At 43.0% G+C, this 57,671-nt stretch carries 56 protein-coding genes (1 of these 56 running past the window's edge); 29 read left to right on the forward strand and 27 right to left on the reverse strand.

Annotated features, from left to right (window positions below; translation table 11 throughout):
* Nucleotides 1-195 precede the first annotated feature (195 nt).
* The gene (locus L4C38_RS17875) at nt 196-714 is read right to left on the reverse strand and encodes an Hcp family type VI secretion system effector (RefSeq protein WP_428798908.1); all 519 of its coding nucleotides are present in this window, start codon (nt 712-714) and stop codon (nt 196-198) included.
* A gap of 499 nt (nt 715-1,213) precedes the next feature.
* Between L4C38_RS17875 and sstT the strand changes: the two genes are divergently transcribed.
* A complete protein-coding gene (gene sstT, locus L4C38_RS17880; RefSeq protein ID WP_428798909.1) occupies nt 1,214-2,446 on the forward strand; it encodes a serine/threonine transporter SstT in 1,233 nt (410 codons plus the stop codon).
* A 77-nt stretch (nt 2,447-2,523) separates the two neighbouring features.
* On the opposite strand, the gene L4C38_RS17885 is transcribed toward sstT, so the two are convergent.
* Complete coding sequence (locus L4C38_RS17885) at nt 2,524-3,681, reverse strand: tetratricopeptide repeat protein (protein WP_428798910.1); 1,158 nt, start codon at nt 3,679-3,681, stop codon at nt 2,524-2,526.
* 414 nt (nt 3,682-4,095) lie between these two features.
* Here L4C38_RS17885 and nagB point away from each other — a divergent pair, with 414 nt between their 5' ends.
* Nucleotides 4,096-4,896, forward strand: coding sequence for a glucosamine-6-phosphate deaminase (nagB, locus tag L4C38_RS17890; protein WP_428798911.1), 801 nt, complete (start codon nt 4,096-4,098; stop codon nt 4,894-4,896).
* 70 nt (nt 4,897-4,966) lie between these two features.
* On the opposite strand, the gene L4C38_RS17895 is transcribed toward nagB, so the two are convergent.
* Nucleotides 4,967-5,323, reverse strand: coding sequence for an acyl-CoA synthetase (locus L4C38_RS17895; RefSeq protein ID WP_428798912.1), 357 nt, complete (start codon nt 5,321-5,323; stop codon nt 4,967-4,969).
* An 86-nt stretch (nt 5,324-5,409) separates the two neighbouring features.
* On the opposite strand from L4C38_RS17895, the gene L4C38_RS17900 reads away from it, so the two are divergent.
* A complete protein-coding gene (locus L4C38_RS17900) occupies nt 5,410-5,922 on the forward strand; it encodes a hypothetical protein (RefSeq protein ID WP_428798913.1) in 513 nt (170 codons plus the stop codon).
* Between the two features lie 2 nt (nt 5,923-5,924).
* Here L4C38_RS17900 and L4C38_RS17905 read toward each other — a convergent pair whose 3' ends face one another.
* Entirely contained in the window at nt 5,925-6,689 is a 765-nt protein-coding gene (locus tag L4C38_RS17905; RefSeq protein ID WP_428798914.1) for a ferredoxin--NADP reductase, read from the reverse strand.
* 129 nt (nt 6,690-6,818) lie between these two features.
* Nucleotides 6,819-7,967 carry a multidrug effflux MFS transporter gene (locus L4C38_RS17910; RefSeq protein WP_428798915.1) on the reverse strand — a complete coding sequence of 383 codons (1,149 nt, stop codon included), beginning with the start codon at nt 7,965-7,967 and terminating at the stop codon, nt 6,819-6,821.
* Nucleotides 7,968-8,062: 95 nt separating this feature from the next.
* On the opposite strand from L4C38_RS17910, the gene L4C38_RS17915 reads away from it, so the two are divergent.
* The 3 genes from L4C38_RS17915 to arfB all read left to right on the forward strand — a co-directional run bounded on the left by L4C38_RS17915 (nt 8,063) and on the right by arfB (nt 10,681).
* Entirely contained in the window at nt 8,063-8,848 is a 786-nt protein-coding gene (locus tag L4C38_RS17915) for an AraC family transcriptional regulator (protein WP_428798916.1), read from the forward strand.
* Between the two features lie 52 nt (nt 8,849-8,900).
* Nucleotides 8,901-10,199 carry an alpha/beta fold hydrolase gene (locus tag L4C38_RS17920; protein ID WP_428798917.1) on the forward strand — a complete coding sequence of 433 codons (1,299 nt, stop codon included), beginning with the start codon at nt 8,901-8,903 and terminating at the stop codon, nt 10,197-10,199.
* A gap of 68 nt (nt 10,200-10,267) precedes the next feature.
* Nucleotides 10,268-10,681 carry an alternative ribosome rescue aminoacyl-tRNA hydrolase ArfB gene (arfB, locus tag L4C38_RS17925; RefSeq protein WP_428798918.1) on the forward strand — a complete coding sequence of 138 codons (414 nt, stop codon included), beginning with the start codon at nt 10,268-10,270 and terminating at the stop codon, nt 10,679-10,681.
* A 1-nt stretch (nt 10,682) separates the two neighbouring features.
* Here the strand turns inward: arfB and L4C38_RS17930 are convergent, their stop codons facing one another.
* From L4C38_RS17930 to L4C38_RS17940, 3 genes are all read right to left on the reverse strand, one after another.
* The gene (locus L4C38_RS17930) at nt 10,683-12,017 is read right to left on the reverse strand and encodes a sigma-54-dependent transcriptional regulator (RefSeq protein WP_428798919.1); all 1,335 of its coding nucleotides are present in this window, start codon (nt 12,015-12,017) and stop codon (nt 10,683-10,685) included.
* Nucleotides 12,014-14,530 (reverse strand): PAS domain S-box protein, encoded by a 2,517-nt coding sequence (locus L4C38_RS17935; protein ID WP_428798920.1) that lies wholly within the window; start codon nt 14,528-14,530, stop codon nt 12,014-12,016. Before L4C38_RS17935 ends, L4C38_RS17930 begins: the two co-directional genes overlap by 4 nt.
* 91 nt (nt 14,531-14,621) lie before the next feature.
* Entirely contained in the window at nt 14,622-16,925 is a 2,304-nt protein-coding gene (locus tag L4C38_RS17940) for a HEAT repeat domain-containing protein (protein ID WP_428798921.1), read from the reverse strand.
* A 481-nt stretch (nt 16,926-17,406) separates the two neighbouring features.
* Here L4C38_RS17940 and L4C38_RS17945 point away from each other — a divergent pair, with 481 nt between their 5' ends.
* From L4C38_RS17945 to L4C38_RS17965, 5 genes are all read left to right on the forward strand, one after another.
* A complete protein-coding gene (locus tag L4C38_RS17945; protein ID WP_428798980.1) occupies nt 17,407-18,447 on the forward strand; it encodes a cytochrome-c peroxidase in 1,041 nt (346 codons plus the stop codon).
* 10 nt (nt 18,448-18,457) lie between these two features.
* Nucleotides 18,458-19,693 (forward strand): cytochrome-c peroxidase, encoded by a 1,236-nt coding sequence (locus tag L4C38_RS17950; protein WP_428798922.1) that lies wholly within the window; start codon nt 18,458-18,460, stop codon nt 19,691-19,693.
* Nucleotides 19,690-20,289 (forward strand): arsenate reductase (azurin) small subunit, encoded by a 600-nt coding sequence (locus tag L4C38_RS17955; protein WP_428798923.1) that lies wholly within the window; start codon nt 19,690-19,692, stop codon nt 20,287-20,289. Before L4C38_RS17950 ends, L4C38_RS17955 begins: the two co-directional genes overlap by 4 nt.
* A gap of 1 nt (nt 20,290) precedes the next feature.
* The gene (locus tag L4C38_RS17960) at nt 20,291-22,987 is read left to right on the forward strand and encodes a molybdopterin-dependent oxidoreductase (protein ID WP_428798924.1); all 2,697 of its coding nucleotides are present in this window, start codon (nt 20,291-20,293) and stop codon (nt 22,985-22,987) included.
* 89 nt (nt 22,988-23,076) lie between these two features.
* Nucleotides 23,077-23,385 carry a c-type cytochrome gene (locus L4C38_RS17965; protein WP_428798925.1) on the forward strand — a complete coding sequence of 103 codons (309 nt, stop codon included), beginning with the start codon at nt 23,077-23,079 and terminating at the stop codon, nt 23,383-23,385.
* Between the two features lie 67 nt (nt 23,386-23,452).
* Here L4C38_RS17965 and L4C38_RS17970 read toward each other — a convergent pair whose 3' ends face one another.
* Entirely contained in the window at nt 23,453-24,334 is an 882-nt protein-coding gene (locus L4C38_RS17970; protein ID WP_428798926.1) for a LysR family transcriptional regulator, read from the reverse strand.
* 114 nt (nt 24,335-24,448) lie between these two features.
* On the opposite strand from L4C38_RS17970, the gene L4C38_RS17975 reads away from it, so the two are divergent.
* From L4C38_RS17975 to L4C38_RS17985, 3 genes are all read left to right on the forward strand, one after another.
* A complete protein-coding gene (locus L4C38_RS17975) occupies nt 24,449-25,303 on the forward strand; it encodes an N-acyl homoserine lactonase family protein (protein WP_428798981.1) in 855 nt (284 codons plus the stop codon).
* Between the two features lie 241 nt (nt 25,304-25,544).
* Nucleotides 25,545-26,744 carry a YbfB/YjiJ family MFS transporter gene (locus L4C38_RS17980; RefSeq protein ID WP_428798927.1) on the forward strand — a complete coding sequence of 400 codons (1,200 nt, stop codon included), beginning with the start codon at nt 25,545-25,547 and terminating at the stop codon, nt 26,742-26,744.
* A gap of 23 nt (nt 26,745-26,767) precedes the next feature.
* Nucleotides 26,768-27,403 (forward strand): glutathione S-transferase family protein, encoded by a 636-nt coding sequence (locus tag L4C38_RS17985; RefSeq protein ID WP_428798928.1) that lies wholly within the window; start codon nt 26,768-26,770, stop codon nt 27,401-27,403.
* A gap of 74 nt (nt 27,404-27,477) precedes the next feature.
* Here L4C38_RS17985 and L4C38_RS17990 read toward each other — a convergent pair whose 3' ends face one another.
* Together L4C38_RS17990 and L4C38_RS17995 are read right to left on the reverse strand one after the other, a co-directional pair.
* Complete coding sequence (locus tag L4C38_RS17990; RefSeq protein ID WP_428798929.1) at nt 27,478-27,906, reverse strand: MarR family winged helix-turn-helix transcriptional regulator; 429 nt, start codon at nt 27,904-27,906, stop codon at nt 27,478-27,480.
* A 15-nt stretch (nt 27,907-27,921) separates the two neighbouring features.
* Nucleotides 27,922-28,551 carry a cytochrome b/b6 domain-containing protein gene (locus tag L4C38_RS17995; RefSeq protein WP_428798982.1) on the reverse strand — a complete coding sequence of 210 codons (630 nt, stop codon included), beginning with the start codon at nt 28,549-28,551 and terminating at the stop codon, nt 27,922-27,924.
* A gap of 162 nt (nt 28,552-28,713) precedes the next feature.
* On the opposite strand from L4C38_RS17995, the gene L4C38_RS18000 reads away from it, so the two are divergent.
* Both L4C38_RS18000 and L4C38_RS18005 read left to right on the forward strand, forming a co-directional pair.
* Nucleotides 28,714-29,142, forward strand: a complete 429-nt coding sequence (locus L4C38_RS18000) for a c-type cytochrome (protein WP_428798930.1) — start codon at nt 28,714-28,716, stop codon at nt 29,140-29,142.
* A gap of 18 nt (nt 29,143-29,160) precedes the next feature.
* A complete protein-coding gene (locus L4C38_RS18005; RefSeq protein WP_428798931.1) occupies nt 29,161-29,607 on the forward strand; it encodes a hypothetical protein in 447 nt (148 codons plus the stop codon).
* A gap of 363 nt (nt 29,608-29,970) precedes the next feature.
* On the opposite strand, the gene L4C38_RS18010 is transcribed toward L4C38_RS18005, so the two are convergent.
* The 8 genes from L4C38_RS18010 to L4C38_RS18045 form a co-directional block, all read right to left on the reverse strand.
* Nucleotides 29,971-30,510 (reverse strand): hypothetical protein, encoded by a 540-nt coding sequence (locus L4C38_RS18010; RefSeq protein ID WP_428798932.1) that lies wholly within the window; start codon nt 30,508-30,510, stop codon nt 29,971-29,973.
* A gap of 142 nt (nt 30,511-30,652) precedes the next feature.
* The gene (locus tag L4C38_RS18015) at nt 30,653-31,078 is read right to left on the reverse strand and encodes a hypothetical protein (RefSeq protein ID WP_428798933.1); all 426 of its coding nucleotides are present in this window, start codon (nt 31,076-31,078) and stop codon (nt 30,653-30,655) included.
* Nucleotides 31,079-31,474: 396 nt separating this feature from the next.
* Entirely contained in the window at nt 31,475-32,254 is a 780-nt protein-coding gene (locus L4C38_RS18020) for a hypothetical protein (RefSeq protein WP_428798934.1), read from the reverse strand.
* A gap of 479 nt (nt 32,255-32,733) precedes the next feature.
* Nucleotides 32,734-33,009, reverse strand: coding sequence for a hypothetical protein (locus L4C38_RS18025; RefSeq protein WP_428798935.1), 276 nt, complete (start codon nt 33,007-33,009; stop codon nt 32,734-32,736).
* 494 nt (nt 33,010-33,503) lie between these two features.
* Nucleotides 33,504-34,124: a class I SAM-dependent methyltransferase gene (locus L4C38_RS18030; protein ID WP_428798936.1), complete on the reverse strand. Its 621-nt coding sequence runs from the start codon at nt 34,122-34,124 to the stop codon at nt 33,504-33,506.
* A 163-nt stretch (nt 34,125-34,287) separates the two neighbouring features.
* Nucleotides 34,288-34,803, reverse strand: a complete 516-nt coding sequence (locus L4C38_RS18035) for a ClbS/DfsB family four-helix bundle protein (protein ID WP_428798937.1) — start codon at nt 34,801-34,803, stop codon at nt 34,288-34,290.
* An 81-nt stretch (nt 34,804-34,884) separates the two neighbouring features.
* On the reverse strand, nt 34,885-35,343 hold the full coding sequence (locus L4C38_RS18040) for a YaiI/YqxD family protein (protein ID WP_428798983.1): 459 nt from the start codon (nt 35,341-35,343) through the stop codon (nt 34,885-34,887).
* A 77-nt stretch (nt 35,344-35,420) separates the two neighbouring features.
* Nucleotides 35,421-35,831 carry a YkvA family protein gene (locus L4C38_RS18045; RefSeq protein WP_428798938.1) on the reverse strand — a complete coding sequence of 137 codons (411 nt, stop codon included), beginning with the start codon at nt 35,829-35,831 and terminating at the stop codon, nt 35,421-35,423.
* Between the two features lie 593 nt (nt 35,832-36,424).
* On the opposite strand from L4C38_RS18045, the gene nhaD reads away from it, so the two are divergent.
* From nhaD to cyaB, 4 genes are all read left to right on the forward strand, one after another.
* Nucleotides 36,425-37,858 (forward strand): sodium:proton antiporter NhaD, encoded by a 1,434-nt coding sequence (gene nhaD, locus L4C38_RS18050; protein ID WP_428798939.1) that lies wholly within the window; start codon nt 36,425-36,427, stop codon nt 37,856-37,858.
* Between the two features lie 138 nt (nt 37,859-37,996).
* A complete protein-coding gene (locus L4C38_RS18055; RefSeq protein ID WP_428798940.1) occupies nt 37,997-38,308 on the forward strand; it encodes a hypothetical protein in 312 nt (103 codons plus the stop codon).
* A 74-nt stretch (nt 38,309-38,382) separates the two neighbouring features.
* Complete coding sequence (locus L4C38_RS18060) at nt 38,383-39,570, forward strand: DEAD/DEAH box helicase (protein WP_428798941.1); 1,188 nt, start codon at nt 38,383-38,385, stop codon at nt 39,568-39,570.
* An 8-nt stretch (nt 39,571-39,578) separates the two neighbouring features.
* Nucleotides 39,579-40,139 carry a class IV adenylate cyclase gene (cyaB, locus tag L4C38_RS18065; protein WP_428798942.1) on the forward strand — a complete coding sequence of 187 codons (561 nt, stop codon included), beginning with the start codon at nt 39,579-39,581 and terminating at the stop codon, nt 40,137-40,139.
* Between the two features lie 118 nt (nt 40,140-40,257).
* Here the strand turns inward: cyaB and L4C38_RS18070 are convergent, their stop codons facing one another.
* On the reverse strand, nt 40,258-40,731 hold the full coding sequence (locus L4C38_RS18070) for a methylated-DNA--[protein]-cysteine S-methyltransferase (RefSeq protein WP_428798943.1): 474 nt from the start codon (nt 40,729-40,731) through the stop codon (nt 40,258-40,260).
* Nucleotides 40,728-42,083: a DNA-3-methyladenine glycosylase 2 family protein gene (locus tag L4C38_RS18075; RefSeq protein ID WP_428798944.1), complete on the reverse strand. Its 1,356-nt coding sequence runs from the start codon at nt 42,081-42,083 to the stop codon at nt 40,728-40,730. The genes L4C38_RS18070 and L4C38_RS18075 overlap by 4 nt, the downstream gene beginning before the upstream one ends.
* 203 nt (nt 42,084-42,286) lie before the next feature.
* Here L4C38_RS18075 and L4C38_RS18080 point away from each other — a divergent pair, with 203 nt between their 5' ends.
* Nucleotides 42,287-42,490, forward strand: a complete 204-nt coding sequence (locus L4C38_RS18080) for a hypothetical protein (protein WP_428798945.1) — start codon at nt 42,287-42,289, stop codon at nt 42,488-42,490.
* Here the strand turns inward: L4C38_RS18080 and L4C38_RS18085 are convergent.
* Both L4C38_RS18085 and L4C38_RS18090 read right to left on the reverse strand, forming a co-directional pair.
* Nucleotides 42,487-43,749: a sensor histidine kinase gene (locus L4C38_RS18085; protein ID WP_428798946.1), complete on the reverse strand. Its 1,263-nt coding sequence runs from the start codon at nt 43,747-43,749 to the stop codon at nt 42,487-42,489. The two genes, L4C38_RS18080 and L4C38_RS18085, sit on opposite strands and share 4 nt — an antisense overlap.
* Nucleotides 43,749-44,429 (reverse strand): response regulator transcription factor, encoded by a 681-nt coding sequence (locus L4C38_RS18090; protein ID WP_428798947.1) that lies wholly within the window; start codon nt 44,427-44,429, stop codon nt 43,749-43,751. The genes L4C38_RS18085 and L4C38_RS18090 overlap by 1 nt, the downstream gene beginning before the upstream one ends.
* Before the next feature lie 161 nt (nt 44,430-44,590).
* On the opposite strand from L4C38_RS18090, the gene L4C38_RS18095 reads away from it, so the two are divergent.
* From L4C38_RS18095 to L4C38_RS18105, 3 genes are all read left to right on the forward strand, one after another.
* Nucleotides 44,591-45,364: an efflux RND transporter periplasmic adaptor subunit gene (locus tag L4C38_RS18095; protein ID WP_428798948.1), complete on the forward strand. Its 774-nt coding sequence runs from the start codon at nt 44,591-44,593 to the stop codon at nt 45,362-45,364.
* Between the two features lie 28 nt (nt 45,365-45,392).
* Nucleotides 45,393-48,407, forward strand: coding sequence for an efflux RND transporter permease subunit (locus L4C38_RS18100; RefSeq protein WP_428798949.1), 3,015 nt, complete (start codon nt 45,393-45,395; stop codon nt 48,405-48,407).
* A 134-nt stretch (nt 48,408-48,541) separates the two neighbouring features.
* Entirely contained in the window at nt 48,542-49,120 is a 579-nt protein-coding gene (locus L4C38_RS18105; protein WP_428798950.1) for an FMN-dependent NADH-azoreductase, read from the forward strand.
* A gap of 347 nt (nt 49,121-49,467) precedes the next feature.
* Here L4C38_RS18105 and L4C38_RS18110 read toward each other — a convergent pair whose 3' ends face one another.
* Complete coding sequence (locus tag L4C38_RS18110; protein ID WP_428798951.1) at nt 49,468-50,349, reverse strand: LysR family transcriptional regulator; 882 nt, start codon at nt 50,347-50,349, stop codon at nt 49,468-49,470.
* Nucleotides 50,350-50,597: 248 nt separating this feature from the next.
* Between L4C38_RS18110 and L4C38_RS18115 the strand changes: the two genes are divergently transcribed.
* From L4C38_RS18115 to L4C38_RS18130, 4 genes are all read left to right on the forward strand, one after another.
* The gene (locus L4C38_RS18115) at nt 50,598-50,954 is read left to right on the forward strand and encodes a MaoP family protein (RefSeq protein ID WP_428798952.1); all 357 of its coding nucleotides are present in this window, start codon (nt 50,598-50,600) and stop codon (nt 50,952-50,954) included.
* 311 nt (nt 50,955-51,265) lie between these two features.
* The gene (gene speA, locus L4C38_RS18120) at nt 51,266-53,176 is read left to right on the forward strand and encodes an arginine decarboxylase (protein WP_428798953.1); all 1,911 of its coding nucleotides are present in this window, start codon (nt 51,266-51,268) and stop codon (nt 53,174-53,176) included.
* Nucleotides 53,177-54,103, forward strand: coding sequence for an agmatinase (gene speB, locus L4C38_RS18125; RefSeq protein WP_428798954.1), 927 nt, complete (start codon nt 53,177-53,179; stop codon nt 54,101-54,103).
* Nucleotides 54,104-54,342: 239 nt separating this feature from the next.
* Complete coding sequence (locus tag L4C38_RS18130; protein ID WP_428798955.1) at nt 54,343-54,690, forward strand: RidA family protein; 348 nt, start codon at nt 54,343-54,345, stop codon at nt 54,688-54,690.
* 118 nt (nt 54,691-54,808) lie between these two features.
* Here the strand turns inward: L4C38_RS18130 and L4C38_RS18135 are convergent, their stop codons facing one another.
* Entirely contained in the window at nt 54,809-55,081 is a 273-nt protein-coding gene (locus L4C38_RS18135) for a nitrogenase-stabilizing/protective protein NifW (protein WP_428798956.1), read from the reverse strand.
* A 314-nt stretch (nt 55,082-55,395) separates the two neighbouring features.
* Between L4C38_RS18135 and L4C38_RS18140 the strand changes: the two genes are divergently transcribed.
* Entirely contained in the window at nt 55,396-55,827 is a 432-nt protein-coding gene (locus tag L4C38_RS18140) for an N-acetyltransferase (RefSeq protein ID WP_428798957.1), read from the forward strand.
* Nucleotides 55,828-55,950: 123 nt separating this feature from the next.
* On the opposite strand, the gene L4C38_RS18145 is transcribed toward L4C38_RS18140, so the two are convergent.
* Nucleotides 55,951-57,339 (reverse strand): SLC13 family permease, encoded by a 1,389-nt coding sequence (locus tag L4C38_RS18145; protein WP_428798958.1) that lies wholly within the window; start codon nt 57,337-57,339, stop codon nt 55,951-55,953.
* A 113-nt stretch (nt 57,340-57,452) separates the two neighbouring features.
* Nucleotides 57,453-57,671, reverse strand: the end of a protein-coding gene (locus L4C38_RS18150; RefSeq protein ID WP_428798959.1) for an alpha/beta hydrolase. Its footprint extends 642 nt past the window's final position; only the last 219 of its 861 coding nucleotides appear in the window; its start codon lies off the right edge, out of view; it ends in the stop codon at nt 57,453-57,455.

Below are 57,671 nucleotides of genomic sequence, written 5' to 3' on the forward strand. Positions count from 1 at the left end.
GATTCCGATAACGACTCTTTACCTTGATAACCGGTAACAACGAAAGTCTCTTGCGGTAATCCTTCTACACTCAGGGTAAACGTTAGCTTTGCCATCCACTGTGCCTTCTTTTTAGTACGAACTAAGACCAATGCAAGAGTCTCCTCTCACACTGGTCTAACTGAATATCAATGTAGGTTGATAATCAGACGAGGATTACGCCTCGATTGGTTTACGCCAGTCATCTGAGCCTGATGTGCCTGCGTTGACGTGATCCCACGTCACTTTACGGTACGACAGTGAAACCGTTAGGTTCTGCGTAAAGTCAGCTTTTTCAGGATCTTGACAGTGTGGCATTTCACACTGGATATCGACGATAGAAGCGTTTTCTAATTTAGTGGTAAAGAAGTTTTCTTGCTTACCTTCAATGGAAGTGCGGTACCATTTCAGCTCAACATTGTTAAGCTTCTCACCCGATGCCAATGCGTTATAAAGCAGTGGAACCGCTTTGTTCAACGAGACAGTGAATTTGAATGGTTTATGAACACGTTGACCCGAAGGTTGACCCGATTGAGGATCAGTTGGCACTGTCACTGTGTGATCGAATTGCTGAACCAGCATTTCATCTTCATGACCTTCTACGTACGTATCACCAATAGAATCGGCAGTACACGCGCCTGCAGTAATGAGCCCCTGAGTTTGACCTTCAACTGAAATATAACATGGAGTTGGCATGACTTAATCCTTAATTTTATGAAATGAAATACATATAACTCAGGGTTTACTGTTCAAGTCTTGTGCCAATTTCTACATTGTTTAAATTCAATGCGTTACATTGATAATATTAAAATCAGGGCAATTTATTGCTCAGAGCGAGCAAGATCTTGCTCAGCTGAGCAAAAAGTTGCTCATCTAGGCAGGCTTAAATTCAGAAAAAAGACAAGTGTTCCGCTTTTATAATCACCCAATAACTACATTCGGTAGTGCTATTGCTGATTCGACCTCTAAATCCAATCTTTTGTCCTACAGAATGTGGCAGCTGCTCTTTACGAGTTTTAGCTATGAAACACGGCCATTATTCAAAATAATATATAGCTGCATATGATAACTATAATATTAACCTCTATTCTTGAATTACTCCTAGACACAATATCTCAGCAAGATAGTATTGGTCCCCTTACGTCTATCGTTGAAGAAACTCTAATAAGAATAATAGCAAAATTCAGGATTTATTATGCTTTATAACTCTTTTCTCGCTCGCCTTGCTCGAGGTAATCTGGTACTACAAATCTTAGCCGGTATTATCTTAGGCATTGCCTTATCAATCATTGCTCCACAACAAGCCGAAAGCGTTGGACTGCTTGGTGAACTATTTGTTGGCGCACTCAAAGCCGTCGCTCCAATCTTAGTTTTCATTCTCGTTGCTGCCTCTATCGCCAACCAGAAGAAAAACCAACATACCTACATGCGACCGATAGTAGTCTTATATCTATTTGGTACCTTTACTGCCGCTTTAACCGCTGTGACTGTGAGTTTTCTTTTTCCTACAACTTTAACTCTGGTTTCTGGCGCTCAAGGTGCAACCCCACCTCAAGGCATCGCTGAAGTATTGAATACTCTACTTTTCCAACTGGTTGATAACCCGGTCAATGCATTAAAAAATGCCAACTATATCGGTATTCTTGCATGGGCAGTTGCTCTTGGTTTGGCACTACACCATGCCTCAGCATCAACCAAAGCTTTGTTTGAAGATTTAAGTCATGGTATCTCTCAGATCGTTCGCTTTATCATTCGCTTAGCGCCATTTGGTATTTTTGGTCTGGTTGCTTCAACGCTAGCAACGACTGGCTTCTCTGTATTAGAGGGATACGTGCATCTATTAGCCGTCCTTTTAGGTGCTATGATTATCATTGCCCTCGTAGTGAATCCACTTATCGTATTAGTGAAAACTGGCGAAAACCCATATCCGTTGGTGTTTCAATGCTTACGAGAAAGTGGGGTAACCGCGTTCTTTACCCGTTCAAGCGCTGCCAACATTCCTGTGAATATGGCTTTATGTGAAAAACTAAAATTGGATGAAGACACTTACTCAGTCTCTATACCACTTGGTGCCACCATCAACATGGGTGGTGCGGCAATCACTATCACTGTATTGACACTCGCCGCTGTACACACCATGGGTATTGAAGTTGATCTACTCACCGCTGTATTACTAAGTGTTGTGGCAGCAGTCTCGGCATGTGGTGCATCGGGGGTTGCAGGCGGTTCATTGCTACTAATCCCACTGGCTTGTGGTCTGTTTGGTATCCCTAACGAGATTGCCATGCAGGTTGTCGCTGTTGGCTTTATTATTGGCGTTATCCAAGACTCTGCCGAAACAGCGCTTAATAGCTCAACGGACGTTATTTTTACTGCGGCTGTTTGCAAACAAAAACAAAAGCAAAAAGCAAAAGCAGAATTGTCCTAACTAAGTTAAGCCATTTTAGCAATTTGATAAGATGAAAAAGGCTGCCAATTTGGCAGCCTTTTGTTTATTTGATTGAATCACAATCGGGTCGTTTGATCCATTTGAGAGACGGAGAAGTCTAATGGTGCTGGCTTTTCCTCATCAACTGGCTGATCCACAATGTTCGATTCAAGTTCAGAAATTACGGCACCTACCGCGTTTACATCGCCAGCAGGTTGCACCAGATCATACGCAGCATAATCTAAGTCACGCTTATACAGCCTATTCAGTGCCTTAATTAAGGCATGTTTACCTACTTTGTTCTCTCTAATACGTTTTAGCATAGGTTTAGCCAAAGCTTGAAGACCGACAACCGTGTCAACGCTAATTGTCAGCGATACCTTATCGCGCAATATGCGTGCCTCTTCATTACCCAATTGCCCCGCAAGGAAAAGCCAAATATAAGCAATAAACTTCCCTTGCCCACCGGAATTAAGCCATACTTCACCAGCTTTAAGCATCGCAGGGGTATAGCCTTTCTCACCAGCTCGTTCTAACCAATAACACCCTTGATAAAAATTAGCTTCGACACCGATACTGTAGATATAGCTCAGCCCCAACTTCATTCGACCTTCATTGCTTTTCAGCTTTACAGCTTGTTTGTACCACTCAAACGAAGTACTTGGCGAAGGCTCTGGATTGCTGTTACTTATGAACCAATCTCCTAGAAATAGCATTGCTGGCAAGTACTGCATTTTTGCAGCTTCTTCCATGAATCGATACGCTTTTTCTACATTCTGCTCCACGCCTCGCCCATAAAACAGTGCTTCAGCGGCATCAAATTTCGCTTGTAAATTACCTTCAATCGCAGCAACCGCCGTACGCCAAAACTTAGCCTGTTCGCGCAGCACCATATCATCTCTCATTCGCTCACTAATACGCACAATGCCATACATGCCCGTTACGTTGTCGAGATCGGCGGCTTTATGGTACCAGTAAAGTGCTTTGCGCAAATTGGTACGTTCTTCTTCTTTCGCGAGGTATAGAAGCATCGTAATATCACCCGATTCAGCCTTCTTAACTCGATCTTCTTGCTCTTGTTTTCGATTACTTTCCATCGCCTTACGATAAGCAATCTCTCTTTGTCTGCGCTCTTTTTCTATACGTTTATGACGCATAGAGATAGCTAACATCCAAATAAAGAGCAGCAACAGAAGTAGTCCGGTCGCTCCAATAGCGATTCCCATCATATTCATTAGTTAACTTCGCACATCGTATTGATCACTGGATTACTTCCCCTAATATCGGCTGGAAAGTGAAATAGTTAAGCTAATTCGCCCAAAAACACACCAAAAAATCTTATGTGACTCTAGGATATGTCAACTAACAACAATTAGCGATCTCGCTGCGGTCTTTCTGGGCGGTTGTCACTCGATATCACACCAATTTGAACGATTGCCATTGATAGTTCGCTGAATAAAAAATCCATTCATTATTTAATATCGCCATTACAAAAAACCAACAGGCAAACGAATGCTTTTCGGCAAATAACCCTATTTTAAAAAGAAACAGTATTATTTGACCGAAAACAATAGAAGAACGATATCACTTATTTTATAATGCGAAATAATGTGTACGGCATATCGAATTCTAATTATCAGGGGCAAAAAATGAGACTTATCCCGCTACAACAAGCAGCACAAGTAGGTAAATGGGCAGCAGCACACATCGTTAAACGTATCAACGAGTTCAATCCAACTGCAGAGCGTCCATTTGTACTGGGTCTACCAACAGGTGGTACACCATTAACAACTTACAATGCATTGATTGAACTGCATAAAGCTGGTGAAGTTAGCTTTAAGCACGTAGTAACGTTCAACATGGATGAATACATTGGCATCCCTGCTGATCACCCAGAATCATACCGTTCATTTATGTACAACAATTTCTTTAGTCATATTGATATTCAAGACGAAAATATCAATCTACTTGACGGTAATGCAGTGGATCATGACGCTGAGTGTCAGCGTTACGAAGACAAGATCAAATCTTACGGTAAGATCAATTTGTTCATGGGTGGTGTAGGTCTTGACGGTCATATCGCTTTCAATGAGCCAGCATCTTCTTTGTCTTCTCGTACTCGTATTAAGACACTAACTGAAGATACTCGTATCGCGAACTCTCGTTTCTTTGATGGTGATATCAACCAAGTACCTAAATACGCACTAACTATTGGTGTTGGTACACTTCTAGATGCGCAAGAAGTTATGATTCTAGTGACTGGTCATAACAAAGCACTTGCGCTTGAAGCGGCAGTAGAAGGCAGCGTAAACCACCTATGGACAGTTTCGGCACTGCAACTTCACCCGAAAGCCGTGATTGTGTGTGATGAGCCATCAACGCAAGAGTTGAAAGTGAAGACTGTTAAATACTTCACTGAGCTTGAAACCAAAAATATGATCGGCTTCTAATTCAACATTGAATTGTTGCTAAAAAGGAGGCGCTTGCCTCCTTTTATTTTATCTAACTTAAACCGCCCTATCAGGCCAGATTGAAAAACAGCTCATCATCCGTCATGTATTTGTGCTTATGAGTTATGTTTCTAATATGCATAAACATATAGTCAGGAAAGCCGGGGGCAAGCAATGAATTTGGTTCCCAGCAGACTCCACCAATAAACATATATCTACCTTGCTTCTCATCATTGTGGAGCGGATTATTTAAGGGTGTAGAGAGTTCTGCGCGCACACCTTCAACAACGCAAACTATTTGTCCTTTAGCTACGCCAATCACCCGATTAACTAAATTTGCTTTTACACCGCACTTCCAAGCTTGTCGCGTCGCCATTTCAAAGCCCACTTTACGAACGCCCCTATGCACATTGACGATCAAATTCATATCGCGTCACTCCTTTTATTATCACCACAGAGTAACGTGGAAAGAACCAAGATCACGAGTTGATCGACAGGGGCATTTCTCATTGGATGGAAATCAAACTGACCGTTTATGCCCAAGTAACTTCAAGATGCACGATTCAGAGTTTTGAAGTTACTTGGGTCTATCAATTCATCACACGTGATTCAGCCAAAAATAAGTTTTTTCCTAGTTTGAATCTGCCTCCTATACTTAATATCAGCGTAAGGCATGCATGGGAGCTGGTAATGAACAGTTTAATTTTTTCAGTGTTACTTTTAACAACATCTCCAACTTCAATTGGGCCTGATTCCCTACCGTTGAAATGTCAACTTCTAGAAACCCGCGATACTTTCTTGTTTTATCGCGGTCAAAAGGTGTATCAAAGTGATCAGTTTGTACTGTTTCAAAACATCAAAGGCAGGGTTGTATCTCAAGTTGACTTAAATACTGGGGAGCTTATTCGTACCACCTATTTAGGAAACAATTACAATCCAAACTATCAAATCCTAAAAGGGCGCTGCAAAGATGTCGTCCACACCCTTGAGTTTTGGGGGTTAGATCAATTACCGTACGATCAGTAAACCTACCAGTATCGCTCAAAAATAATATTTCCGGGTTGAGCGGTTCGGTGCTTTGTGAGACCTATTTGCTGAAGTAGATGAGTGGTCTCTTTAATCATATTTGGGTTACCACATAACATAACGAAGCTATCTTCTGGCTCAAATTCAACCCCGCACTGTGTCATCAACTGTCCGCGTTGAATAAGATCGGTAATACGCCCGTGAAGCATTCCATCCAATTTTTGCCTAGAAACTATCGGTTGATAGGTTAACCGTCCTTGATATTCCTGTACCAGTTGATCGATCAAAAATCGGTAAACCAGATCGGATTCCTGACGAACACCATGAACAAGTACAATGTTTTCATTGTTAGGGCGAAAGCTAATATCATCCAATAATGATAAAAATGGACCAATTCCCGTTCCCGTTGAAAGTAACCATAATGTTTTGCTGCGCTTAGGAATTGTTTCAAATGTCAAATCACCATGAGCGCTGTGAGATACATAAATACCATCGCCTACTTGCAACTGTTGTAACCTCGGGCTTAATAGACCGTCAGGGTTTGCAATAATTAAGAACTCCAATGTATCCGACGTTGTTAACGGCGCATTTACCAATGAGTAAGCACGTGACACTATGCGGTCGTTATCATCCAGCAGAGCCAGTTTCGTGAATTGACCGGCTTTAAACTGCAAAGGAGCACCCGTTACTCTCAAACTAAACACTTGGTCATTCCAATCGGTTCGTTTTTGAATCGATGCTCGGTGATATCCAGCAATCTCCATCATTAAAATACTCCTTTGCAAATAGACAGCCCATCAGCTAAACACTATAAAGCAAATAACAAATACGTAACAACTTAAAATATAGACTATGCAATGGCTGAATCGCTGTCAGGTTTTTGATTTGTTACAATTTTAGCCTTTTGAGCTGCCAATTTTCACAGTACTAATCATCACTAAGGTTGCCGATATTGTGATCAATACCAAACCGAAGTTAGTCACCTTTGCTACCAAGGCCATTCCGCAGCCAATCATTAAGTAGTAGCAAAGACCAAACAGAGCACTGGCACTGCCCACTTGTGTTTGGTACGCGTGGAGCGCACCAGCCAATACATTGGGAATCGCTAGGCTAAAACCGATCACAACCAACATTATTGGCAACAAAATAAATACGCTTTCACCTATGAAATACACTCCAACCGCCCCTAACAACGCAAGCCATGATGCTAGTTGAATGATCTGTGTTGGCTCTCGCCCTCTTTGCAAAAGATTCTTATTGAGGTGAGCACCCACTATTGTTGCAGTGGCTAAAACTAAACCACTCAAGCCAAATTGCATCGAGCTAAGCCCTAGGTTGGCAAACAGAAATGGACCGTGGAGATAATAGCCAAACAACATGATGTTAAAGCCACAAACAATTAACGCATTACGCCAAATGGTGGGATCTCTTAACATTCGAATTACTAGTGGAAACAACCTTAGAGACTTAGCCTTAGACGACACTTTCTGCGGTTGGGTCTCTTTTAGAATGCACAACGATAACAAAAACAGCATTAACGCGAGCACAGCCAACACAACGAAGACACCATGGTAGTTATAACGGCTCACCAAAACGCTACCAAACATTAAGCCAAGTGCCGGGCTAATCGCAATTCCAGTCCCCATATAAGAGAACACTTTACTCAGCTCTTGTTTATTAAAGCTATCCCTTAACATCGTCTGAGTAACAACCGAACCGACGGCTGCACCAAAAGCACTTAATGCGCGCATTGCCAGCAACCAAAGGAAGTTGTCAGTATACAAGGCTCCAATCGCAGCAAAAGTATAAGCAAGCAGCCCTGCTAACATTGCTTTTCGGCGCCCAAGCTTATCTGCTGCAATCCCCCAGCCAACAACACCTACTGCAAAGGCTAAAAAATAGATAGATAGAGTCTCACCAGCTAAAGCCATAGAGACGTCAAATCCTAGTGCAATTGATGGTAACGCCGGGCTGTATATGGTTTCGATGATTTGTGGAAACATCATCAGGATCACCATCAAACCAATCGAAGGTTTTGATTTCATCACTTTCTCTCCAGTTCTTGATGGCGAGAAGTTTAAACAAATGTGATAAAGTCTTATTAATAACATTAAGACTAAATACATCAAAATTCGGACAAATGGCACTAATTAACGAAACCACAGCTTTCAACCCAGACACCATTTGCAGCCCTGTGGTTGGTATCGCTGCTCGAGTTGGTCGCCACGATTCAGGTGAGCATCAACACTCGAAAGCACAACTCCTCTACGCACCTCACGGTTGTATGACCATAACGCTTGATGGTTTGCAGTGTGTGCTACCTCCAACACGCGCAGCTTGGATTCCCAGCAATACTCTACACTGCGCAAAAATGAGCAACGTTGTGGAATATAGGTCGTTGTATCTCGAAGCCAGTTTGAACCCTCGCGAAAATGACAACATTCGTATCATTGAGGTGAATCCGTTACTTAAAGAGTTGATTGAACGGATGTCATTTTGGGGTTGGGATAAGCCCAGCCAAGAAATGACAAACACGCTAAATTTGTTTGTTGAAGAATTACAGACGGCGAAACAAGAATCCTTGTTTCTGCCTATGCCTAGTGACCCGCGCCTACAGCCGTGGTTACTCACTCTTGAAAATGACGCTATAGCACCACCCCTTAATCAACTAAGTGAACAAGTACCTGCGAGTAGCAAAACTATTAGCCGGATGTTTAACCGCGAAACAGGCATGTCATACCAAGCATGGCGACAACAGTGGCGCTTACTCAAATCCATTGAAAAGCTCTCTTTGGGGTTAAGCGTGGCTGACGTAGCCCACTTACTGGCATTCTCCAGCGACAGTGCGTTTATTGCCTTTTTTAAACAACAAACCGGACAAACCCCATATCAATATATCAATCAATCACCTACCATTACTGAGTAGATGATTTTCAGCGACACACATTTGTCCGTGCCGCGCTTTTTAGGATGAGACCATGCAACAAGCCCATGCATTCACTGATGATGGATTACACTATCTTCCCCACTACTTTTCTGTCCCGCTTGATTACAGTAACGAAAGTGCTGGTGATCTAACTATTTTTGCCCGTGAAGTACGTTTAGTTGGCGACCAACAAAGCCAAAAACCATGGTTAGTTTTCTTTCAAGGTGGACCGGGATTTCCTGCTTTAAGGCCAGGTGGCAACAGTGGCTGGATCAAACGTGCGCTGCAAGAATACCGTGTGCTACTACTCGACCAACGCGGCACGGGTAACAGTTCAGTGATCAGCCATCAAACCCTTGCTGGCATGGCATTCGAGCAACAGGCTGAATACCTCACTCATTTTCGTGCAGATAACATCGTGCGTGATGCAGAGTTTATTCGCGAGCAATTTGGCGTTAAACAATGGGCTACGCTTGGGCAAAGCTTCGGTGGTTTTTGCTCTCTCACCTATCTCTCGATGTTTCCGCAAAGCCTATCACGTAGTTACATCACTGGTGGTGTTCCGTCGACATCTCGTCATCTTGACGACGTTTATCACGCAACTTTTAAGCGCACCAAGGATAAAAACCAAGCATTCTTTGCTCAATTTCCAAAAGCACAAGCGCAGTGTCAGGCGATTGCTGACCACTTGTTAGAAAACGACGAGTTTCTACCCAATGGGCAACGATTCACAGTTGAACAGTTCCAACAGATCGGAATTAACTTTGGCATGAGCGGCAGCTTTCTAACTATTTACTATTGGTTAGAGAATGCATTTGTTGAGATAAATGGGCGTCCGCAACTTCGTTATGAGTTCCTCAATACAATGCTGGCTGAGCAAGGTTTTCAAACCAACCCAATCTACGCCATCATGCATGAGTCGATTTACTGCCAAGGCTTTGCTTCAAATTGGAGTGCTCATCGCGTACGTAATCAATTCGCTGAATTTAACTATCAAAAAGGTCAACCATTCCTATTTACTGGTGAAATGGTCTTTCCTTGGATGTTTGATCAATACAAGAACCTGAAGCCATTGAAAAAAGCGGCCGAAATTCTTGCAAACAAAACCGATTGGGCTGCTCTGTATGATCCGATCCAGCTTTCACGCAACAAAGTTCCTGTTAGTTGTGCGGCATACGCAGACGACATGTTTGTTGAATTAGACTACAGCCGTGAGACGCTGGCTACCATACCGAATGCTAAGGCATGGATCACCAACGAGTACGAACATAATGGCTTACGCGCCGATGGGGAACGTGTTTTGGGTAAACTGATCGCGATGGGAGAGCAAACATCCGCGACCCTTGTTTAAAAATACTGTAGACTCAAACGCAGTCGCACTCCGCGGCTGCTTTTTCTCACGATGATATACAAACGGCTATGCTTAAAATCTCCAATACTGTCTCACTTAACAGCTGGGAAATTCAATTAACGGCTATTCGCGCCCAAGGTGCGGGTGGGCAAAACGTCAATAAGGTATCGAGCGCGATCCACCTTAAATTTGATATTCAGCACTCAACACTGCCTAGCTTCTACAAAGAACGCTTACTCGCTCTCAATGATACTCGTATTTCTAAAGACGGTGTCATCACGATAAAGGCACAACAATTTCGCACCCAAGAACAAAATAAAGAAGACGCCCTTAATCGTTTAGCCGAGATGATACGCGCAGCCACCGTTGTACAGAAAGCTCGCAAAGATACACGCCCAACCAAAGGCTCAAAAGAGCGAAGGCTAAAAGCCAAAGGGATCAAAAGCCAAACTAAATCCTTAAGAGGTCGAATGCGGGACTAACCTACGGCGCAACACCACTTTCTAGGATACGCTGTAATCGAGGTCGACTAATTCTCAGTAACTCGCAAGCCTTACCTTTATGCCCATCAACTGACTCTAATACTTTCAAAGTATGGCGATACTCCATGTCTTGCAAACTCAGATCACCGACTGGCTGATCTCGAGCGTCATTTACGCTCTGTTCAGAGCGCAAATCTTCAAATAAATCAGCTGTTAGAATGTCGCCTGGGCATAGAGCAACCGCTTTTGTTAGAGTATTTTCAAGCTCACGCACATTACCCGGCCAAGAGTACTTACACAGCAATGCCATCGCATCCACCGCTACCTTTGATATACGGGTACCTAATTCTTTGTTAGCGCGCGCTAATAAAGCCGGTATCAACGCTTCTAAGTCTTCTTGCCGCTCTCGCAAAGGAGGGAGGTGGATCTTAACCACTTGAAGACGATAAAAAAGATCTTCCCTAAAAGACTTTGCTTCAATCGCTTGTTCAAACTCGATATTGGTCGCCGAGATAATCCGTGCGGAGGTCTTGATTGGCTGTTTACCTCCTAACGGAGTAAATTCTTTTTCTTGTAGTACACGCAGCAACTTAGCTTGAATTTGTGGTGATAATTCACCAATTTCATCTAAGAACAGCGTACCTTTATTTGCCAATTCAAACTTTCCGAGCTGATCCGAAGTCGCCCCCGTGAACGTTCCTTTCTTGTGCCCAAACATTTCGGACTCAAGCAAGTTTTCAACCAGAGCGGCGCAGTTGATAGCAACAAAGGGCGAGCCTTCACGTCGACCTGCATTATGAATTGCTCGGGCCACCATCTCTTTACCCGTACCCGATTCACCAGTAATCATGACAGATGCATTAGTCAAAGCGACTCGCCCAATCGTTTTGTAAATCTCTTTCATTGCATGAGAGGAGCCCACCATCGAACGACCAAAATTATCTGGAATTGTCACGACATCTTGGTTACTCGATACATGATATTGCAGCGCTTTTTCAATCGCTTGATCTAATTCATCAATATCGATCGGCTTATGAATATATTCGTCAGCACCTTCTTGCATGGCACTGATAGTGCTCTCCATATCATGAAAAGCAGTGATCATAATAATGCGTGACTCTGGGGACACCGCTTTAAAATCAACAATACCCTCTATGCCCGATTTACCCTCCATACGAATATCGAGAACAATCACATCAGGTTGGAAGGTTTGTGCAATCTCTACCCCCGCATCAACACAGTTAGCAGTTGAGACTTCAAAATTCTGCGATTGATAATGGAGTTGCAAGGTACGGCTAATACCTGCGTCATCATCGACAATTAACAACTTGCTCATAGAGAAAGACTTCCTGTTTCTGTCATCGTCCTGCCTGGCTTATCGGCTAAACCAACCGATGAGGTGGGAATGCGAATGGTTGCCAAGGTGCCCTCGATTTGTGGGATTAGCTTTATATGACCATGATGCGCGTCAATATTACGTTTCGCAATCGCGAGCCCAAGCCCTGTGCCCTTTGCTTTAGTGGTAAAGAAGGGTTCAAATACTTTCTTCGCCATGCACGGGTCGATTGATTGTCCATTATTTTCAATATTTATTAGAAGTTGAGTCTCTGATTCTGTGATCATAATATTAGACGAAATTTTCACCACAGCATCCGTGCCACTTTTCGCCGCTTGCATTGCGTTAAGCAAAACATTTTGTAGTGCTTGGCGAAGTTTCGTGGCATCCGCAAACACTGTTGGTAAATTCGGTTGCAAATGCACATCCAAACGCACCTCTGATTGTTTCGCCAATTTCTGCTGCCCGGCGATCAAAGTTTCAAGTAACTTATTCAAATCTATCCATTCTGGTGTGAGCTGATCGGGGCGGGAATACGCTAACAGTTCTTCCAAAATAGCTTCCATATAACGAACTTGCTCCAAAGAAATATCAAACATTTCATTGGGGTTGGCGCGAGATTGCAGCTGTAAAACCATTTTTATTGAGCTAAGCGGATTACGAAGATCATGGGCGATCATATTCACCACTTTACCCACCGCAGCCAATTTTTCGTGATGAATGCGTTCACGGGTTTGCTTATCCACCTCTTGTGCTAATCGCTTCTCTTCGCTGATATCTTGTTTAACCGCAACGTAATAAAGCGAGCGACCCTCGACATCTTTTACTGGTGATATTCTTGCGCGCTCCCAGAATAACTCGCCTGATTTCTTGCGATTATGGAACTCCCCTCGCCACTCTTCACCTGACTGTAATGTTTGCCACAGATTATCGTAATCCTCCTTCTTGGTTTCGCCCGATTGTAAGAAACGCGGAGTTTGTCCAAGTACATCGTCTCGCGCATAACCGGTCAGTTCACAAAAAACTGGATTCACATAAACAATCCGCCCACTTAAGTCTGTAATCAGCACCGAGTTTTGGCTACTCTCAACTGCATGGCTCAAACGTTGCAGCTGGTCTTGAGCCATTTTTTGCTGCGTAATATCCTCACCAATTAAAGTTAGTACCCCTTCTTGATCATTTGACTGGGTAAAGGTCGATGTCCACGAGACAAGGTGAATTTCTCCCGTTTTACCCATCACCACACTTTCACTATGAGGTTGATGAGTTTGTTGTCTGATTGCTTCATCCAATGCATATTGAGCTTGGGGGTGTAATTCTTTCGGTATGAAACGTTCCACCCAGGGTTGTCCAATCACTTCATCAAATTGATATCCGACCATGTTAAGGAAAAAATCATTGCAGAAAGTAATATCACCGCGCTGATTAATACTCACCGCCGCCAGTTGAATGTTCTCTAAAGTGCGGCGAAATTGCTGTTCATAGCGTTGCTGATGGCGCAGTTCGCGGGTTTGCACTCGATAGCGAGCAAAAATAGTAGTGGCAATGGTGAGCATGATGAACAGCAAGAAATACACTAAAGTGTATTCGTGGTGGAATGCTTGCCGAGAAAGGTTGAATCGTTCTAAAGGAAAAGCTGACACTATGGTCCAATTACCATTGCTTGGAGCTTCAATCTGGGCATAAGTGTAATAGCTCTCCCCTATCAGCTCTTGCCCTTCATTGCGTAGTTGTATTCCATCAAGCACATCATGAGGAATACCTCGGTCAGGACTAACGGCAAAGTTACTTCCATCAGCATCTGAAGGATGAATAACCGCGATCCCCTGCGGATTATAGAGATAGATATGATTGATAAAACTTGGCGCAACTGTCAGTAATTTATTGATCAGTTTGTTGCCCTTATAATTAAGGAGAATAACCCCTAGACGCTTACCCTCACCATCAAATACCGGTGTACCTACACGTATTGTTGGATTGAGAGGCTGTTGAACTTCACCGCCTTCAAAATTTAGGTCTAATGGTGAAATGTAAACATTACCTTCCGCCAATTTATTGGAGTATTGCCAATAGTATCGATGAGATTTGTTTTGTAATTTATCCTGTGGAACAACGCTCACCATCCCATTGGCGTTATTCACTCGTAAGCGCTCAAACCCTCGTGTATCAACAAATCGGATGTGGTCATAATTGTGGTTATTGGCACTTAGCTGGACAAAGTAAGCTTTTAAATTGTTATACGGGTCTTGCCGTTGGGAAACAATATTACTAGTCACATACGCCAAGTTTTTCGCGTCTGCAGACATACGAACTAAAGTTTCCCCTAATACTTCCTCTATCAAATCGACAATAACTTGTTCATTGTGCAATGCGTACTGTTTATCATTATCCACACTAAGCAGGTAATGTAGATTCATCCAAACGCCTAAGGCTAAGTATGCTGGTATTGCCCACAGAGCCCATTCCACCAGCAATGCCTTTTTTCTCGGCAACTTAGCCATTCTTATCATCATTTTTCAATTCCCTGCTCATTCCTTAACTAGGGGAATAGTTAGGGTAAGCAAAAAGGCGATATTAGTCTCATTGACGAGTGATATTTGCGCACTACAACACCCCTCCTATCAGCTTAATCGCATTTGGTTTTTGCTGTTCTGTTAAGTCAGCAAAGCGGAGGTTAACTGCTTCAAGTACTTGCTGCTGAATGGGTTCCAACAGGTGATAAGCGAAGGGATGGCATTCATCATCATTAAACACCAATTCAATCAACGAAGAGATGCTTTCATCGTCTTCTCGAAGAATACATGCCATTTTCAATGCTTGTTTACGTAAGCCCGCCGATGGATCAGTAAGTGCCCTTTTTACTGCCTGATGCACTATCGGTTTGAGTTTTTGATTCAGTTTGGCAAGATGCGCTTCTATGGTGAATAAGGCATTCAAACGAATGTGTTCGCTAGGGCTAGCGAGCGCTTCTATCGCTAACGGAACCGATTTCGCTGCCGAAACCTGTGACAAATACTGTAATGCGCATTGCTGTGCCACTTCATGTCCATCAAGTAATGTACGCCCGGCTCGCCCAATGGCGTTATCGGCGTGCGGTTTTTTCGGATTTGTTTTCTTTTGCAAAGCGAGCGCGGTAAATATCTCACTAAGCTCCTGCTCATTCGCATCCAGCAACGCTTCAATCAGCCATTCTGCCGCTTGGGGATGGTTCGATTGCCCCAATGATCTCAATGCTAATATCTTATTGTCGAACTCTGGCAAGGTCGCGATTTTACGACGGTTCAAATTGAGATTATCGGCACTATCAAAATTTGCTTTGACCACATCGGCAAATGTATCAAACTCCTCGTCGAGTTCATTGACCATATCAACAATGGTTGTTTGTTGGTCATCTGGCGCGGCACTCACACCCAGCATGGCTGACAAATTGGACTGGGTAATCGCATCTAAAGTAGAGAGGTTAGGTTTATCTATTTCCAACTGCTCTGGTACTTGATGTTGCTCAAGCAATGCCAACATTTCTTCAGCGTCAGGCGATGGTTCAGATCGCGGCGGAACAGAGAGAGCCGCTTGCTCAACCTCTATCGAACTTGGGTAGGCTTGCAGTCCAAAGAGGGTCATACGCATTAGGTGCTGAGACGCTGGCTTCTCTATCTGGCTTATAACATCAAAACAAGCCTGCCTTACGCTGGTATCAAAGCGCGGCTGTTGAGATTTATGCTCAACTTCAACAATGCGTCGCTCTAATTGATCAAATAACTGCTGAGCTAGCCCATCAAATGACCCAATCGCTCGGATTAACCTTATCTGATGATGGGAGGCTAAACTGGTATTTAGGAGAGCAGCGTTGGTTAACTCACTAACTCGCAAGCGTTCAGCCTCGGCTAATGGCACATTGCTTAGTATGTGCAACGCAGCGATTAACGCTTCAGGCTCAGACTCATTAATCGCTTCAAGTACGTATTTAGCGTCTTCAGCGGCAATTTGTTGTGAGGAAAGCAATTGAATTAGCTGGGCTTTGGCTGATGCCGGGCAAGTGGTGAGGTAACTTAATAATCTTGATTTATCAATTTCACCAGCACTTGCCAGTTGCTCTAGCGCTATTATTGCAGCCTGTTGAACACTGAACTCTGTGTCTTGCAGTCGCTTCGCAATATCCCAAAAATATTCATGGGTATACCTATTCCCAAGGCTTTCAATAGCATATCGACGACACAAACTATCTTCATCGACCAAATGTTTGAATAGAAAAACCGTTGCCATTCTCGATTGGCTGGCTTGTAACCCTTTTAATAGCTTACGTCTCGTCATCAATGCCGCATTCGCCAATCGCTCGATGACCCAATCAGGGTCAAGTTTGGCAATCCCGCGATAGATTAACGCTTCTAACTCGGGTTCTGGGTCTTGTTCCAGTATGGATTGAAAAACGGTGGCATACTCTGTTTTTGCCTGTTCCACCAGAACCTTGACAACGTAGAGCTGAATATCCCACCAATCATCCCAATCACTGCTGATTCCCCAAGAATCAGTGTCATTTCTTCCCTGTGCGAGTTCTAAAAATAACCTCTCTATCTCCGGTTGACTTAAACAATGAGAAAGGGCATTCAACGCGGCAAGCCTTGCGTCTCCTTCAGGATGAAACCGAGCAACATCTGACAAAGCACTAATATCGCCAATCTTTAACGCTGCCAATGCCTCAGAAGCATCCACCACCACATCGGGGTCTTCATGGTAAAGACACTGGTTCAACGCTGGCTCAGCTTCAATGATGCCACTGAGTGCAATCGCCTTCGCGCTGTAACAACGCATGGCCTCATCACCTTGCTCTAATTGTTCAATGAGTAACTGCTTACTTTGTTGAATGATCATATTTTGATTCGACGTTTTGTTGATCGTGACATTGTGCATACATAGTTCCCCATCGGTCGAGCAATCATGGTTCTCTCGCTTACAAGCTAAAGTGACCATGCGGCATATTCATTTTTCGATATTGGCTTCCATATCCTTTATTAAGCAGTTTTCATGCCCGAACAAAACCCACAACAAATTCCTTTATTTACAATAAGTTAAATTAGCCATCCTTTATTGCAATCTCACAATAAATAATTTATTGAACGAATCGTTTACCAAGCATCTGTTCGATTTAACGATTCGTTCAATTACTTGTTGTGAACAAGATTAAACCATCACTTAAGTCATTGTATTTAAACAGAAATAAATCAAATCAAAAATTGGAACACTTTGTGCAGAGATAAAATTAGATGACAAAAAACAACTGCGTATTTGATTGATTTATTGAATAAAACGCAGAACTAGCTGGAAGCTAAGGAGCATAACAATGAAAAAGATGCTAATCCTTGCTGCTACCATCGGTGTCTCTTTTAGTGTTATGAGCCAAGCAGAAGATGTTACGTTTGGTCCTCTACCTGAACTGAAAGTGGATACTGCCAAAGCAGAACTTGGAAAACGCCTATTCTTCGATACCCGCTTGTCGGGCAACACCGCACTTTCTTGTGCATCGTGTCACCAACCAGAAAATGGCTTTGCTCACCCTGATGCACTCGGTCCTGCTTATACTGGCAGTAAAGGCTTTCGTAACATTCCCACCCTAATCAACACCGTTTATAAGAAAGTCTGGTTCCATGATGGTCGTATCGGCACCAACCTTAACGATGTTACGCGTGAGAACATTACCGAAGACTGGTTAATGAATATGGATATGCGCTTGATGCAAGAGCGCTTAAAGCAAGATCCAACTTACGTAAAAATGTTTAAAGAAGCCGGTTATGGAGAACCTTCAAATGGTAGCGTTCGTAAGGCGATTCCTGAATATCTTAAAACTCTAACCTCTAACCAAACACCTTTTGATAAACAGCAGCTTTCTGCTGACGCAAAACAAGGTTTTGAGCTCTTTAAAGGAAAAGCGGGGTGTGCATCTTGTCATAACGGACCGCTTTTCAGTGATGGTAAGCCACACAACACTGGTGTACCGGAGAACTTAGATATATTCCGCGATCCGATGCGCCATCAAACCTTTATTGCGTTCAACATGTTTATGGGCAATGAAAACTACATGAACCTAAAGCGTGATGTAGGCGCTCACGTACAAACCCATAAAGCCGATGGCAGTGATAAGGGCAAATTTATTACCCCTACTCTGCGTGAACTAAAACAGACCGCGCCGTATATGCACAATGGAATGATTGCGACACTGGAAGATGTCGTCGCGTTCTACAACCTCGGAGGTGGTGAAGACAGCAATAAAGATACTCGAATCCAAGTACTTAACCTGTCAGCGCAAGAGCAAGCACAACTTGTCGCCTTTCTTGAGTCCCTCTCTAGCGAGCCGCTAACCAGCGAACAGCACGTTTGGATGGAAAGTGACTATAACTACAAGCTGATCCCTGATTGGCGCAATGCTAAGAATTAAGGAGGATGAGATGAAATCAAAAACTATCACCTTGTCTGCTATTGCAGCAATGGCAATGACTCTTACCGCCTTGCCTGCATGTGCTCAACAGGAAGAAAAATCGACATTAACCGCAGAGCAAGTAGCCGCAAGCCTACCGAGTGTCGAACTCAACGGTGTGAGCTACCCATCTCTCGCACCTTTAGGCAAAGTACCAACGCCTGCGGATAACCCAACCACAGCTGAAAAAGTTGAACTGGGTAAATTGCTGTTCTTTGATGGTCGTTTAAGTGGTGATACTTCGACACCATGTTCTGCCTGTCATAACCCAGCATTAGGTTGGGATTTCCCCGCCGACTTATCGCTTGGTTACCCAGGTACAGTGCACTGGCGCAACAGCCAAACCATTATCAACTCAGCCTACTATCAAAAACTCTTTTGGGCGGGTTCTTCAAAATCATTAGAAGGTCAAGCTAAGAGCGCAGCCAAAGGCGGCGTCGCTGGCAATGGTGAAGATGACATAATGGAGGCTCGCCTTGCCCTCGTGCCTGATTACGTAGAACGCTTTAACAATGTGTTTGGTGATAACTACCCGAAAGTAAGTAACGCATGGAAAGCGATTGCAGCATTTGAGCGCACCTTAGTGCAAACCAACACGCCACTGGATAGATATCTGATGGGTGAACAATCGGCATTAAATGAATCACAACTGCGTGGCAAAACTCTGTTTGAGGGCAAAGCAAATTGTATCGCCTGCCACAATGGTGCCCTTGCTTCCGATCAGAAGAACTACAACATCGGTGTACCAACCAACAAGCGTTGGGAAAACGACCCAATGGCGCAAATCACCTTCCGGTATGAGCTGTATGCAAAAGGCTCAACTGAGAAGATGTATCGCGAAACCAAAGCCGACCCGGGCGTTTACTTCCGTGGCAAACTTAAATCAATGAAAGGTAAGTTCCGCACACCTAGTATTCGTTACACCAAATATACCGCGCCATATATGCACAATGGCACGATCGCTACTCTGCCAAACGTGGTCGATTTCTATAACCGAGGTGGCGTAGCTGCTGATGGTCGCACGACAGATTTCCCACAAACCAAGAGCCCATTGGTCAAGCCTCTCGGCTTGTCAGATAAAGAAAAGCAAGATCTCTTAGCATTCTTAGAAGCTTTCTCAGGAGAGCGTATCACGATGGATTATCCAACATTGCCTGAATATCAGCCGCTATTCAGCGAGGAAGATCTGGCGGAGGTGAAGAAATGATTTCGAATACAGATAAGGCAAGTAAGAAAGAGAGCGCGAAAGAGCATAACAAATGCATGATATCTCGCCGCCAATTCTTAATGTATACCGGCGCCGCTGCCGGAGCTGCGAGCGTTATGTCTATAACTATGTTCCCAGGCACAGCACAAGCATCTGAAGCCAAAGCCCGAGTGATCGGCTATCCCCGTAAACTACTGGGCAAGCTGAGCGAGCTTAATACCAATGAGCCATTGTATTTCAACTACCCAGACGATGGTCCAAATACCCAAGGCATCTTGGTAAAAATGGGCGTACCTGCGGGCGGTGGCTTAGGTCCTAAGCAAGATGTGGTTGGCTTCTCACTGATGTGTACTCACCAAGGTGGACCAATGAACGGCGCGTACAAAGTTGTCGGCGAGCATCGCGTGCTCGGTCAGTGCCCGTTTCATCTTTCGACCTTTGATATGCGCCGCCACGGCATCATCGTTTCAGGTCAAGCTTATGAAAGCTTGCCACAAATCCTATTGGAACTAGAAGGCGATGACATCTATGCCGTTGGCGTGATGGGATTACTATTTGGTCGTACCGACAATATTATCGCGATGCAGGAGGCGTAACATGACAACTAATTTTTACATCCCCGAAGATCATGCGCCATTACCACCGACAAATGCAGAAGTGATCACCACTGCCTGTGATTACTGCGTGGTGGCATGCGGGTACAAAGTATATCGCTGGCCACTTGAACAAGCGAATGGCGGTTTAAAAGCGAGTGAAAACGCATTTGCTGTCAACTTTCCAAGCGCACCCTTGCAATCTTGGGTTGCCCCCTCACAGCACAACGTAATTATGCACAACGGCAAGCCACACAACATCGTAGTGGTTCCGGATAAAGACACCACAGCTGTCAATAAGACCGGTGACTCATCGATGCGTGGTGGCTTATTGGCGCAAAAATTATACAACCCATCAACAGGTACTCGCGACCGCCTTACCCAACCTTTAGTTCGTATTGGTGGTAGCTTGCAACCCGTACCTTGGGACTTTGCATTAGACATCGCCGCGCAAGTTGGTCGTCATGTTATCGACAACCATGGGGCTAATGCTTACGGTGTAAAAACATATTCTTATCAATATATTGAGAATACCTATGCGATTACCAAATACGCGCTTCGCCATGTAAATACCGCTAACTTCACCTTCCATGACACCCCTTCAGATGTCACTTCAACACCGGGTTTCCGTGATGCTGGTTTTGATAACTTCGGACCGAGTTACGATGATTGGGGCGCTGCCGACACGCTAATGATTTGCGGTACTGACCCGTACGAAACTAAGACTATCATCTTCACTCAGTTCATTATGCCCGGCGTTCGTCGCGGCATGAAAACCGTGATGCTAAACCCACGTGAAACCGCAGGCATTGCTTGGTTAAAACAACAAGGTGGGCTTCATATTGATCTAAACCCAGGTTCAGACAACCTAGTGGTCGGCGCTATCATTCGCGTCATTTTGGAAAATGGCTGGGAAGACAGCGAATGGATCCAAAACTGGGTCAACAACAAATGGGAATCAAGCTCTGGCTTCGGTCAAGGTACGCGTAATACCCCTTGGCAATGGCGAACGACTTGGGGCAAATTCCAAACTAATGGCTTTGCTGGCTATAAAGAGTGGAACCTAGCGCAAAAAGAATATGACCCTGAGTACGCTGCGAAAGTCGCTGGCATTGATGTAGCTAAAATCTACAAAGCCGCAGAAATGATGGCTAAACCAGTTGATGGTGTCAGACCAAAAACCTCGATTGGTATCGAGAAAGGCTTCTACTGGTCAAACAATACTGGCAACACTAACGCGATTTCTTCACTGGCGACCATTGTAGGTGCAGGCGGACGTGAAGGACGCGTTGTCGGTCGCTTTGGTGGGCACCAACGTGGCGGGCAATCCGGCGGTAAACTTCCTCGCAACAAATCGCCGGAGAAAGTACCGGGGCGTCGTCGTCGTTCTATCGATACCGACCGTTACTTATATTCTGGTCACACACGTTTTGCACATGTAATTGGTACCACATGGATCCAAGCGATGTGTGGTAGCCAAGGTTTACAGAAAAAATTCTGGGAACTGACTATCGCCAACCCCAATCAAGTCTTTAGCTACGACAAGCAAGAGATTATCGACACGCTGAAAAAGCGCGCGGATTCTGGTGGTATGGTCGTAATCAACCAAGATATTTATCTACGAGACCCTATTGGTGCCAAATTCGCTGATATCGTCTTCCCTGCTGCCACTTGGGGTGAAGTCGACTTCATGCGTGCCAATGGTGAACGTCGCTTGCGTCTATACCAAAAGTTCGCCGATGCCCCTGGGCATGCACAACCAGACTGGTGGATCATCAGCCAATTAGCGACGCGTATGGGTTATGACGGTTTTGATTGGGAGAACTCCAACCAAGTTGCCGAAGAAGCCTCACGATTTAGTCGCGGCAGTCGTAAAGATTTCCACATGATTAAAGTCGCGGCGCATGCGGAAGGCAAAACCCTACATGAGAAGCTACGTGAGTACGGCACTGACGGTATCCAAGGTCCGGTGTTCTACAACTACGATACCAAACAACTGGTGGGTACTAAGCGTTTACACGATACCGAGATGACGGAAGCAGAACTGGCGGAAAAAGGACTTACCGATGGTCCTCAAGGCGCGAACGTACTCAAGAAACAGCTGACTCACTTCAACAGCCAGACAGGTAAAGTCAACCTACAAAAACACCCTTGGGATCTGTTCAGTGATTTCTACGAGTGGTTGCAACCACAAAAAGACGAGCTTTGGTTTTCGAATGGTCGTATTAACGAAATTTGGCAGTCAGGTTTTGATGATGTGGAACGCAGGGCTTATGTCATCCAACGTTGGCCTGAAAACTGGGTAGAGATTCACCCTGATGATGCCAAGAAACGCGGTATCGAATCTGGTGACCAAGTGATGATGTATTCCGATCGGGTCGCCAACTTCAAAGATACTATTTTGGGCGTTCATGGTGATGACTTCCAGTTCAGCAAGTTGATGGAGAATGGCCATATAAAATTGGATAAAGCAGCAGTAACCGCAGTTGCCATTGTTACGCCAGCGGTGAAGAAGGGCTGCTTATACGCCAACATGATCGATATGCGGCAGCCATCCAACTCATTGACGACTCGAGTTGTTGACCAAATTTCTGGTAATTACAACTTCAAAATGGGCGTCGCCAACATTAAGAAATTAGGCGAGTCGAAATACAAGAGTGAATTCAGAGCCTTCTCATTTGCTCCACGTAACATCGTTTAACCTTCGGGCGTCAGGGAGTAGGGACTCTGGCGCCCTTTTTAACCACTTTAATTAAGCAATGTCTATTTATTCATAACAAGGAGAAGAGTATGAAGCGAGCATTAGGTTTAGCAGTTGCTGGAGGTATCCTAGCAGTCGCAGCTTCAAGCTATGCCGTAGCAGACGATACTGCAGCAGGCAAAGCAAAAGCGATAACGTGCGTAGCATGTCATGGGACCGATGGTATCTCACCTATCGAGCTATACCCTAACCTAGCGGGTCAAAAAAAGGGCTATCTGGTTAAGCAAATGAAAGCATTTAAAGACGGCAGCCGAAAAGACCCAACTATGAACGCTATGGTCGCTGCGTTATCCGATAAAGATATCGAAAATATCTCTGCATATTATTCAAAACTTTAGGGGAATCTATTCCTAGCCAAGCAACCACATCATTTATCTGTGGTTGCTTTTTTTTCATCGCCAGACACTACAATGACGCAAATTTATCTTCTAAAAAACGTAGCAACAACTGGGTTTTGCGTGGTAGAAACTGCTTTGAAGGATAAACCGCATAAACTGGACCAGGTGGTTCAACTTGATACTCAGGCAATAAGTTTATTAACTTGCCTTCTTTTACCAATTCATCACCAAATACCTTAGGTAAAACCCCAATGACGGAACCATGCACCACCCCTTGTGCAACTGGTCCAAAGTCATTGGCGTAGACATGATAATCCGTCTCTATTTGTTGAATTTTACTGCCTTTGTTCAACTTCCAAGGTTTAGCAAAATATGGCACTGTAAACGATTTACAGCCATTAAGTTGGCAAGGTTTTTTGGGCAATTGGTTATTTCTAAGCCATGGCAACCCCGCGTATAGCCTCATTTTAGGTTGATAAAGAAACTTCGCTACCAGCGATGAGTCTTTCAACGGACCAGGACGAATAGCCAAATCAACCTGCTCAGTATGAATGTCTTCAATGTCATTGCTGATGCGGTAATGTAATTCAAGATTCGGATATCGCGCTTGAAACTCGCCCAACCAATCGGCTAAGCGAAAATAAGAAAGAAAAATTGGTGATACCACCAACATCTTGCCACTAATATGTTCCTGTTGATCTTGTAAGAAGGTGACACTATCAATCAATCCTTCCAAGTGAGGGGCGGTTTGCTGATTAAGTAATTGTCCTAACTCACTTAACTGTACTGTACGTGATGTACGCAGGATTAGCTTAATCCCTAAGACTTTTTCTAGTTCAGCTATACGACGACTGACGGTGCTAGTAGGTAAATCCAAGTGTTCAGCAGCTGAAACAAAACTGCCTCTCTCTGCAATGGTTTTAAGGATCAGAAGATCATTGAAGTTCAAGCCATCGTCCCATTAATGGAATTGTAGTTCCAAATTATGCCGTTTTTAATAACAAACAAACTACCTAAGCTTGGATAACTTACACGTCACTTCAAGAAAATGGAGAGAAACTTGATGAAGAATGGCATGATTTTATTGAGCCTAGCGCTACCAACAACCGTCTTTGCTAATGGGTATGATCATTTAAACAATGATGGTCAAGTGGATGTATCTATTAGCGTACTGGATTGCGGTAGGATTGAAGCGAGAAAACCCAGTATGTTTAACCCCAATATATCTGATGAGAAGCCGTTGCTCTTCGCAAACAGCTGCTACCTAATCAGCCACCCTAACGGTCACTTGCTGTGGGATGCTGGGCTTAACGATACGTTGAACCAAGTTCCAGAAGGTATGACGGTAATGGAGGGGGCTTTCCATTTCTCGCTACCGAAAACGCTTATCGGGCAGCTTTCAGAGCTCGACCTTAAACCTTCTGGTATTGACTATCTTGCTTTATCCCATTTACACGCCGACCATATCGGTAATGCTAACCTTTTTAGTGCCGCAAAATGGCTAGTCCAAAAAGCCGAATACCATGTTGCTTTTGACCCCACACGCTCAGCTCAGCAAGGTTTTGACCTCACTCAATACCAAGATTTAAAAGAATCAGCTCTACAAATTGATGGTGACTATCAAGTCTTTGGGGATGGTTCTGTGGTCATAATCTCAGCTCCAGGGCATACTCCCGGACACCAAACTCTCTATGTCGACTTACCTAACTACGGTCCAATTGTCCTTAGTGGCGATCTCTACCACTCTCATCTAAACCGCAAACAAAAGGCGATTCCAGTCTTTAACCAACCGCAACAGACTAAGCACTCTTTTGCTAAAGTCGATGCCTTACTAAGCGCGACAAATGCCGAGCTATGGATCGGGCATGATATGGATGAGTTTACCGGAAAAAAACTTGCGCCCTATAGATATAAATAAACGCCTATATCCAAGTGACTCAGAGTTATGTAGTTCTGCGAAAATAGTTAAGGTTCTCGACAAGATTCTGATTCATTGTTATTGAAATCACTTGAATATGTGACTAAAGGCTAACTGCGCACACATATCGAAAATGAGAAACTTAAGGCTTATGCTCCCGAGTTACCTTCAGGTGCTCGGTTGCTTAAGTACGTTACTTAGATATAAGTGATAGCAGTTTAGTTCGGTGAAAGGATTTTATGTGTTTAGCTCTAAGCTCTCTTCTTCTCCAACCCATTTACTTAATGCCCACTCATTAGCGGGGTTGGGCGCAACACTAGTTGGCAATGGCATTGGTCGATTTGCCTATATTGCGATGATGCCTGCATTGATTCACGCTGGCTGGTTTAACGAACAACAAGCCTCTTACCTTGGTGCAGCAACCTTAATAGGTTACATTCTGGGTGCGCCTTTCAGCAGTTACTTACTACACCATTTTAACGTGATTAACCTGATCCGAACGGCGATGCTACTTAGTAGTATCAGCTTCTTAGGCTGCGCTATCCAAGATGCATCATTTAGTTATTACTTTGTTTTAAGGGGCATTGCAGGCCTCACCGGTGCCATGTTGATGATATTGGCACCACCTATTATTGTTCGGCTGCACGCACCAGAGGTCAAAGCAAGGATCAGCGGTATTATCTTCTCTGGTATCGGCGTAGGCGTGATGTTCGCAGGCTGCGTGCTCCCATTCATTCTTCAGCACAGTATCTCTGCGGCATGGTTAATACTTGCTATGATCACCTTCGCGGTCACCGTTATGAGTTGGCGCACTTGGGCAGCAGTGCAACCGACGGCACGGTATACGTCATCCAATGCCCGATTTAACACACTATCGAAATCACAAAAAACCACCTTGTTGATGTTAATTTGTGCGTATTCACTCGATGCCATTGGTTACTTGCCGCATACTTTATTCTGGGTCGACTATATTGTTCGCGATCTGCATCAATCACTCACTTATGGCGGTTTTATGTGGGCAATTTTCGGTTTGGGTGCAGCGCTAGGGCCTGTAATATCAGGAATATTAGGTGACAAATTTAACCTTAAACTGGCTCTATCTTGCGCCTTTTTACTCAAAGCTGTGGGGGTAATGTTACCGATTCTTTGCACTCATAGTGTTAGCTTAGCCCTCTCATCATTACTAGTTGGGTTATTTACAACAGGCACGGTCGCACTCATCTCGGCTTATACCTTGGAATGCGTGGGCTATGAATTAAATACCAAAGCATGGGGGCTGCTCACCATGGCGTTTGCATTGTCACAAGGAATATTTGGTTATCTTTATGCCCACTTGGCACCAATAGTACCCAGTTACCAGCCGCTATTTATAACGAGCACATGCATGCTGCTGATCGCTTTATTTTGCGTGTCAAAGACTAAACCAACGCATCAAGGCTAAAGTCACCATAAAAAGGAATTACAATGAAGCTCTATCTTAATGAAACATCGCCATTTTCACGCGTGGTGCTCATCACCGTTCTGCTTACCAAGCAAGAAAATGTAGAACTGGTTTGGGTTGACCCTTGGGCTTCCCCTGAAGATCTATTGCAAGTTAATCCCTTTAGTATGATTCCGACCCTAGCCTCCGCTGAGGGCGAATGTATTGCAGAGAGTCTGACGATATGCCAATACCTGATCGCTAATTACCAACCAAGCACCATCGAGCAACCTCAATTGGCTAATTCTGAGCAGGCAGCATTGATGGGTCTAGCTAAAACAATGATGGAAATCGGATTTAAATCAATAGCACTTGAACGTTTCATAGACCAACCCAACACACTCAATGAACGAGCTATTGTTGGGCTACAACGCGCGTTGAATCTGCTTAATCACCAACTAGAAAACCAATTTTCCAAAAGTGTAAAGCTTCCAACATTAGCCACTCTCTACCTACACTGTGCGTTAGATTACATCGCGTTTCGTCATGAGAAACTATTTGAAAGATGCGCCCAGCAACCGATCTACACATTTATGCAGGCATCACCTTTCAGTAATATTCTCAGTGACGTTAGCGTGGCAACACTCGCAAACAAGCCAAGCTATCAAACGCTGCTTTAAAACACCGCGAATAAAATTGCACAACCTCTCCTATAACAAAGCTAAGGTTTCAGGTTGGGCTGGGAACGTAGCGATCAAATCGCTGCGACCATTTTCTGCAACAAAGCAATAATTTGCTTTTGCTCTTCGTCATTCAGGCTACTCAACACTTCTTGATTAACCGCAACTGGGATCGGAATCAAGGTGTCTTTGAGTGCTTTACCTTGTTCAGTTAGATAAATACGATGAGAACGGCGGCTATTAGGATCATCTCGTCTTTCCACTAACCCTAGCTTTTCCAATTTATCTAAAGTACGTGTGGTGGTGGAGTTTTCCACTTTCGATTTTTCGGCGATATCACGCTGAGTTACCCCTTCTTCTTCCCACAAGCACATCATGGTTGGCCAAAGTGCCACCGTAAGACCATGCTTCTTTAACTCCACTTCAAATAGCTTCTCAGCCTTGTTGGCTACTACATTCACCATCCACCCAAAGCTAGATTGTCGATCAAATTTTTCACTCATTAATTAGGCCATTGACTATAGTGTTGAAAATGCAATTGTTGCCATAGTAACTAATGCAGCAACAACTAGCACCAAAAAAGCATAGCCTTGAGAAGCAAACTGAGGCTGAGCCGCAATGCCTGTAGGCTGGGTAAAACCGGTAATCATTGCTTTCACCAGTGCCTTACCGCGCAACTTATACACTAAGATCGCTACAAGGTGTAAACCGACTAATGCGGGCAGCACCGTAGCAAGTACAACATGCAAAGACTCAAATAGTGCAAACACGTCATCAGTTAACCACCATCCTGCCAATGGTAAACCATCCAGTAACCCTGCAAGTGCCAACCCTGAGATACACTGAATTAGTAAACTACCCACCAAGGTTATCACCATCCATGCCCCAAGCGGGTTATGACCAAATTGCGCTTTGACCTTGCCAGTGATATATCGCCATGTTACCGCTGGCGAGTGAGTAAATGTGGCAAAACGACTGGTTTCACTGCCAACAAATCCCCAGATCAAACGCCAAACGACCAATATCAGCAACGTAATACCTAACTCAATATGCGGACCATTACCTGAGTTACCACTTGCTAGCAATGCAACAAACAAAACGGCTTGCGCCCAATGATAGAGGCGTGTCGCCGCATCCCAAACTTTTATTTTCATACTCTACCTAAACTGATTTTCTCGTTGAGTTAATGAGTTAAGGCACATTCCATCGTAGCCTTCTCTTTGTTGGCAATTAATTTACACAACAATAGTTGCACGCGCAACTATTGTTGTGTAAATTAATATCACTCCATAGCAAATGAGAAACTATTAATGAACAACAAAATCTATCTAATCGGGCTATTACTACCTTGCTTTGTATGGGCTAGTAGCCATTCAGCAACTGTCGACAATCGCCAACAAGCCTTCAGTTCTATCGAAGAACAACTTGATGCAGCCAGTGACCTGATTGATGGCAAAGACACCAATTGGACGCAACTGGAATCCACTGCTACACAATTACTAGCAGCCAGTGAAACGTTAAAACACAGCTTTCCTCCAGGTAGCAGTGAAGGCAGCAAAGCCAGTGAAAAGATTTGGCAAGATCCAGCAAAATTCCAGCAGCTAATGATGCAAATGGATCAAGGCATTGCACAGTTGTATCAAGCAAGCCAACAACGTGATACTTCAATGGCTGAAGATGGCATTGATAAAGCTGAAGATACTTGTCGTAGCTGCCATCGCAGTTATCGCTCACGCTAGTAGTAAGGAGAGAGTCCGATGAGAGAAAAATTAAAGATGTTGCATCGCACTTGCGCTGTACTCGCGTTTGTTACCATCGCCAGCTTTTTTAGCTCGACGTTAATCAGTGAGCTATTTACCTCACATCAAACCGTAGCTCAGGTGAAACAGGTCATTGCCTATGCCGTTTGGGGGCTAATTCCACTAATGGCGATCACTGGTGCAACAGGAGCAAAGCTTGCACCTAACGTAAAAATGGGGGTAGGTCCCATTGGTCGTAAAAAGAAACGTATGCCGATCATTGCTATCAATGGTTTAGTGGTTCTATTGCCAGCGGCACTTTATCTAAATTCACTGGCAAGCCAAGGGGATTTTGGTGCGACGTTTTACACCATTCAGGTAATTGAGTTAATGGCTGGGGCAGTAAACCTCACGCTCATGTCACTCAACTTGCGTGATGTGTTTACGATAAAAAGAAAAGTTTAGTCGCAGCTTTTATAAATCAAAAACCGCTATCACGATGAGCAGAGTCACCAACAAACCTAATGAAATTAAGAACACTTTCCTTACAAAATTTTGTATTTCCATCGTGCAGCCTACCTGCATCTTCGAGCAGGGCTACCGCATGAGTTAGTAAATTGTTATCAGCAACAAATTGCCAACAAGTACCGTCCGAAAATCGAAATGCGAATGTGTAATTTTTAAGCGCTATTTCTAGGTTTCGTTTTCCGTTATAGCGTAATATCGACCAGTGATTACAACATACCAAACTTTGCCTAACATAAAATCAACTCATGCGGTCGCCCTGCACCTTCGAGTTTCTTGGGTATAGACCATAATGGTAAAAATCTAATTACCATTTATCCAATCAGGTTTTGTACCTTTTCCCTTCCAATCAAATTCTGAGAGCATCTCTTTTAGGCTATCGGGATTGGTAATTACACCATGATTAATCGATAAATAAATTACGTTATAGCCGCTAAGATATTCAAGCTGAAGAATATCTTCCTCACTGTCCTTATTTGAAGTGACAACAACGCCATTTTTCGAACCAAACTCAGGGAATATACCCTCAACCTCATAGATAGTGCCACCTTGCCCTACAAAGGTAAAAGGGCTTTTAAACAATAATTTCTCCTCTTTCGCGAAATTAGTGCATACCTTATTCGCACCATTGAAAAGAGCAAATAACTGCTCTGGATTTTCATCCATATGTTCATATGTTACTTTAAATACATCTATACCTAAAAAACCAGACTCATCAAAATTAACAGACCAAGAATGTTCGTTCATTGGAATCGTAATAGAAATCCAACTAGAACAAACATATCGTGATTTGAATTCTATATTTTCACGATCTAATCTCTTCAAAAAATCAAATAAATTCATATATTAAACCATATCATCTTTACCAAAAAACTGAGGACGCGTTTGGTGATATTCTTTAGTTCGTCATTAACTGGACTTTGATATCCTAGAGTACCGTTGCTTTTCGCATCATATTGAGCCATAAAACATTTGCAGCAAACGCTCACTCCAACGATTTCATTTTCTTAATAAAGACCTCATTAAAGTCACCAGAAGCACGAGTTAAATCATCAAGAATAATTTTATTTGACTCTAAATTTTTCTTAATAATCCATTTTCCTTCATCAGAATTATAATATTCTAGTCGTTTTTTGAGCTCTTCATCAGTGTAAATCGATAATCCCTTCATATAAGATTCCATATACCGCTCTTTCCCATATTGAAAAACAGAACCATAATTAGACTCAAAGTACTCGTCAGTAAGAAACGGATAAAGCTTCACGAGCTGATTTCTATATTCCATAAAATAGTGGTCAACTGTTTCTTTAAACCCTAGAATATCAGCCATTTCATTTTCCAAATCACCTCGTTCATTCGCTTGTAGAGGCAAAGAGAAAAATAACAATAAATAGATAACCATAATTTTCATTTAAATACCTTAATATATAAAAAGTCAGCATAAAGTAGACAGTAAGAGTGTCGTCATCTAATGCCTAGTGAATAGCGATTAAATTACCAAAGAAACTTTATCCAAATCATTGAGTGACCATATCAATATTGATGAACATTAGGTCGCTTTACTCAGTTTCATACGCTATCGAAAATCCCTCATTTACAAACAGCAAGTTGTATTACTTGGAGCCAACACTAATTACTGTGAAACTAATTTAATTCCACCCGAACATCACTGAAAGCAAGCTCTAAACCGCTTTATTATTATATTCTAAGACCGACTAAATTAATTAACTTATTACATGCGGCGCCTTAATTATCAGGTATATAACACTTCAAACAAAGTCATAATAAAGTAGACAGTAAGAACAAGCTACTTGCTCAATAATCTGGGGGGTGAACGCATTAACAATAACAAGCCTCCCCACATCAACTCCATAACAAAACGCATAATTGAAACTTCAGGAACATAAATCCTAACTCCACAAAACGCCGAATAGAGGATATAAAAGATTGTCATTGTATAGAATACAAACCGACTCCATTTATTTTTCAGCATGACACCTAATAAAGATATATTTAATAGCACAATTCCAATTAAAAATGCCGTATCATTAATACTGGGAGCATCATATTGCAACAAAGAAAAATACTCATCACCTTTAAATACAAAACTATAAGCAAGGAAAAGTTGAGAATTGAACAACATAATCACAATGAAACACAACGCCATAACAAGCTGATGCTTGGTTATATTATTACTGAGGAATTTGTATTTTAGTGTTCCTAATTTATATTCATTCATACTGATGAAGACTAATGCTCCCCACGCAATGGTCTTTGTAACATTCAGAAGATCCATAATTGGAGCAACAATTCTTATACCAGAAACAGCGAGTGATATAATAATCATAAAGAAGGATAGTATCAATAAATAGAAACCCAGCCTCATATTAAAAATATAGATCACGAGAGAAGAACAAATGATAAAGTCAATGGCATAAAAATACCACTCACTCAAGTAGAGGCTGTGACCTTCACCATCGAATGGTAATAAACCGTGAAATGAAGGATCAATAAAATCAAGACCACAATAATAAATAAGCATATCTAAAACATAAACAAAGAACGAAAAAATGACAATTTTATTCAATTCTACATGTCTATTAATATTAGTTCTTATTAGATATAAAAGAGAATATATACTCAATATCAACCTCATTATGTATACTCACGACAAAAAACGTCTATGTTGCAGAAGCACTATTTCTTAGATTCATTCGAAGAACTGGGGTTAAAATAGTCACCAAGCTCACCAACTCGGTACGCCGTACAGCATATTACTATCCAAATAGATAGCACTAGCATTTCCTGTAACAATGTATCTATAATAAAACTACCATCAAAAGATTTTAACAATAATAGGAACAAAGGAAACAATGCAATTAACACACACGAAAAAAAACTTCTCCTATAAAGACCGAATGTAATCAAAGCATTATATAATCCGCAAAGAAACAAAATATACGTGCCGTGTTCAATTAACGCCATCACACCCAAATACAACATTACAGGCACAACAAAAATATTTGGTACAAACAAAAATCTCACAAATGCTGGCACTAATATCCCCTAGTAAAAAACTTCGTCAATCGCTGCAAAAACTAACAAAATAGTTCCAGACACTAAAAGTGTTTTCTTTATATAATACTGAAGTTTCATTCCTTTTTTAGTTAGTAAATCTTCCTTAGCAAATAGTAATCCATGACCATACTTAGCCTTAGGGTTATTCTTATTCCTCAATGAAAATAGCACTGCAGGATACAAAACCAACGTAAGTCCAAAAACAGTAATAGACAGTACAGTTAACCTGTTCACTATAGGGTGCAATTCTAAAATCAATTCCATTAGTTAAATCCCATTCTATAATAAATATATTTTCAATCACGTTGAAAATACATCCAATAATTCCTTCTCTAGCTAAGAATATTGACAGTTTTCTAAGCCATGTCATCACCAAGATCATTCAGGCAATGGCATAAATAGGTATCTATTCTTTAGGCCATTATGATAATTATTTATGCTAAGTAGCATATATCGGGTTATCGAGAAAATACAAAATTCCAACCAATACTGTATTTTGTATCGAATTACTTAGTAAAATATCAGATATAGTTAAGAACATAATAATATCAACAACATAAAATCGGTCGCTATATCAATATCGTGACCGATTTCATTTATTTCATATAGCAGTATGATGTGATACGTAAATTAAAATAGAGGAAGAATGATAGAAAGGATATTGCATTAAAGCGGACTAGATATTACAACAGCTGTTGTTACCTTAGTGATGAGTAGCTAATCACGGCGCGGCACAAAAACGCCGTGAGTTTCTAGAGTTAGTTCTTAACTGCATTCAAATACACCGCTTTGACTCGTTTTCCTAACATCTCTGTTGAAACGTTTTGAAAACCAGCGGTTGCTGTTAACTCATGAGCAAGTACTGGGGTCATTGGCGTACTGCTAGCTGATTTCGCTCCATATTTACGTATATAGCGGTACTTTAGTGCCAACTTATTGAAAAAACTCATCTCGTGGAGGGTAAAGCTCACCACAATGATCTGCCCTCCGGGTTTTAGCACTCGCATGCATTCTTGCAGCGCATCCACAGGATTCGGTATCACATGTAGTAAATTCGCCATAAAAACCGTATCGAAGCTGGCATCTTGATAATGAAGAGCAAAACAATCTGCTTGCTCAACAACGACTTTAGTTTCGTGCTCAAAACGTATTTTAGTCACTTCCAACATAGGTTGAGATAAATCAGTTGCGACGATACTGTCAGCTGAATCAACTAAGCTAGCGGTATAAGTACCATTACCACAACCTAGTTCCAACAGTGAACCAAGGTTACGATGTTGCTGCAACCGTTGTTTGACTCGATTAATATCTTTTATACCAACAACATAATTGTTGCTCTGTTCAAAATTTTTGGCAAATTCTTCCCATTTATTTTCCACGTTTCAGCTCCTCGGGATAGCTAAATACAAATGCCACTTTGCTTGTTTGTTGTTCTATTTTGTTCAAGAATAAAAGCAGGCAAAAGCAGACGCTATCGAATTGACCAAGTGCGTTATAAAAGTGTGGCGGAAACCGAAGTATTGACCGAAAAGCGACTCATTCTCAAATAATCTCTTGATTATGCATAAAATGACGCACCTTAGTTTGAGTTATTTTCATTGGGGCCGCGGTATTAAATTGAATCATTCTACCCAGCGTTCGTTTTTGATACCAAACCGAGCCATACAACGCCTCATCACTTAACGCTTCAATCAAACTCAACAACAGCCTGGTTGTTGATTCTAGTTCTGCAAGTAGATCGTGATATTGCCAACTTTGATATTGTTGATAAAAATGAAGCGCTATCATGCCCTGCTGATCCCACTTAAAGCCCGCCTTAGGCATATCAACATCCACCCCTTGACTACGACAGTGGTGCCACTTTAAGACGAGTGTTCCCCATCCGAGTAAATAGGCGGCTGTATCGGCAACGGAAATAAATGTATTTTTAATATGACCTTCAACCTCACACCGACGAGCTAGCTCTGCGGGTATGCGTTGGTAGTCAGCTAAAAGATTGGTGAAATTTTGCTGTACCGAGTGGTATAGCTCAGATTGGTTTGTTGCGATTGTGCTCATGGTGACTGTTCTTTTCGAGTATGCCAGTCACCATAACGCTTTGATTGGATTAGTCAATTAAACTAGGTTATAAAACTATCATTACTTTTGAGCGCGTTGCCATTGTACTAGCCATTTATCCAACTGGTTGGCGAACTGTTGACGGTCATGTTGGTTCAATGGGGCCGGACCGCCGGTTTGAATACCACTACTGCGCATGGTTTCCATGAAGTCACGAATATTCAAACGTGATTTTATGTTTTCTTTAGTAAAGAGTTCCCCGCGAGAACTAAGGGCATGACCACCTTTAGTAATCACTTCATCAGCGAGTGGAATATCGCTGGTAATGACTAAATCGCCGGCATCAGAGCGTAGAACAATTTCATTGTCCGCCACATCAAACCCAGATGGTACTTGTACCATAGTTATATTGCTCGCCGCTGGCGTACGAATAAACTGGTTTGCAACTAAGGTTACTTCTACTCCAGTACGCTGCGCCGCTCTGTACAATATATCTCGAACGACGACCGGACATGCATCCGCATCTACCCAAATTTTCATCATTATCTCTCTTTAATTATTTGGCGCTATTGTAGCGGCTTAATTGAAAGATAGACACGGGTATAAACGGCAGGTGACTATTGTGTCATCGAACGCCACTTGTCTCGGGCTTGTTGTTCATGCTGTTCGGTAATCGCGCTTCCAACTGAATTAGCAGCGAGAGTTAGTGCAGCCATATCATCAGTAAAACCGACGCCAGCCATAACATCTGGCACCATATCTGTGGGTAGCACAAAATACGCAAGCGCTCCACCAAGAACCGCTTTGTGCCGTACTGACGTATTCGAATCAGCCAAAGCCAACCATGATTTAATGCCTAAAACCGCCAGATCTTCACCCGCTCTCTTAGCTGATGTTCTCATCTTGCTCCAAAAACTCTTCTCGTCAGGTGTTGTTTGAGAGCCGATGTTTTTCAATGCTTGCTGATCTAAGACCGCATCTAAGCTTGTATTTAACACTACTACACCATCTTGAATTACTGAGCTCATCATTGCCCCTTATACCCAAGTACCTTCAAGGTGAGGGTGACTTGGATACATACTAATTTAGCTATTTCTCGAACGTCAAAATAGCGTTATCTCCGTGATACTAAACCAACCCACATGAACGCAAAATTAATGGCATTTAAGGAAGAACATCCAGTTAAATTAGTTACAGTGTCATTTTTTGACAAAAAACTCTCGCTTCTAGACTCAAAAAGCACACACCTCAACAATTGGCATTAAGCCTACTTATACGCTGAGTGCTGGCATCATATTTTGTAATTTCAATTATAGTTAGCATATGTCGTTACACTCAACCTCAACATTGAACACTACAATCATTTACAAAATTATCTATATTTATTAAATATTAAGGCAATTCAGTCTTATTCCACACAACTCACAAACAAATAAACAAAAGGTCTCTAGAATATGGTTTGTTTCCTAGTACGTGCTGAACCATTAATGCCTAAATAACAAATGTCTAACTAGACTACCAATAATAATACGTGTGCAGCACGCTGTAAGACTGCATCAATAATCTTTGGTTCGAGCGCTGGAACAATCCTAATTTTTCGAATTTTCAAGGAGTTGAAGTAATGAAAAGTTTATGGCTAATTTGTCTCGGCCTACTGTTTTTGCCCTATTCCGCTTTCGCGGCTAGCAGCGATGTCACCCCTCTCGATCTTACCCATTCTACTGTCGGCTACGCTGCCCTGATCCTTTTTGGTCTTGCTTACACCTTAGTCATGCTCGAAGAGTACCTGCAATTGCGCAAGTCCAAGCCCGTTCTTCTCGCTGCTGGGATTATCTGGGCCATGGTGGGGTATGTTTACTCTCAGCAAGGTCAAATTGATGTCGCAAAGATCGCTCTTGAGCATAACTTGCTCGAATATGCCGAGCTATTGCTTTTCCTTTTGGTCGCTATGACTTATATCAGTGCAATGGAAGAGCGAAGGCTGTTTGATGCACTGCAAGCATGGATGGTCGGTAAAGGATTCAACTTCAAAGCACTGTTTTGGTTAACTGGTATACTTGCCTTCTTCATTTCACCGATTGCCGATAACCTAACCACAGCTCTATTGATGTGTGCGGTCATAATGAAAGTGGGAGGAGATAACACTCGCTTTATCAACCTCGCCTGTATCAACATCGTGGTTGCCGCCAATGCTGGCGGCGCATTCAGCCCGTTCGGTGACATCACCACCCTAATGGTTTGGCAAGCTGGGCATGTTTCATTCTCAGAGTTCATGCCATTATTTGCACCATCTGTTGTTAGCTACATTGTACCAGCCGTTATTATGTCAATGTTCATTCCGAACGCGAAACCTAATGTGGCACACGTTCATGTTGAGCTAAAACGCGGCGCTCGCAGGATTGTAGCGTTATTTATTCTTACCATTGCCACCGCTGTCGCCTTCCATGCCGTGCTGCACTTCCCGCCTGTGATTGGTATGATGATGGGCTTGGCTTATCTTCAATTTTTCGGCTTCTTCCTACGCGTTACGCTCAAGCGCTCATTAGCCCGTAAGGCGCAAGCCGCAATCGCAAATCGCGATGATCTCGCGCTTAAACGCTTAGGCTCAGTGGTTCCGTTTGATGTATTCCGCCGAGTATCGCATGCGGAGTGGGACACATTGCTATTTTTCTACGGCGTCGTAATGTGTGTTGGTGGGCTGAGCTTGATTGGCTACTTGAACATGGTATCAGAAATCATGTACTACCAATGGGATCCAGTTTGGGCCAATGTGATGGTCGGTATTCTATCGGCCATTGTTGATAATATTCCGGTCATGTTTGCTGTACTTACTATGGAACCTGAAATGTCGATGGGGAACTGGTTGTTGGTCACCTTAACCGCAGGCGTAGGGGGGAGCTTACTCTCTATTGGTTCAGCGGCTGGCGTTGCACTAATGGGGGCCGCACATGGTAAATATACCTTCTTTGGTCATTTAAAATGGGCGCCTGTCATTGCCCTTGGTTACATCGCCAGTATCCTCACACACTTGTGGCTCAATAGCGCACTATTCTAGCCGCTTCTTGTTCGTGTCTAAACAATCCCGCTGGTTAGCTATGCAACCAGCGGGAAATCGTTAATAGCGCTAAATCAGGCAAAAACAAACAACTTGGGTAATACTCTATGAGAATTGTGTAGAGCTAAGAGGTCAACTATGAAACGAGTTTTTATCGCACTGCTAAGTATGCTTTTTCTTTCCCCGTTAGCGAACGCTGACAACGATTTAGATTCCACGCCACAAATGCTTGATGAATCCAAAAATAAAATGATGCAGAAATCTGAACAGGCCACAAAGAGCAATAAAAACAATATGAAAGATCGCAAAGGCAAACAGGACACGGACTATAACTGCTCTGATCAAGGACAGGAGCATGGCAAATGTGACGAAATAATAAAAAAAGGGAAAGATAAACAACGTGACAAATCGAAAATGACGAAAGACAAATTGAAGAAAGGAAACAGCTAGCGCTTCATGTTAAACTCTGCATCAACTAAGGGGCTTTTTATGCCCCTCGCTACTTATAGATACCGAGTAAAACCATGCCATTCGCAAAACTAGGCTTAAGCCAACCCATCACAGATGCCATTCAACAGCTTGGATACACCAAGCCGACGAATATTCAAATTCAAGCCATTCCTGTGATTTTACAAGGGCAAGACCTGCTTGCCGCAGCGCAAACGGGTACAGGTAAAACCGCTGGCTTTGTTTTGCCAATTTTAGAGAAACTTCGCCTAGGTGAAACTCAACGCAAAAAACGTATTAGAGCGTTAATTTTAACCCCAACGCGCGAACTGGCTATCCAGGTTGAAGAGAAGGTTCGCCATTATAGCCAAAACCTAAATCTAACATCGCTTGCTATATACGGCGGCGTCGATGATAAATCGCAAAAACAAGCGTTGATCGAAGGTGTTGATGTGCTAGTAGCAACGCCTGGACGCTTACTTGATCTGTACGGTCAGCACGCGGTTTACTTCGAAGAAGTGGAAGTATTGGTCCTCGATGAAGCAGACCGCATGTTAGACATGGGCTTTATCGAAGACATTAACAAGATCCTTGATCGCCTGCCAACCGACATCCAGCATCTTCTTTTCTCTGCAACGCTATCGAACAAAGTTCGCGATCTTGCGAAGACAGCAGTTCACGACCCGTATGAGATTTCAATCGCAGCAAACCAAGCATCAAAGAAAAACATTCAACAATGGTTGGTTACCGTTGATAAAGATATGAAATCAGCCTTGCTTAGCCACCTAATCAAAGAAAACGATTGGGACCAAGCGCTGATCTTTATTGAAACCAAACACGGTGCAGCGAAACTTGCTCAACAACTAGAGAAGCGCGGAATTTATGCGGAAGCCTTCCACAGTGGTCGTAGCCAAGCAATTCGTAGCCAGCTACTAGAAGATTTTAAAGCGGGCAAAATTCAGTACATGATCGCCACGGGTGTTGGCGCTCGTGGTATCGATATTCACGGCTTAACGCGTGTACTTAACTATGATCTGCCTTTCCCAGCAGATGAGTATGTTCACCGTATTGGTCGTACTGGTCGTGCGGATGCACAAGGTGAGGCGATTTCCTTTGTATCTAAAGATAACTTTAAGAACTTATGCATGATTGAAAGCCGCTTAGGTCATCTGATCGAGCGTCGCGAGATTGAAGGATTTGTACCGCGTAACCCTGTACCAACTTCAATTCTAAACTACGTGCCTAAACACAAACGAGTAGACTAAGAAGCGCAATGAGCCACGAGCATTTTAAAGGCAAATACGAAGTCGAGTTAAAGTATCGAGTAAGCTGTAAGGACGCATTTTTACGCGTTCTTAACAGTATCGAGCACCAAATTATGCTCGAAGAGAATGCTGAAACCGACTGGTATTTTGATACCCATGATATGGGTCTAAAGCAGCAGAATAAAACGGTTTCAATTCGTGAAATGGAGCCTTCCGGCATCAAACTTTGGATAGTAAAAGGTCCAGAGAGCGATCGTTGCGAAGCAACCAATATCACCAATTCAGCCGCAGCAAAAAGCATGCTCGAAAATATGGGTTATCAAGTCAGATTAATTGCTCGTAAAGTGCGTAGTATTTACTTTGTTGGGAAGTTTCATATCACACTCGACTACTTACCCGAGATTGGATATTTTGCCGAATTTGCGATTATGACGGATGACGAACACGCTTTAGATGGCTACCGAACTGAATTGCAATCCTTGTCGGCGCAGTTTGGCTTGAGCGAGAGAGATATCGAGCATAGTTCATATTTAACCCTGTTCGAGCAGCGTACACAGCAAACTTGCTAGATAAAACCTGCACACAAACTAAATACTGACACAGTACATAAACAAGGTTGAAAATTCTCAATTGTGTTTATGTGCTGTGTCATCTAATAGCCTGTGAACCGGCTTATGTCTTCTCTTTTTATTCCCCATTTTCCAATTTGAGCAGCGCTTGCTTACGTTCAATCCCACCAGCATAACCCGTTAATTTACCATTTTTTCCAATCACTCTATGGCAAGGCACGATCACCGAAATGGGATTTTTGCCATTCGCTAACCCAACAGCGCGCACTGCTTTAGGGTTATTAATTGCATCGGCTAGCTGCTGATAACTCCAAGTTTCACCAAATGGAATAGTGGTTAACGCATGCCAAACTTTATTTTGAAATACGGTTCCCGTAACGGCTAAGGGTAACTCAAATTGATCACGAATACCTTGGAAGTACTCATCAAGCTGAAGTTTTGCAGCGGTAAGCACTTCAAACTGATCATCACGCTCACCCAATGCTTCTGGCTGGGTGGTTTGAGTCTCAAACCAAGCCCCTGTCATTCCTTTTTCATTGGCTTGCAGTGTCATTTTTCCAAGTGGTGTGTCAATGATGGTAAAGCGGTTCATCCGGCATGGCTCCATAAATGGAAGGTGGCGTAGCTACCAAAAGGCGACACCTTTTTCGCATTGAGATTGGTGAACTTCTTGAGTGCTTTTTTTACCACCAAATCACCATCTAGAAAGCGATCAGGCTCTGATAGCCCTCGCATTGCGGCGTAGTTCACCGTCCACGGTCCAATACCCTTGAGCTCAAGCCATTGTGTAAAATCAGCTTCTGGATTTGATGCCATTAAATCAGCAAAACGATGTAACGTATCTTTGCGGCTTTGTGGCATTCTTAAAAAACTTAAGTCAGCATCGACTAACTCTTGCGGCGTTGGAAAATGAGTAACATGCTCACCCTGCAAGGTCGAAACCAATAAGTTAAGCTGATTAATAGCAGCTTTGATCGACACTTGTTGCCCCAAAATCGCGCGAACCCCAGCCTCCCAAACATTCCATACTCCAGGCATTCGTATCCCAGAGCGAATAACCATACCCGGTTGCAGCTCTTCAAAGTATTGCTCGATCAACTGAGTATCCACATCCAAGTCAAATACCCTTCTCACTTGCATCACTAGTTTTTTTAGCTGCGTTACATCGTCTAATTCAAACTCAAGCAATACTTTGTTTGGCTTAATGCCAAAAGTGATTTTGAACCACACCTGAACATCATCAATATTCACATATCTTTGGTAACTGTTGTCGTCGATTTTCTCTAAACCAGTGACCGACCTTAAGTTATAAAAATCAAGCGTATAACGCCAATCGTAGCTCCCACGATAGCTCAATTCAATACATTGATGAGTACCAGAATTGTTCGATTCTCGCCTCAGTTGGCTAGGAGTAAGGTTAAGCGCCTTTTTAAACGCATCATTGAAACGACGAGTACTATTGAAACCACTAGCATACCCAATATCCGTAATGCTCATACTGCTGGCGTGTAGGAGTTGTTTGGCGAACATTAGTTGATGATACAAAGCGTATTGTTTTGGCGACATGCCCAAATGCTTTTCAAATAACTGACGAAGATAACGATCAGTAATGCCCAGTCGCTCTGACAATTTCTGCAACGAACCATGCTGCAAGTCACCCAGCTCAATCAACCTCATTGCACGTTCATAAGTAGTCTCTGAACCACGCCAAGCCCATGAATTCGGTGCGCTGTCTGGTCGGCAACGCAAACAAGGGCGATAACCGGCCTGTAATGCAAATGCAGCATTGGTGAAATATTCTACATTTTCCTCTTTGGGGAGATTAGCTGGGCAAATTGGGCGACAAAAGATTTTGGTTGTTTTAACTGCAACAAAAAAACGCCCATCAAAGCGCGCATCTCGCGTTTGCCGAGCAAGTTGATATTGCTCAGATGTGTGTCCCATTCCATCTCCTGACTTATCACTTTCCCTAAGTGTAACGCGATTTATCAGCAAGTTTCGCCACTTTCGGAACTTGATGCTCACGAGTTAGGCCGTTTAAATATTAATCACAAATTGCCTAATGCTAAATTATTAACTAGTTTTGTTTGAGAGAAGGATTCTCAACGTAACGTATACAAGCTATTGCTAATAAAAGGAATTTGGCTATGAATCTACACTTATGCACCATAATACTGTCTGATAACTCAACCTTACTCTGTAATACCGTTGAGCAATGCCTTAGCGTTATTGACGATCACGGACAAGACAATATTGAAAAGGTCTTTATCGATACCACTGATGGCGTCAACATTAACGCTTACCATCAACTTTCGGTTGAAGAATCGATAGAAAGCCTAATGAACCTCTAACGTTTCAACTCGACAAGGCAGCCGGTTTGATTTGGGTTATCACCAATGGACAATGACCACCCATAGCTATTACATAGCCGTTCAACAATCAATAACCCAAGTCCGTGCTCAGATTCGGTTTGAGTAGAAAACCCAACGCCAGTATCCGCAACACGTACCATATCGCTTGATATCGACACCTCTATCGCGCCTTGATGAGTGAAACGAGTGGCGTTACTCAACAAATTTTTGAGTATCATTGCCAAGACTGCTGGCGGCATATTGGTCGTGGTTTGCGCCGTCAATTGAGTGGAGAACGATACCTTTTGATCTAACTTACGCACAAAATCACTAAAGTCGATCTCATCAGCAACAATACATCGCTCCTTCAATTCGCTCGCCGTGTTTTCTTGCTTAACAATGTTGAGTAATACTTCAACTGTCTGTTGCATCTGCGTCGCTGCTTTTAAAATTCGTTCACGTTGTTTGCTTTGAAATTGAGGATCGACTTTCATCCCTTGCAGCTCAGCTGCGCCGATGATCACCGCAATCGGCGTTTTCAACTCATGACTGGCGTACTTCGCAAACATTAACTCTTGCTTGGTCACTCGATCTTTCATTTGTGCGTATTGATTAAGCTCTTTGGTCATATTTTTCAGCTCATCAATGGCATGTTCATTAACATGAAAAGCCCCTTCATCCGCGTTTTTAAGTTGCCCACTGAGCTCTAATATGGGAGACATTAAACCTTCGAAAACACGTTTGAGCGAAAAACGTAATACGACAATCAAGAAGACCATCAACAGCATTGATAGCACCATTAATGCATCCCAGTTTTCATCTCCAAATTCAATTGCTTGCGAATTAATGGTTAGATAAAGCGGCACCACCTTTCCTTGAAAATCAAAGTTGGTGTGGTACACCACAAAACCATCTTCAGAATAGGTGCGAAATGGGGAAACTTGATTCAACGAATAAGGCGCATGCTCTCGCAGCTGTTGACTAAAAGCTTTAGGCGTATAGTAAGCCGTAACAAACTGACTCAATCTGGCGCTCTTAACTTGATCCAATCGGTAATATTTTATTGCAACTTCTTCGAATGATTTCAAATGGCTTTCGACTTGGGCATCTTCTTGAAACACTAACCGAAGCGAAAATGCAAAAAACACAATAAACGAGGTCGTTAACGCAATAATTGAAAACGTCGTCAACAACTGTGATTTAACATCATTAATTGAGTTGCCCTTATGACGCTTAAACTGTCTTTTGGTCAGACGCATTAGTTCTCCAGTTTAAACCCGTACTTGGGTACTGTTTTTAGTATTGGCTTTTCAAACGGTTTATCGAGAATATTCCGTAGCAAATAAACGTGACTTCTTAAAATATCTTTGTCGGGTACATCATCACCCCACAATTGGTTAATCAATGTTTCGCGTGAGACAACCTCACCTTGCGCTTTCACCAATACCAGCAAAATTTGGTACATGGCTGGTGAACAAACCAACAGCTTACCTTGACGCGTTACTTGATGTGTTTTTTGATCTATTTCAAGCTCACCAAATCGAATTCGCGTTTGGGCAACCGAACCTCGATAGCGTTTAATCATTGCAATTAAGCGCGCTTCCAACTCAGGAAACTGAAATGGCTTGCTAACAAAATCATCGACGCCTGCATCAAACCCCGTTAACAAATCTTGTTCGCCGTTTAAGGCGGTTAACATCAAAATTGGTGTAGTGCAGCCTTGTTGACGAAGCTCTCGAGCAACTTGCATTCCATCTTTTCTAGGCAACATGACGTCTAAAATAATAGCATCAAACTCATTTTCTAATGCCAACTTCACAGCAAGCTCGCCATTGTCAGCAAAATCCGCTTGTGCCTCTTTTACTTCTAGGAAATCAGCCAATATACCTTGTAGCTCTTCGTTGTCTTCTACAACTAAAACCTGTTTACCCGTTAGCATTATAATACCCAATTAAAGCATCTCATCTAAGGATGCAAATGACGCTGTCGAATTAATGTCGAACGTCATCGAAATTCAATCTCTATGCTAAGCCATTTGACAAAAACTCGACATCCTCACACTCACACTAATGGAAATTATTCAATCATGAGACTTCCTCAATGAAAGTATCCATTATCGCATCTTGTCTTCTCGCCATATTGGCAACGGCACCAGCGTCTGCGGTTGACCTTATCGGTCAGACGGTTAGTAAATCACCGATCAGTGTCGTGGCGGAAGTGGATGGCGTGCTGATTTCCGCGGGGTTAGAGGCTGGTGAAGCTGTCAGTGAAAAGCAAATTATCGCACAAATTCAACCTGCTGATTTTGAACTTGAAGTAGCAAAACAGCATGCAAACGTCGAACTTGCGCAAGCTGATCTGAAACTCAAGAAGTCTGTTTTCCAACGCTACCAAACATTGATGAGCAAGAACAGCTTGTCAGCTAATGAGCTTGATATCGCACAGGCAGAATATCTCAACGCCAAAGCACGATTAAAGCTGGCCAATATTGAACTCAAAAAAGCCAAGAAAGATCTCGATGATACTGCGATTGCAGCCGATATCAATGGCTACGTCATCGCCCGCTCAGCGGATATCGGAGCTTGGGTCAGCCAAGGTGAATTACTTTACCAATTGGTTAACACCAACACTTTGATGGTTAGGCTGTCAGCCAGCGAGCAAGACCTAACCGGGCTTACCGTTGGGCAAGAAATTGAATTTTGGGCAGAAACAGCGCCAAAAACCAAGATCATATCGACGATAAAACGTATTGGAGTAGAAATTGAGCCACAAAGTATGGCTTACCCAGTTGAGCTAGAGTTCGACAATATTCAAACCCAGTTTAAACCAGGGATGTCGATACACGCATCCACACAAATAACACCAGAACAATAACACCGGTTTATTCTCGATAGGAATCGTTATGTCTTCGCTAATTTCTTACTTTGCTCATCGACCATTTTTGGCGCGAATAATCACCATAATGGTGCTTATGATGGGATCAGGCTCACTTTACAGCTTAAAACTACAAGAATATCCAAATGTGGCATTTGAAACCGTCCATATTGAAACCTTCTACCCTGGGGCTACCGCCCAAGATATTGAACTGAATATCACCAACCCTATAGAAAAGGAACTTCGTACAGTTCAAGGAATAAACTTTTTTACCTCTCAATCTTCTGATGGCATGTCCTTTCTTGAGTTAGAGATATTGCCAGGCGAAGACAATGCTCAAGTAGTGAGAGATATTCAACAAGCTGTTGACCGTGTAAGTGGATTACCTAAAGATATTACCAATCCACCAACAGTCACGCAGGAGAAGACGTCTTCATTTGAAGTGCTGACGTTTGGTGTCAGCTTAGCGGACAAACAAAGCGACCTAGATTCATTACAAGCTTACGCGTATCAGCTTGAGAAAAAACTCGCTCGAATCTCGGGTGTAACCAGCGTTACTTTATCTGGATACAATGAACGAGAGTTCTGGGTAGAAATTGATCCAAGTAAAGCAAGCCGCTATCAAATCACATTTCAAGAAATCAGCACCGCCATCAACCAACGTAATTTGTCTCAATCCGGTGGTTTAGTTGAATCTTGGGCTAGTGAACAAAAAATTGTCACCATGGCACAGGTACAATCAGCGCAAGAAATTGGCAACATTGTGATAAAAGCGCTGCCTAACGGAACCATAGTACGCGTTTCCGATATCGCGACCGTTGAAGACCGCTTTGCAAGAGCAACTGAAATAGGCGTACTTAATGGTAGACAAGCCATACTGTTTTCGCTGACCAACAGCGGTAATGCCGACATCATCACGACTGTCGATAATGTAAAAAGCCTAATTGCTGATGAACAAGCACGCTTAGCTGATCAATATAGTTTCGAACTCGGGATGAATCTCGCTAGCGATATGAGCGAGAAGTTTTCTATTGTCTCGACCAATGGTGCCATTGGTTTACTGCTGGTGCTATTAGTACTTAGCCTAATACTAAAAAGACAAGTCGCTTTTTGGGTTTCGTTGTCTGTGCCATTTTGTGTGCTGGGCGTGATGATTGTACTGCCAATATTTGGTTCTAATCTCGATAGTATTACCTTAGCTGCGCTACTGCTGGTGATCGGTATTATTGTTGACGACTCCGTGATTGTTGCCGAAAGTATCTATCAACAAAAAGAGCGTGGTAAAAACGGGATTGATGCCGCGATCTCCGGAACGCTTAAAGTCATTAAACCTATACTGGCAAGTTTGACCACAACCGCTTTAGTGTTTATTCCTATGCTCTTTATCCCTGGAACCTTGGGTAAAGTCATCTTTGTCATTCCGCTGACTGTGATTGCCGCGCTGCTGTTTTCACTGGCAGAATGTACGTTCACCCTACCAGCACATCTGTCACAATCTTTGCAGAGCAAACAAAATAAACTTAAGGAAAAAGACCGTTTTGACCAGTTGGCTCAACATTACCAAAAATCATTAACTAACTGTTTAAATTATAAAAAAAGTGTTATTTCCTTGGCGTTTATTGTTGCAGCACTCTGTGTAAGCTTAATTCTATCGCTTAAGATCGACATCTTCCCTAGTGAGTCGGCTAAGTACATTGAAATCTACACTGAAGTCACACCCGGAACCCCACTTAGCCAAATTCGCCACGAGCACTCCGCTATAGAGCAGGCAATACTGGCACTACCGAGCGAAGAGCGTGTAAGTTATGAGATGGCGTATGCCTCACCAATAAGCCAAGGTAAGTTAACACTAACCAATTATGATCAGCGCCAACGAACAGCTGACGAAATTATTGCCGATCTCAATCAAGAACTGGCAGAAAACAAAACCGCTATGTTTGTTAAATTCTCTGTTGATGCGGGCGGTCCACCACCGGGAGAACCCGTCGAAATTCGAGTGCTTGGTGGTACGTATTTGGAACGAAACCAAGCAGTAGAGTTGGTGAGTGATTGGCTAAAACAACAGCCAGGTATCACTGATATAACCAACAACGAAGCACTCAAAGACCCTCAATTAAACATAGTTCCTCAATACCAATGGTTAGCAAGATATGGTTTAACCGTGTCAGATTTAGCCTCAACGTTACGCATCGCATTTGAAGGTGACACGGTTACATCAACATGGCTGGGTGATCAAGAAATTGACATTCGTCTAATTCTCGACGAAACGCATCGAGCACTTGAGACGCTAACCACGACAAAAATCTACACGCCCGATGGTAAACAAGTACCATTGAGCCGATTAGCCAAGGTAGAACAAATCGAAGCCGCGCGCTTAATTAAACACTACAACGGCGAACGCGAAGTAACGGTTACCGCACAAATCAGCGATGACAGCGTCAGCCCTGTAGAACTGTCAAACCAATTAATCGCACAGCTCAATGGACAATATAGCCGCAATATCACCATAGATGTCGGCGGTGAAGCGGAAAACACCAATGAAACCATGAGCGGCTTCATGGTGGCCTTTCCCGCTGCCATAGTCGCGGTCTATTTCGTACTGGCGATTATGTTCAACTCATTAACGCAGCCTTTATTAGTTATGACAGTAATTCCATTTGCCGTCATAGCTGCGCTTATGGCTTTGGTGGTTCATTTGCAGGCTTTATCGATGTTCGCCTTAATTGGCGTACTAGGCATGACGGGAGTGGTAGTGAATAACTCTCTAGTACTCATCAATCAAATCAACGAATTAAGAGCAAAAGGCGTACTGCCTTTGCAAGCTGTGGTTGATGCTGCCGTTAGTCGATTTAGACCCATATTGCTAACCTCAATCACAACGGTCGTAGGGCTATTGCCCCTTGCTTATGGGCTAGGCGGAACCGACGTTTACATGGGACCAATGTCGCTTACTCTTGGCTATGGATTACTGTTTTCGTTGCCTGTAGTGTTGTTTGTTATTCCTGCTCTGTACGCATTGTTTTTTGCGAGAAACAAACCTTAGATTCGGCGAAGGTATCAATCTTGTTCAAATTTTTTGAATACCTTCATCTAACCTAACGGATTTTTTAACGCTAAATCGTCACTTAAACTTCGTTACATAGATTAAAGACACAATCAAAAATTTGGAGCATCCACATGACAACCTTAGTTCTTAAATCAAGCATTCTTGGCGAATATTCTCAATCTAACCAACTGATTGATTCAGCTCTAACAGGGAAGTCAAACCTGATTGAACGTGATTTGGCCATCAATCCTATCCCTGTTTTGGATATGAATATGGCGACTGCGCTACGTAGCAATGGAGATGACCTAGCGCCGGAACTTAAAGCGATTCTTGACCTATCTAACCAACTGATCAACGAACTAAAAGCCGCTGACCAAATTATCATTGCAGCACCAATGTACAACTTTATGGTACCGACTCAACTAAAAAACTGGTTCGATATAATTGCCCGTGCTGGCGTGACTTTTACCTACACAGAGAACGGTCCGGTCGGTTTGATTGAGAATAAAAAAGTGACCGTTGTGACTACTCGAGGCGGTATGCATAAAGATAGCATTCGCAACACGATTGAAAGCTATGTGAGCACTATGCTTGGTTTTATTGGCATTACAGATGTGAATTTTGTTTACGCTGAAGCGCTTAACATGGGTGATGAACCCGCACAAACCAGCCGTGAACAAGCACTTAAAGAACTGGTTGACCTGATTTAATTTTTTAGACTAATCCCTGCTTTCAAATTTCAGTCCTTAGTCTTTACGGAATGTGGCACATGCCCATTCCGTTTTTTTTATCCATCAGCTCTGGCTCAAAGCTCACGCATTAGAATAAGAAGGCATAAAAAAACCACCTCAATTAATTGAGATGGTCTCTTCTCTTCCGTCTATACCCAAGAAACTTGAAGGTGCAGGTAGGCGGCAAGTAAGAAAGTCCCCTGAGCATAGGTGAACTATGTGATTGGGGCGCACGAACACAGCCAACACCGCTGCAACTTCAAGTATGACGGGGATATATCCAAGTGACTTCAGGATTCAGAGTCTTGAGATTACTTGGGTATATTTTATATTTCCGCAGCTTGCTTAATACTGTAAGCCGTTACGGGGTCGATACTTTTAACCAGTTCTTCAACTTGTTTAATCGCATCTACCGCGCTACTCGCTTTACGGTAGCTCAAGTAAATTGGACGGCACCAATCTTCTACGTCATCCACTTTATGTAGTTGCCCAGATGCTAAAAACGGTTCGACTAATGAAGCCGGTAAATAGGCGCTGCCTCCTTTTTCAAGGATAAAGTCTAATGCGATACGCGCTGTTGACGTCCTCAAATAAGGCGCTGGAATTTTTGCATGACGCTCTGCATGTTCAGAAACAAATTTCGTTCCCCAATCCACATACACATATTTATCAGCAAAAACATCTTCCACCGAGTGCTGCTCGGTAGAAACCAACAGCAATACGACATCGGCGACTTTCTTACAGTTCAGCTCATCAGCTTTAATCTGATCGAAAGCAAACGACATATCCAACGTGCGCTCTTGCAAGCCTCGAATTAACGCTTCTCTTCCCATAACTTCAGCAATAAAGCCATAACCATCAAAGGCTTCTGTCGTAGCACTTAAGCAATTTTGCAGATAGGCATCCCACACATTCGGTGTACCGCCCATCGTCAGTTGCAGCTTCTTGCCACTTTCAAGCGATAGCTCTAGCTTTGCTTGTTGCAAAGTCGTCACCATCACTTCGGCATAGCTTACTAATCTCTCGCCGGCCGAGGTGAGTTTTATGTTATTACGATCACGGATAAACAGCTGAGTATCAAAATGACTTTCTAATTGTTTGATTCGTGCACTTACCGCAGCTTGGGTTATATATAGATTTTCAGCAGCGCGACCAAAGTGGCGCACTTTTGCCAACTCTAAAAACGTTCTAAAGACTTTTACGTCCATTGTTATACCTCAGAAAATTGCGCTGTAAGATTAACAGGGAAATCCAAAAAAAATAAAGCAAGAATACGCAAAGTGTTATATGGATTTAACGATAAAATTTGATAGCAACGATAGAAATATTTTGTTTTTCTTTTTGCAACTTTACGCCTAATTTTCGGCATATACCAATGCTGATTAATGCGGACTAACATTTAGCCTATCAATAGTATTGGTCTTCGTCCAAAACAATCCATTTGAGGTCAATCGAAATGTCTGACACTGAATTTCGTCATGGCAAAAAGCGCTTTTACGACAACACTAAATTCCCACGTGGTTTTGCCAAATCTGGTGACTTTACTCTTGCAGAAGAAGAGATCCTAACTATTTACGGCGATACCATGCTTGCTCTAGAGAACGGCGAGTTAGCTCCTCAGAATCCTGAAGAGAAACACTTCGTCAAAGTCATTGAGAACCCAGGTAAAGCTAAATCCAAGTTGGAACGCATTTGGCTAAAATACATCCAGCTAGCTCGTGGACGTAAGCGCTTTCATACTTTAAATGGTCGCAACAAGCTTGATACAAGCGATGACTACGTTGACGATTCCAACTTAGTTGAAGAAGACTGATCATTAAAACGCCTCTATTTACTAGGGGCGTTATTGCTATTGATATTCGCATCAACATATATGGTTGCTAATCATCAAATAAAAATTACCCCTCATCGTTAAAAGCCTTGATTTGAATGAACAATTTTTGCGCTTATTTGGGGGGCTTTTTACGCCATTGTTTTTAATCGATACGACAAATAACATTTGTTTTACTCGCACTCCTTTTTGTCCGTTAATGCGCGCGGACACGCTCATACTGCAATGCCGTGTCAGGTGTGATATCAGCTCAATCTGATTCATTTCTTCTCTCTATTTTCGTGAGAATAGATGTGGAAAAAACATCCAAACTAGACCGTGTGCGCGCGGATTACAACGTTCACTACTGGAGCCAAGGTTTCTACGGTATCGATGACCAAGGTGAAGTGTACGTATCTCCTACCAGCGACAAAGCGCATCAAATCCCTTTAAGTAATATCGTTGCTCAACTTGAACAGAAGCAGCTAAACCTGCCTGTACTTGTTCGTTTTCCACAAATACTGCACCAACGAGTGCACAGTATTTGTCAGGCGTTCAATCAAGCTATTGAAGAGTATCAATACCCAAATAAATATCTGTTGGTCTACCCAATTAAAGTAAACCAACAGAAAGAAGTGGTAGACGAAATTCTAGCCAGCCAAGCAAGCCTTGAAACTAAACAGCTAGGTCTTGAAGCGGGCAGTAAGCCTGAGCTACTTGCGGTACTAGGGCTAGCACAAAAAGCCAGTTCTGTGATTGTATGCAACGGCTACAAAGATCGTGAATACATTCGTCTAGCACTGATCGGTGAAAAACTGGGTCACAAAGTTTTTATCGTATTAGAAAAGCTCTCTGAGCTAGATCTAGTTTTAAATGAAGCGAAGAGCCTTGGCGTTAAACCTCGTTTAGGCCTTCGTATTCGCCTCGCCTCGCAAGGTGCAGGTAAATGGCAAGCCAGCGGCGGTGAGAAATCAAAATTTGGTTTATCTGCCTCACAAGTACTGACTGTTATCGAGCGCCTGAAAAAAGAAGAACAGCTTGATGCGATGCAATTGGTGCATTTCCACCTTGGCTCACAAATGGCCAACATTCGTGATATTCGCAATGGGGTGAATGAATCTGCACGCTTCTACTGTGAACTCCGTGAAATGGGTGCAAAAATTGATTTCTTTGATATCGGTGGTGGGCTTGCGGTGGATTACGACGGCACGCGCAGTCAGTCTTCCAATTCAATGAACTACGGTTTGATTGAATATGCACGCAACATCGTCAGCACTGTGGGTGATGTATGCCAAGCTTACGGTCAACCGATGCCAGTCATTATCTCTGAGTCAGGTCGCTCGCTGACCGCTCATCATGCTGTGTTGATCACCAACGTTATTGGTACCGAGACTTATCAGCCCGAGAAAATAGACGATCTGGGAAGTGATGCGCCTACGCTACTACAAAACATGTGGCGTAATTGGCAGAACTTACTTGATGGCAGCAATGCACGTGCACTAATCGAAATCTACAACGATACACAGGCAGACCTTGCTGAAGTTCATTCACAATTCTCTACAGGCGTATTGAACTTGCAACAACGCGCATGGGCAGAGCAGATGTCACTGCGTATCTATTTCGACCTTAGCCGAGCGATGAGCAACAAAAATCGATTCCATCGTCCTATTTTGGATGAGCTCAACGAGCGTTTGGCAGATAAGTTCTTCGTTAACTTCTCGCTGTTCCAATCGTTACCTGACGCATGGGGCATTGACCAAGTATTCCCAGTGTTACCACTTTCTGGCTTAGACGAGCTTGAAGATCGCCGCGCTGTCATGCTCGACATCACTTGTGACTCTGATGGCGTAATTGAGCAGTATGTTGAAGGTCAAGGTATTGAATCAACCTTGCCAGTACCAGCTTGGAGTACAGATAAACCTTACCTGATGGGCTTCTTCTTAGTGGGTGCTTATCAAGAGATTCTTGGTGACATGCACAACCTGTTTGGCGACACGCACAGCGCAGTCGTGACGGTAAGTGACGAAGGTGAAGCCATTGTTGAACGTATTGATGAAGGCGACTCGGTTGAAGACATGTTGCGTTACGTACACATTGACGTAGACAACATTCGAGAGCATTATCGCGAGCTCGTTAATAAACGAGTCGACCTAAAAGAACAACAACAGGTACTACAAGAACTGGAACAAGGTCTCTGTGGCTACACCTACTTAGAGGATTTTTAAATGAATGATTTGTTTAACAAAACTGATTATTCACTTTACTCGAACTCAATGAGTTTTATGCGTCGCCCTTACCTACGTAACCCAATCGGCAGCGATGCCGATGTCGTGGTGCTAGGTGTGCCTCTGGACATGGCCACATCTGGTCGTCCGGGTGCTCGTATGGGACCTGATGCAATTCGTCGTGCGTCTGTGAACCTTGCATGGGAAGAAAAAAAATTCCCTTGGGATTTCAACGTATTTGACCGAGCTAAAGTTATCGATGCTGGCGATCTAGTCTTTGACTGTGGTGATGCCGAAGATTTTACTTACCGTTTAGAAAAAGCGGCGGGTGAAATCCTTAAAAATGGTAAGACGCTAATGGCACTTGGTGGTGATCACTTCATCACTCTGCCGATTCTGCGCGCATACGCTAAACATCATGGTGAAATGGCGTTGATCCACTTCGACGCCCACACTGACACTTATGCAAATGGCAGCGCGTACGACCATGGCACCATGTTCTATCATGCGCCAAAAGAAGGTCTAATTTCGCCAAAGCACTCTGTGCAGATCGGTATTCGTACTGAGTATGAGCAGCAAAATCATGGCTTTAATGTCATCAATGCGATGGAAGCAAACGACATGTTGGCTGACGATATCGTTGAAAAAGTACGTAGTATTGTCGGTGATAAACCAGTTTACGTGACTTTTGATATCGATTGCTTGGACCCAGCTTTCGCTCCCGGAACTGGTACACCAGTATGTGGCGGTCTGAACTCCGACAAAGTGCTTAAAATCCTACGCGGTTTTGCTGGCATGAATGTCGTGGGCATGGATGTTGTCGAAGTCGCTCCAGCCTATGATCACGCGGATATGACAGCGCTTGCAGGCGCAACAGTCGCACTTGAGCTGCTCTACGTTTGGGCGTCAAAAAAGTCAGCTGAGTAAATATAACTCAGCGTGAATCTAAGCCTGCTATTGAGCCTGTCTCAATGGCTGGCTTTTTTATCTTTGCCAAAATCCATTTCACTTGTTTGTGCATTTTGTCGCGAGCATGTCAATCTGATTCAATCACCGAATACCAATATCAACGTTGGGATCACCTCTTCACAATAACCTACTCGAATTAGATTTTAGATTTCATTACCCTACGCCTGAACAACCTCCATTAAGAAGTAGAGTTAATAATGATTGAACGTCAAGAAACCAAACAACGTATGAGTCGTATCGTAAAACACAACGGTACTATCTACTTATGTGGTCAAGTTGCTGCTGATGCAAACAAAGGCATTACTGAGCAAACTCAAACCATGTTAGACAAGGTTGACGCTCTGCTAGAGCAAGCGGGTAGCTCACGTGAGCACATGTTGTCTGCAACCATCTACATCAAAGACATGAAAGATTTCGTTGAAATGAATGCCGTATGGGATGCATGGGTTCCTGAAGGTCACGCACCAGCGCGCGCTTGTGTTGAAGCAAGCATGGCTCGTGAAGACTTGCTAGTAGAAATTTCAGTGGTTGCTGCTGAGAAGTAATCTCTACTAACTGATTAGAGTGGCGCAATGTCTATAGCTCAGGTTGATGTTGCATTGCCAATATGAAGGGGAAGGCTTGTTCTGCCCCTTCATCATTGATGAATCCAGAACCTTACCCTTACCGTCTTTGACAAGTAGTACAACCGCGACACGCTTGCCTGGTACTCTTATTCAAACGTGAGCGTTGAATTTTGCAGTAAGCATTTTTTAACGCACGACGAGCAGCAAACCAATCTTGAGGCTTTTCTAAAATTAGATAGCCGTTAAAACGCTTCACCAACTGCGTTCGGTACTCATTGATAAACTGGCTGTCATAACCTATCTCAAAGTAATCCAAAGCTTGCTCTATTGAAGTAAAACTGGCAATCGTGTTCTGAATCTCGTTACTCATTATCGGGATCTTCTGAGTCGCTTAGCCGGTCAAGATACCACAATCCTACTGCTATCCCCACCTTCGCTATTATTCATTCCTAGCCATAATGGTACAAGTTGCACTACCGTGGTATTGCTTGTATATTCGCACTACTTGAGAGTCCAAGGAGTCGCCAAGTTAGCGCGTTGAACGGCTTTCACGCAAGCTCGCAAACCCCGCGAACTAACTTGAGCAATAGGTGCTTTCACCAATGTCATTTTTTGGCAGGCGTGTGAGCACTTGGATTTCAGCATACCCTGCCTTACTTATCGAATTATCGAGGTAAAAGCACAATGATTCGTAAATTACACGCAGAAGACCTAGATCAAGTGGTCGCCATCTGGTACTCCGCTTCCATCCTTGCTCATGATTTTATCTCAGAGGCATTTTGGCTTAGCCAAAAACAGCCAATGCAAGAGATCTATTTGCCAAATAGTGATACTTGGGTATATGAAGTCGACGGCAATATTTTAGGCTTCATCTCTCATTACCAAGGCTTTGTTCCGGCACTATTTATTATACCGAATGCTCAATCTCAAGGATTAGGTCATCAACTACTTAATAGCCTAAAACAGCAACATAACGAACTACAATTGACGGTTTACGCTGAAAACAGCAGAGCACATCAGTTTTATCAAAAGCAGGGGTTTAAAGAAGTTGAGCGCAAGCCTTGTGAACATACGGCTCACGAAGAAATTGTCATGATTTGGCATTCAGCATCCTAATCTTTTGACGCTCTAAGAGATAAACAATAAAACGCCCAGTGCTCATTAATAGCACTGGGCGTTTATTGTTTCATAGTGCCACATTACTCATGCACTAATCACTAAGCGATTAATCGTAAAACATTATGCCCAAAAAGACATGGCGATCATTGTAAGTGCTGTAATACACACAACATTAAGGATCAAACCAACTCTCATCATTTCACTTTGCTTAATATGACCAGAACCAAACACAATGGCATTTGGCGGAGTTGCAACAGGTAACATAAACGCACAAGAAGCTGCGACGGCAATCAACACCGATAAGATTACCGGTGACATACCAAATGCTTCCGCAACCGTTGCAAATACGGGGATTAACAGCGCAGCGCTGGCCGTATTACTTGCAAATTCAGTAAGGAAGACCACGAATACAGCAATAACGGCAATAATGAAGAAAATGCCTAAATGGGCGATCGAGCCGCTCAGGCTATTGGCTAGGAACACGCTCGTTCCTGTTACTTTCAGTACATTACTCAAGCAAATACCACCACCAAATAGTATTAATACCCCCCAGTCGGCGGTTTTTTCGATATCTTTCCAATGAACAACGCGTGCAAAGTTAACTGCGACAATCGCACCAAGGGCAACAATAGTATCGAATTTGGCATAACCCCCAATCATCGCATTGATCGGTTTACTGAAAATCCACAAGAATACCGTCGCGGCAAAGATGGCGAGGGTAACCACTTTACCTTTGTCCCACTCTACCGGCTCATGGTTTAGATCGAACTCGCCACGTAGATCGGGCTTCAACACCATATACAATACGGCGATCGCCAGAGGTAACAAGATCGCAGCGGCTGGCAAACCAAAGCTCATCCACTCGGTAAAGGTTAAGCCGACTTCTGCCGCCGCTATCGCATTTGGTGGGCTACCAACGATGGTTGCAATTCCACCAAGGCTAGCACTATAGGCGATACCAAGTAGCACAAACACATAGGTTTTGTGACCACTCTCTTCGTTCACTTTACTCAAAACGCCAAGCACAAGAGGTAGCATCATAGCCGTGGTTGCTGTGTTACTAATCCACATCGATAACAATGCCGTCACACCAAATAGCATAAACACTGCAACACTCATTTTTCCTTTGGCGATGATCAGTACTTTATCTGCAATGACTTTATCAAGTCCTTGTCGGTGCATCGCTGCCGCTAGGGCAAAGCCGCCAAGGAATAAGAAGATGATTGAATTAGAGAAATTATTCAGTGCTGTTTGCGTATTAAAGACACCAAATAACACCGCCATTATAGGCACAAGGATAGCCGTAACCGTGACGTGCAGAGCTTCCGTTAGCCAAAGAATCGCTATGAAAACCAACATACTGAGCCCCAAAACGACTTGTGGCTCAAACGGTAGGGTGAAGTAAAGAGTGATAAACAACGCGACATCCGCAAGGATGATTAGGCTGTTGCGGTTAATTAACCACTCTCGGGTATTGTTGGGCAAAGGGACACTATCGTTTCTATTCATTATTATTTTCCTTATGAGAGCCTTTAGGCACAGCAAATGATCCCACATAACCCTCTAAGGAAATATTTTACTTTACGAATTTGTTAACCACATCAAATTAATGGTTATAAATGTTAAGATATTGATTTGACTATTAACTTATCGAAGCTCTGCATAACCTCCGTGCACTTCATTACACGCCCATGACCTTGCCCATGTGTTGCAACTAGCGTCACATTTTCCATCTCTTGCGCTGCTTTCTGCGAAACCGAAAACTTAGTGAATTTATCCGCCTCATCATGAACAATAATGGTCTGTGATTGACGAAGTTTTAACTTGGCATATGGATCAAC

The organism is Vibrio kasasachensis, assembly GCF_050337565.1.
In the GTDB taxonomy this organism is placed as follows: domain Bacteria; phylum Pseudomonadota; class Gammaproteobacteria; order Enterobacterales; family Vibrionaceae; genus Vibrio; species Vibrio kasasachensis.

Coding starts and splice junctions, on each gene's coding strand:
- L4C38_RS17875 (WP_428798908.1), bottom strand. CDS start 714: ATGCCAACTCCATGTTATATTTCAGTTGAAGGTCAAACTCAGGGGCTC.
- sstT (WP_428798909.1), top strand. CDS start 1,214: ATGCTTTATAACTCTTTTCTCGCTCGCCTTGCTCGAGGTAATCTGGTA.
- L4C38_RS17885 (WP_428798910.1), bottom strand. CDS start 3,681: ATGAATATGATGGGAATCGCTATTGGAGCGACCGGACTACTTCTGTTG.
- nagB (WP_428798911.1), top strand. CDS start 4,096: ATGAGACTTATCCCGCTACAACAAGCAGCACAAGTAGGTAAATGGGCA.
- L4C38_RS17895 (WP_428798912.1), bottom strand. CDS start 5,323: ATGAATTTGATCGTCAATGTGCATAGGGGCGTTCGTAAAGTGGGCTTT.
- L4C38_RS17900 (WP_428798913.1), top strand. CDS start 5,410: ATGGAAATCAAACTGACCGTTTATGCCCAAGTAACTTCAAGATGCACG.
- L4C38_RS17905 (WP_428798914.1), bottom strand. CDS start 6,689: ATGATGGAGATTGCTGGATATCACCGAGCATCGATTCAAAAACGAACC.
- L4C38_RS17910 (WP_428798915.1), bottom strand. CDS start 7,967: ATGAAATCAAAACCTTCGATTGGTTTGATGGTGATCCTGATGATGTTT.
- L4C38_RS17915 (WP_428798916.1), top strand. CDS start 8,063: ATGGCACTAATTAACGAAACCACAGCTTTCAACCCAGACACCATTTGC.
- L4C38_RS17920 (WP_428798917.1), top strand. CDS start 8,901: ATGCAACAAGCCCATGCATTCACTGATGATGGATTACACTATCTTCCC.
- arfB (WP_428798918.1), top strand. CDS start 10,268: ATGCTTAAAATCTCCAATACTGTCTCACTTAACAGCTGGGAAATTCAA.
- L4C38_RS17930 (WP_428798919.1), bottom strand. CDS start 12,017: ATGAGCAAGTTGTTAATTGTCGATGATGACGCAGGTATTAGCCGTACC.
- L4C38_RS17935 (WP_428798920.1), bottom strand. CDS start 14,530: ATGATGATAAGAATGGCTAAGTTGCCGAGAAAAAAGGCATTGCTGGTG.
- L4C38_RS17940 (WP_428798921.1), bottom strand. CDS start 16,925: ATGCACAATGTCACGATCAACAAAACGTCGAATCAAAATATGATCATT.
- L4C38_RS17945 (WP_428798980.1), top strand. CDS start 17,407: ATGAGCCAAGCAGAAGATGTTACGTTTGGTCCTCTACCTGAACTGAAA.
- L4C38_RS17950 (WP_428798922.1), top strand. CDS start 18,458: ATGAAATCAAAAACTATCACCTTGTCTGCTATTGCAGCAATGGCAATG.
- L4C38_RS17955 (WP_428798923.1), top strand. CDS start 19,690: ATGATTTCGAATACAGATAAGGCAAGTAAGAAAGAGAGCGCGAAAGAG.
- L4C38_RS17960 (WP_428798924.1), top strand. CDS start 20,291: ATGACAACTAATTTTTACATCCCCGAAGATCATGCGCCATTACCACCG.
- L4C38_RS17965 (WP_428798925.1), top strand. CDS start 23,077: ATGAAGCGAGCATTAGGTTTAGCAGTTGCTGGAGGTATCCTAGCAGTC.
- L4C38_RS17975 (WP_428798981.1), top strand. CDS start 24,449: ATGAAGAATGGCATGATTTTATTGAGCCTAGCGCTACCAACAACCGTC.
- L4C38_RS17985 (WP_428798928.1), top strand. CDS start 26,768: ATGAAGCTCTATCTTAATGAAACATCGCCATTTTCACGCGTGGTGCTC.
- L4C38_RS17990 (WP_428798929.1), bottom strand. CDS start 27,906: ATGAGTGAAAAATTTGATCGACAATCTAGCTTTGGGTGGATGGTGAAT.
- L4C38_RS18000 (WP_428798930.1), top strand. CDS start 28,714: ATGAACAACAAAATCTATCTAATCGGGCTATTACTACCTTGCTTTGTA.
- L4C38_RS18005 (WP_428798931.1), top strand. CDS start 29,161: ATGAGAGAAAAATTAAAGATGTTGCATCGCACTTGCGCTGTACTCGCG.
- L4C38_RS18010 (WP_428798932.1), bottom strand. CDS start 30,510: ATGAATTTATTTGATTTTTTGAAGAGATTAGATCGTGAAAATATAGAA.
- L4C38_RS18015 (WP_428798933.1), bottom strand. CDS start 31,078: ATGAAAATTATGGTTATCTATTTATTGTTATTTTTCTCTTTGCCTCTA.
- L4C38_RS18025 (WP_428798935.1), bottom strand. CDS start 33,009: ATGGAATTGATTTTAGAATTGCACCCTATAGTGAACAGGTTAACTGTA.
- L4C38_RS18035 (WP_428798937.1), bottom strand. CDS start 34,803: ATGAGCACAATCGCAACAAACCAATCTGAGCTATACCACTCGGTACAG.
- L4C38_RS18040 (WP_428798983.1), bottom strand. CDS start 35,343: ATGAAAATTTGGGTAGATGCGGATGCATGTCCGGTCGTCGTTCGAGAT.
- L4C38_RS18045 (WP_428798938.1), bottom strand. CDS start 35,831: ATGAGCTCAGTAATTCAAGATGGTGTAGTAGTGTTAAATACAAGCTTA.
- nhaD (WP_428798939.1), top strand. CDS start 36,425: ATGAAAAGTTTATGGCTAATTTGTCTCGGCCTACTGTTTTTGCCCTAT.
- L4C38_RS18055 (WP_428798940.1), top strand. CDS start 37,997: ATGAAACGAGTTTTTATCGCACTGCTAAGTATGCTTTTTCTTTCCCCG.
- L4C38_RS18060 (WP_428798941.1), top strand. CDS start 38,383: ATGCCATTCGCAAAACTAGGCTTAAGCCAACCCATCACAGATGCCATT.
- cyaB (WP_428798942.1), top strand. CDS start 39,579: ATGAGCCACGAGCATTTTAAAGGCAAATACGAAGTCGAGTTAAAGTAT.
- L4C38_RS18070 (WP_428798943.1), bottom strand. CDS start 40,731: ATGAACCGCTTTACCATCATTGACACACCACTTGGAAAAATGACACTG.
- L4C38_RS18075 (WP_428798944.1), bottom strand. CDS start 42,083: ATGGGACACACATCTGAGCAATATCAACTTGCTCGGCAAACGCGAGAT.
- L4C38_RS18080 (WP_428798945.1), top strand. CDS start 42,287: ATGAATCTACACTTATGCACCATAATACTGTCTGATAACTCAACCTTA.
- L4C38_RS18085 (WP_428798946.1), bottom strand. CDS start 43,749: ATGCGTCTGACCAAAAGACAGTTTAAGCGTCATAAGGGCAACTCAATT.
- L4C38_RS18090 (WP_428798947.1), bottom strand. CDS start 44,429: ATGCTAACGGGTAAACAGGTTTTAGTTGTAGAAGACAACGAAGAGCTA.
- L4C38_RS18095 (WP_428798948.1), top strand. CDS start 44,591: ATGAAAGTATCCATTATCGCATCTTGTCTTCTCGCCATATTGGCAACG.
- L4C38_RS18100 (WP_428798949.1), top strand. CDS start 45,393: ATGTCTTCGCTAATTTCTTACTTTGCTCATCGACCATTTTTGGCGCGA.
- L4C38_RS18105 (WP_428798950.1), top strand. CDS start 48,542: ATGACAACCTTAGTTCTTAAATCAAGCATTCTTGGCGAATATTCTCAA.
- L4C38_RS18110 (WP_428798951.1), bottom strand. CDS start 50,349: ATGGACGTAAAAGTCTTTAGAACGTTTTTAGAGTTGGCAAAAGTGCGC.
- L4C38_RS18115 (WP_428798952.1), top strand. CDS start 50,598: ATGTCTGACACTGAATTTCGTCATGGCAAAAAGCGCTTTTACGACAAC.
- speB (WP_428798954.1), top strand. CDS start 53,177: ATGAATGATTTGTTTAACAAAACTGATTATTCACTTTACTCGAACTCA.
- L4C38_RS18130 (WP_428798955.1), top strand. CDS start 54,343: ATGATTGAACGTCAAGAAACCAAACAACGTATGAGTCGTATCGTAAAA.
- L4C38_RS18135 (WP_428798956.1), bottom strand. CDS start 55,081: ATGAGTAACGAGATTCAGAACACGATTGCCAGTTTTACTTCAATAGAG.
- L4C38_RS18140 (WP_428798957.1), top strand. CDS start 55,396: ATGATTCGTAAATTACACGCAGAAGACCTAGATCAAGTGGTCGCCATC.
- L4C38_RS18145 (WP_428798958.1), bottom strand. CDS start 57,339: ATGAATAGAAACGATAGTGTCCCTTTGCCCAACAATACCCGAGAGTGG.